Source organism: Clostridia bacterium (assembly GCA_017405765.1).
In the GTDB taxonomy this organism is placed as follows: Bacteria; Bacillota; Clostridia; order Oscillospirales; family RGIG577; genus RGIG577.
In genome coordinates, this window is sequence record JAFQZS010000041.1 from 1 (window position 1) to 54,835 (window position 54,835).

The following is a 54,835-nucleotide window of genomic DNA, read 5'->3' on the forward strand; positions in this document are numbered from 1 at the left end:
CCGCCGCCCTTGACATGCATTCCGTTCCCGCTTATACTGCAAGAAAGGGAGGCCGGAATAATCCGCCCTCCCGCAATATATTATTTTTGCTCTGTTTTACACCATGCTTCGGACTTTACACAAATTTTGGGACAGACCCCACAAATGAATTATACATTCATTTGTGAAACTACGCCAGTATTAAACGCAGAAAACCCGCCGAAACTTTACCGTTTCGGCGGGTCTTATTATGGTCGGAGTGACAGGACTTGAACCTGCGGCCCCTTGACCCCCAGTCAAGTGCGCTACCAGCTGCGCCACACCCCGATGGCGGAGAGAGAGGGATTCGAACCCTCGAACGGCTATAAACCGTTACACGAGTTCCAGTCGTGCGCCTTCGACCAGCTCAGCCATCTCTCCGTTTCATAACAAACGAAATTATACCTCATATAAAATGAAATTGCAAGAGTTTTTTTCATTTATTATTAAATATTATTAAAAATTTTGTTCCGGCGCCCATTTATGCGGAGTCGGCGTGTCAAAAAACACGTTTTGACACGCCGCTTATACGCTTTATTTTTTAACGTGTGCCTCTATTTCGCCGTCTTTAACGCCGATAACGATGGCGTCAAGCTTTTTGTCGTAATTCTCAATGAGCAGATTTGCCGCTTTATCTTCTATATTCTTTTGGATAAAACGTCTTAAGTTGCGCGCGCCGTATTTTTCGCTGAACGACTTTTCGCATATGAATTCTCTTACGCCCTCTTCAAATTCGACTTTAATATTCTTCTTCGAAAGCTCCGCCGCAAATTCGCCGAGCATTATATCGGCGATGCTTAAGAAGTTTTCGCGCGTCAGGCGGTTGAATGTGATGATCTCGTCAACGCGGTTTATAAATTCAGGTCTCAAAAAAGACTCGAGCGCCTTCATCGTCTGATTTTTGCCAACGCTGCCCTTTTCGCTTTCAAAGCCCATAACGGCGCTGCGCTTCTCGCTTCCGGCGTTCGTCGTCATTATGATTATCGTGTTCTCAAAATTGACGAGTCTGCCCTGCGCGTCCGTTATCTTGCCGTCGTCAAGTATCTGCAGAAGAATGTTCAAAACGTCCTTGTGCGCCTTCTCTATCTCGTCAAAAAGTATGACGCTGTACGGTCTGCGGCGCACCTTCTCCGTCACCTGCCCTGCCTCGTCGTATCCGACGTATCCCGGAGGCGAACCGATTATGCGCGATACGGAGTGCTTCTCCATATATTCGGACATATCGAGGCGTATAAGCGAGTCAACGCCGTCGAAAAGCTGCGCGGCTATCGTTTTAACTAGCTCTGTTTTGCCTACGCCTGTCGAGCCCGCGAAGATCATGGACACGGGCTTTCTTTTCGAGGCCACGCCAGCGCGGTTGCGCTTTATCGCGGATACGATAGCGTCTATCGCCTCGTCCTGTCCCACTATTTTCTCTTTGAGCGCGTCTTTTAGGCGCGACAGCCTTCCGAATTCCTGCTCGGATACCTTGCTTGCCGGTATGCCCGTCCACAGCTCTATCACCATCGCAAGGTCGTCAATAGTCACGTCGGCAACGGCGCCGCCCGATTTTTTAAGCTCCATTATTTTGTCCTCGATGCGGCACTCCTCGCTTCTTATCGTGGCAATACGCTCGAAGACGTCCTGCGTGGGATCGTCGGATGCGACAAGCGCATCCTTCTCGCGCCTGAGTACTTCAAGGTCGCTCTCAAGCTTTTCTATCTCAAGCTTCGGCACGTTGTTTAAGTTTACATAAGATCCCGCCTCGTCTATAAGGTCTATCGCCTTGTCAGGCAGGTATCTATCTGTAACGTATCTTTCCGAAAGCTCCACGGCAAGACGTATGACCTCGTCGGAATACCTTACGCCGTGATATTCCTCGTAATACTTTTTCACTCCCGAAAGTATCTCTGCGCTCTGCTCTATCGAAGGCTCGCCTATCTTTACGGGCTGGAACCTTCTTTCAAGCGCCGCGTCCTTCTCTATGTGTTTTCTGTATTCGTTGAACGTTGTTGCGCCTATTATCTGCACCTCGCCGCGCGACAGCGCCGGCTTTAAAATGTTGCCCGCGCTCATGGAGCCCTCCGCGTCGCCGGCGGACACCATGTTGTGTACTTCGTCTATCATGAGAATGACGTTCTTCGACTCTTTTATCTCGTCGATAAGCCCCTTTACGCGCCCCTCGAACTGGCCGCGAAACTGCGTCTTTACAACCAGCGCGGTGAGATCCAAAAGGAATATCTCCTTGTCCATGAGCTTCGGCGGCACGTTGCCTTCGGCTATCCTCTGCGCCAGCCCCTCTGCTATTGCCGTTTTGCCGACGCCGGGCTCTCCGATAAGGCACGGATTATTCTTGGAACGGCGGTTGAGTATCTGTATCACACGGCGAAGCTCCGCGTCTCTGCCCACGATTTTGTCAAGCTTTCCCTCTTTCGCAAGCTCTGTAAGATTAACGCAATACGTTTCAAGATGTTTGCGCTTGGGATTCTTCACCCTCTGGCGCGTGCCCGAAGCAGATCCTCCGCCTATATTATCGGAGCTGCCCGCGCCCTGCGAGTAATCGTTCACCTTAACGTCGTCGTCGCTTTTTATCTGTATTATCTCAGGTCCGTCGGAATTTTCGGATCCCAAAGCGTTCTGCGTATTATCGGAAGGTCTTAGCGAATCGAGAATATTCGAGATAAAATCAGTGCCTTCGCCGTCCTCTCCGCCTATAAATTCGGCTATCTCCGACGACATGTTCTCGATATCCTCGTCGGTCATGCCCATCTTTTCTAAAATCTTATCTATATTTCCTATTTTAAGCTCCTTTGCACACTTGATGCAAAGACCCTTGTGCTCCGGTTTTCCGTTTTCAAACACCGTCATAAAAACGACGGCGGGATTTTTTTTACATCTGTAACAAGTCATACACTGTCCTCCTTGCCGAGTTCTTTCTTTCTGTCGAACTCTTTCTTCTGGTCGTAGAACTGTCTGGCGTATCCCGCAAAAGCAACGACCGCCATACTTACGACTACTATAAGTATCACGTTCTTAAAGATAACGTCTATATCAAACAATAAAAAGGCCGCAGTCGCAATGTAAAACAGCACCGAGGCCACTTTACCGAAAATATTCGAGCTTACCACGTATCCCTTTTTATAAAGGATACTGCCGCCGATCACCTGAAGTCCCTCTTTTATTATATAAAACAGCAAGAACCACAGCGGAAGCACGGCCGCAATCACAAGACACAAAACGGCCGATATCTGCAAAAGCTTGTCTGCAAGCGGGTCGAAAAGCTTTCCGAAATCCGTTATAAGATTATACTTTCTTGCAATACGTCCGTCGAGAAAATCGGTGAAGGCCGCCAATGCATATATAAACGCCGCCCAAAGCATACTATGCTCGATCGGAGCGAAAAACACATATATAAAAACGGGTATCATCACCATTCTGAGTATCGTCAGAACATTCGGCACGTTAAGTATCTTCATATCATCACCATAAAACAAAATAAATAAATTATAATTACAAAACCATTAAAAAACGGTTAAAACAGACTGTTCGCGATCATATTGTTATAATAAAATATCTTAAAAATATAAGTTTCGTTTATCAAGTCCCGATTTATCACGGGATCGGGATTCGAGGCCGTCATCATACCGACAAACGATATGAGTATGCAGAACAAAAAAACGAATACGGCGCCTTTTATTATTCCCAAAATAAGCCCGAGCCCATGATTTATCGCACCCAGTCCCGGCAGCTTGAATATCGCATTTATTATCGCGATAGCTATGCGCCCGACGATAAGCACAACAACGAAAATAATGATAATGGCCGCAACTTCCGAAAACGTATACGAAATGCGCGCCGTTACGGTATCTATAGCGCTCTGAAGCGTATCTGAGCCTTTAATGCCTGCGGTGTTAGGCGTAAGCTGCGGCACTATCGACTTTACGTTCCCTATAAAGGCGTCGAACGCCGCTCTGGCTGAGCTTAACTGCTCGTTCGACGAAACCATCTTTTCAAGCATATCGACTACTTTGTTATGCATGAATTTTTCGTCTATCCATAAAGCAAGCGACTGATAATAAAGCTTCGTAACGACGAACGCCGCAATGAGCACGACGAAGCCGAGCACAGCCTTTATAAAGCCCTTGCGCCACGAAGCAATGACAGCCCACAGGAATATCGCCGCAGTTATTATATCAAGGGCAATGTTCAAAAAAAGCGCCTCCCTTATACTGATTTAATACTCTATCTTTTCCACATGCGAAAGTCCCAGCGCATAAACGTTGTTCGACTCGTCCATAAGCACGTCTCTCGTATTTGAGTCAAGCTGCGTCTCGGACTGAAGATTGCCTCGCCAATCGACTACGATAAGTCTGTTGTCATCTGTGTAAACAAACACGCTGGAGTTATTCGTGAGCAGCTTTTTTGCCGACGCGTCAAGCTTATACGAGCCCCGCAGATCGCCCGAATTGTTGACGATAACAAGCTCTCCGTTGTCGCCGCTCATCTCAGAGCCTATAACGGCGCAGGCGTAACCCGACTGAGAAAGATCGGCAAGATACGGTATGTTCCCTTCAAACGAATACTCGCCCACCTGCCTGCCGTTCGAACGGAAGAAGAGAAAACCGCCCGAACGAAGCACCGCTATAAGATTGTTCTCCTTATATTCCACTCTCAATGGGATCTCGCCGTCTATTTCATAACGAGCCGTCGGCTCATCCTTCGTAATATCAAAAAACGATACGCCGCCCTTTAAATTCTCGCTTTCGGTATCTATATATACCGCCGCCATACGCCTGTTATTGGGCGAAAGCTGAAGGTCGATTATATTGTCCTTGGCAACGTAATACTGATATATTATCTCATGATTGCTGCCGTAATCCGTTATAACGCCGCGGTATCCCGTTATCTTGGTAAGTATGCTGTATCCCCCGCCGCGGGAAAGCCGCGCGCTAAGTATAGTGCCGTTTACATTCTGAGACGACTCGACGTCTGTGCCCGATATCACAACATACCCCTGACCGAGATAATCGTATGCTATAACATAGCGGTCGTTCTTTTCAAGCTGTATATCTGAAAAGGTTCGCGATGCCACGTAAGCGTCACCCTTATTCGGACGGCGTATGCGCACGCCCTCGCTTGAACCTATAACAAGACCGCCCTTATACATTTCGTACTTATTATCCGGCTCATAAGTAAAATCGATCGAGCTTATATTTTCGCCTCTTATCGACGATCCCAGATTATCAAAAGTATATTTTATATTTGATACGGTAAACAGATCTCCGAAACGAATGAGCAGAACGACTATTATAAATATAATACCGAAAATTATCAGCCTGTTGCGGTTTTTTCGCGCCTTTTGGGCACGCAGCTCCCTTTCGGCCTTTATATTTCTTTTTTTGCGAAGAACAGGCCGCTCTTTTCTTTTATATCTCGGATCGTCCGGATCTATTATGCCTCTTTTTCTTAAATCATCCTGCATCTTTATAAACACCTGCATTCAAACTCATACGCCGCTTTTAAACGGTATAATCCACTTTTGTAAGATACAGCCCGTGCGGAGGCAGCGTAAGGCCTGCGCGCCTTCTGTCGCGCGAAATGAGTATACCCTCTATATCATGCGGCATTATCTTTCCTCGCCCCGCCTCAACAAGCGTGCCTGACATTATTCTGACCATATTGTATAAAAAGCCGTCGGCGTATACCGTAAACTCAATAAGTCCGTCTTTCTTTTCCACATTGAAATACTTGACCGTGCGTACCGTGCTCTTCGCCTGAGAGCCTTTGGCCATGCACGATGAAAAGTCATGCGTACCTATAAAGAATTTCGCGGCCTCATCCATCTTCTGCACGTCAAGCTCGCCGTATCTGTAATGATAGACCCTGCCCCTGTAAAACGGGTCGTCGAAGCGTCCGCAGTGGAGCCTGTAAACGTATTCCTTTCCCATGCACGAATACTGCGCGTGAAAATCCGGGGGCATATCCTCTGCTCCGACGGCACGTATATCGCCGGGCAGTCTGAAGTTCAAAGCAAAGGGGAGTCTTTCGGCGCCGATCGGGCTTTTCGTATTGAACGAAGCGCAGTAGATGCGCGCGTGTACGCCCGCATCGGTGCGCGAGCATCCGTAAAGCTTTATATCCTCTCCCGTAAGAGCGTTAAGCGCGTCCGTTATTACTTCGCATACGGACAGTGCGTTCTTCTGGCTCTGCCATCCGTGGTACCCAGCTCCGTCAAACTTAAGCCACAGCCTTATATTCCGCATATCCAAGGCCTCAAAGCCTCCATCCGAAGTCAATAAAGTTGAACGCGATAAGTCCGGCGCATACTGCGACGGTTATTACGACAGCGGCATAATCCAGCGAAGTCGTCTTTAATACTCTCATGCGCGTTCTGTTCTCGCCGCCCCGGTAACAGCGGCACTCCATAGCTATCGCAAGCTCGTCGGCGCGCTTGAAGGCCGACACGAAAAGCGGCACAAGTATGGGCACGAGCGCCTTTGCACGCTTTAATATGCTTCCCGTTTCAAAATCGGCGCCGCGCGCCTTCTGTGCGTTGATTATCTTTTCCGTCTCCTCAACAAGCGTCGGTATAAATCTTATTGCGATAGTCATCATCATGGCTATCTCATGCGCGGGGAATCCGAAGCGTTTAAACGGTGAAAATGCGCTCTCAACGGCGTCGGTAAGAAGTATCGGCGACGTTGTGTAAGTAAGGATTATAGCAACTCCTATGATAAGATAAACTATCCTTATCGCCATGAATACGCCCATCATTATGCCGTTCACCGTAACGCGCAGTATGCCCCATTCCCACAGCACTTCGCCGTTGGGATTATAAAAAATATTCAGCGCCGCGGTAATTATTACTATGACAAATATCGGCTTTAAGCCCTTTAAAACAAGCCCCAGCGGTATCTGGGACACCTTAACGACAACTGCCAAAAGCACACCCATTATTACATAGGCCAAAATATTGTTGATCACAAAAAGCACTACTATAAATATCAGCGCCAAAAGAAGCTTTGTGCGCGGATCGAGCCTGTGTATGGGCGAGGCGCCGGGGAAAAACTGGCCCAGAGTTATATCTTTAAGCATTGGCCTTTACCTCCCCGAATAAGCGTTTGCTCACTATCTCATATGCATATTTTACGGTATAGACATTTGTGTCTATATCAACTCCGCGCTCCTTTAATCTCTTGAACACCTTTGTTATGGTCGGGATATCAAGCCCCATCGATCCAAGCGACTCGGCGTCTGCAAATATCTCTCCCACAGGCAAAAATCTCTCGATCTTTCCGTCCTTTACAACGATTATCTTGTCCACCGTCTTCGCCATATCCTCCATGGAATGTGACACGATGATAACGGTGGAATTATTCTCCTTATGATACTTCTTTATCTGAAGGAGCAGATCGTCTCTCGCCTTGGGGTCAAGACCTGCCGTCGGCTCGTCGAGCACAAGCACTTCCGGCTTCATCGCGATAACGCCCGCAATGGCCACGCGGCGCTTTTGACCGCCCGACAGTTCAAACGGAGACTGCTCTAAAATATCGGACTCAAGGCCGACGAATTTAAGAGCATACATAACACGCTCGCGTATTTCATCCTCTGAAAGCCCCATATTCGTCGGACCGAACGCAATATCTTTGTATACCGTTTCCTCAAAGAGCTGATGCTCGGGATATTGGAATACAAGACCTATTTTAAACCTGACGTCGCGTATATTGGTGGCTTTGTCCCACATATCGCGGCCGTCGAGAAGAATTTGCCCTTTTGTCGGCTTTAAGATGCCGTTAAGATGCTGCACAAGCGTAGACTTGCCGCTTCCCGTGTGCCCGATAAGACCGATAAAATCATGATCCTCTATAGTTATGCTCACATCGTCCAGGGCATTCTTTACAAAGGGCGTGCCCACCCCGTACGTATGTGTCAGATTTTGTATCTCGATTTTCACCTTTGTTCCTCCAAAAGGCTGTAAAGTGCATCGGCACATTCCTCGTCCGTAAGCACTGTTTTTTTGATATCCACGCCTGCGCGCTTCAAAAGGTAGATAAGCTCCGTAGTCTGCGGAACGTCAAGACCTACGGCCTTCAGTTCTTCAACATGCGAAAACACATCATAAGGATCGCCGTCCAATATAATATGTCCGTCGTCCATAACGATTACTCTGTCGGCCATTACGGCCTCGTTCATATAATGGGTTATCATTACGATAGTTATGCCGGCCTTGCGGTTAAGGTCGCGTATCGTATTCATAACTTCTTTTCGTCCCTGCGGATCGAGCATTGCCGTGGGCTCGTCCAAAACTATGCACTTAGGCATCATGGCAAGCACGCCCGCAATGGCAATGCGCTGCTTTTGACCGCCCGAAAGATGGTACGACGCCGCTTCCTTATATTCGCTCATACCTACGGCCTCAAGGGCGTCGTCTACTCGCTTTCTTATCTCCGCCGGCGGCACCCCCAAATTCTCGGGCGCGAACGCCACATCCTCCTCCACTACCGTTGCCACGATCTGATTGTCGGGATTTTGAAAAACCATTCCTACGCGCTGCCTCAGCTCAAACAGCTTTTCTTCATCTGCCGTGTCTATCCCGTCAACATATACCTTGCCTTCTGTAGGCAAAAGTATCGCGTTTAAATGCTTTGCAAGCGTTGATTTTCCGCTTCCGTTATGTCCCAATACGGCGACAAACGAGCCTTCGTCTATAGTAAGGTTTATTTTGTCAAGCACCCATTTCGGCTGCTGCGGAGCATATTTAAAGCTAAGATTTTCAAATGAGATAAAAGGTTTCATCATAAATCTCCAATAATTAAAACTCTACGCGTCCCGCCGTTCCGCACGGCAGCACGATATCCGCATTCTTTACGGGAAGCCCGATCTCCGAGGCCGATACTTTGCCCTTTATGCGCTTTGTAACAGTAAGCTTCAGTATGTTTTCCAAGAGGGCCGGACCCAACACAGACGTATATGAATTTACCAAAAAGAACAGCGGTTCTTCGCTTAACAGCATTGCGGAAAGCTCGCACAGCTCATAAAGCTTATCCTCTATCTTGAACACCTCTCCATCGGGTCCCCGCCCGTATGACGGAGGGTCCATAATGATCGCATCATAGCGCGAACCGCGCCTAAGCTCGCGTTTTATAAATTTTATACAGTCATCCACGATATACCTTATAGGCGCATCCGAAAGGCCGCAGGCGCGGGCGTTGTCCTTTGCCCATAATACCATGCCCTTTGCGGCGTCCACATGACATACGCTTGCGCCCGCCTTCGCCGCCGCCATTGTTGCTCCTCCCGTATATGCAAACAGATTCAGCACTTTTACGGGGCGGCCCGCATTTTTTATTAAAGGCATGAACCAGTCCCAATTTACGGCCTGCTCGGGAAAAAGACCTGTATGCTTAAAGCCGAACTGCTTCAGTCTGAAGTGAAGCTCCCCGTAAGACACAGAAAACGTATCCGCCGCAAATCTGTCCCATGAGCCTCCTCCGCTTTTTGAGCGTGTATATCGCGCATGGGCTTGGCTCCATAGCCGTTCGTCTTTATTTTTTGTCCAAATCACGGCAGGATCGGGGCGGATAAGTATTATATCGCCCCATCGTTCAAGCTTCTCCTTGTCCGCCGCGTCCAAAACTTCATAATCGCGCCAGTTTTCGGCCAACCACATATTTTTTTGATCCCTGCCTATGCTCCGTATTTATTCTTTATCGCGTCGGCTATCTCTTCGGCCATACGCTCTATCTTTTCTATATCCTCACCCTCGAGCATAACGCGGATAAGCGCCTCAGTGCCCGATGCGCGAACGACCGTGCGTCCCGAATCGCCAAGCTCTGCATTTACATTATTTATGACAGTTTGAATGTCGGGGTCTGAATCTATGGCCTTCTTTCCCTCGGGCGTCACGCGCACGTTCTTTATGGTCTGCGGGAATTTTTTCATCACGGCCGCAAACTCAGACGCCTTTATGCCCTGCTTTTTAAGGGCAAGAAGCCATCTTATTGCAGAAAGCTCGCCGTCTCCGGTTGTGTTGTAGTCTGAAAGTATTATATGTCCCGACTGCTCTCCGCCAATGTTATAGCCGCCTTCGAGCATTCCCTCTATAACGTATCTGTCGCCGACCTTCGTTTTTACTACGTTTATGCCGGCCTCTTCCATGCGCTTAAAAAATCCCATATTCGTCATTATAGTGACAACGGCCGAGTTGCCCTTGAGCGTGCCGTTTTTCTTCATATCGAGCGCAAGGCCCGCGATTATCTTGTCGCCGTCTATCTCATCGCCGTTTTCGTCTACCATGAGCACACGGTCGGCGTCGCCGTCAAATGCAACGCCCACATGATATCCGCCATCTTTTACGGTCTTTTTAAGTCCCTCAAGATGCGTGGAGCCGCATTTGTCGTTTATATTCGTGCCGTCGGGCGTATTGCAAAATACGTAAGCGTCCGCGCCGAGCGCCGAAAAGAGCGCCTGCGCTGTGCCGGACGAGCTTCCGTTCGCGCAGTCAACGGCTATCTTCATTCCCGAAAGGTCGTCGTCTGCAGCAGTCAGAAGAAAATCGACGTATTCCTTCTTCGCCGCCTCGTAAACGCTCACGCGGCCTATATCCGCGCCCGAAACTTCGGGAAACTTAAAGCTCTTGTCGTCAAGTATTGCCTCGATCTTCGCTTCTATCTCGTCGGAGAGCTTTCTTCCCTCGGAGTTGAACAGCTTTATGCCGTTATACTCCATCGAATTGTGCGAAGCCGAAATAACGACGCCTGCATCGGCTGAAAGCTTCTTTACAAAATACGCAACCGCCGGAGTAGGGATAACACCCAAGCTCACTACGCTTGCTCCCACCGAACAAAATCCCGCCGTTATGGCCGCTTCAAGCATATCCGACGATATGCGCGTATCCTTTCCTATGAGTATCAAAGGCTTGTGCGAGCACGCCTCCGAAAGCACCAGCGCCGCCGCTTTTCCCGTTCTAAATGCAAGCTCGCAAGTAAGATCGGTGTTTGCTATGCCGCGTATTCCGTCAGTACCAAAATATTTACCCATGATTTCCTCCCAAATATCATTATTTTGTCCGTGTTTTTATATTTACGGCAGATCCATCTTCATCTGATTGCCGCCGTCGTTTTTATCGTCTTTCATCGGTATGCCCAAATGCCTGTATGCAAGCGGAGTTACGACGCGCCCTCTGGGAGTGCGTCCTAGAAAGCCTATCTGCATAAGATACGGTTCGTATACGTCTTCTATCGTATTGGAGTCCTCTCCTATGGTAGCGCCCAGAGTATCAAGTCCGACGGGACCGCCGCCGAATATGTTTATTATTGCCTCAAGCATACGTCTGTCTATAGCGTCAAGCCCCAGAGCGTCGATCTCAAGCATTGAAAGCGCGCTGTCTGCCACCTCTTTCGTTATCACGCCGTCAGCTCTTACCTGTGCGAAATCACGCACGTTCTTTAAAAGCCTGTTTGCTATACGCGGTGTGCCTCTGGAGCGGCGCGCTATCTCAAGAGCGCCCGCCTCATCCGCGGCTATTCCGAGTATGCGCGCCGAACGCATGACTATCTCGAGAAGCTCCTTATCGGTATACATTTCGAGCCTGAGTATCACTCCGAATCGGTCGCGCAAGGGCGACGTTATCTGGCCTGCGCGCGTCGTCGCGCCTATAAGCGTGAACGGCTTTAATTCAAGCCGTATCGAACGCGCCGACGGTCCCTTGCCTATGATTATATCAAGCGCGCAGTCCTCCATAGCGGGATACAGTATCTCCTCAACGCTGCGGCTCAACCTGTGTATCTCGTCGATGAACAGAACGTCGTGCTCGGAAAGATTTGTAAGGAGCGCGGCAAGGTCGCCCTGCTTCTCTATGGCGGGGCCCGATGTTACTCTTAGGTTTACTCCCATCTCATTTGCTATAACGCCCGCAAGCGTCGTTTTGCCGAGACCGGGAGGCCCGTAAAGAAGCACGTGATCTATGCCCTCGCCTCTTTCCTTTGCCGCCTTGATCGCTATGGAAAGACGCTCTTTTGCTTTTTCTTGCCCTATATACTCTTCCATACGGCGCGGACGAAGCGACGTCTCTATATCCGCGTCGAACGATGTTAAGTTTTCCGTTATAAGCCTGTCGTTATCGCCGCTCAAAACGCTTACTCTCCTTTATCTCATAAGTTCCTTAAGGCTTCTTCTTATTATCTCCTCTACAGAGAGCTTCTCTGTATCCATTCCCGAAAGCACGCCTTCTGCCTGCTGCAAGGTAAAACCGAGAGCCGTAAGCGCGTCGCGGGCCTCCTCAAATCTGCTTCCCTGAAGGAAAACAGGCGCACCATCTCTTTCGGTATCGTCGTCGAACTTGTATCCCTTGAACTTGTTTTTAAGCTCCAGAACTATCCTCTGCGACGCCTTTGCCCCTATTCCCTGCGCCTTTTGTATGGTTTTATGATCGCCGGAGATTATGGCGCGTATCACAGTATCGGGCGGCATCGACAAAAGGCTTGCGGCGCTTTTTGCGCCTACGCCCGAAACGTCCAAAAGAGCGCAGAAAAGGTCTATTTCCTCTTTTGTAAGAAAACCGTATATGTCAAACTTGTCTTCGCCTATCGAAGCATATGTATAAAGCTTTACTTTCTCGCCGTCTTTAAGCTGCTTTCTCGTATGAAGCCCCGTATACACAAGATATCCCACGCCGCCGCAGTCTATAGCTACGCGCGCATCGTCGATTATATCGATCGTGCCGTTAAGATAATAAAACATATCTCACCTCATAATAGAATTGTTGCTGTGCGCGTGACATATGGCGATGGCCAGTGCATCGGCTGTATCATCGGGCTTTGGCACAGCCTTTAAATTGAGCAGTATCTTAGTCATCTGCTGCACCTGGTTCTTATCGGCGCGGCCATAGCCGACAACGGCCTGCTTCACCTGAAGAGGCGTATACTCGAATGTCGGAATGCCGCTTTGAGCGCACGTAAGTATTATCGCGCCTCTGGCCTGTGCCACGGTTATGGCTGTTTTTATGTTTTTGTTGAAAAACAGCTCCTCTACGGCGGCAGCGTCCGGCTTGAACATATTTATAAGCCTTATAAGCTGCGCGTTTATCGACATGAGCCGCGCCTGAAACTCCGAATGCGCCTCCGTCAGTATTGAGCCGTAATCAAGCGTCGTAAATGAATTGCCCTTATATTCGATTATACCGTATCCCACAGTGGCGATCCCTGGATCTATCCCCAGTATTATCATGATGTCTGACCTGACCTTAAATAATATAATAATAAATTATATCACACACATGTCAAAAGCACAACAAAAAATACATGCAACATGAAAAATATGTATATGTATTATTATAATATTCCAAAAAGACGAATTAGTGAAGAATGTGTTAAAAAAGCAGCCTATGCGCCGCTTTTTAGATCCTTAAAGTTCCACACTGAAGAGAGGGTCTTTTTATATTGCTTATTGCTTGTACATCGTATCCTCCGGTGTGATCTTGCGAATGATGCGGCACGGATTTCCTGCCGCTATGCTGTTGGGCGGTATATCCTTTGTCACAACGCTTCCAGCACCTATTATCGAACCGCGTCCAACGGTAACTCCGGGCATTATTGTAACGTTGCCCCCAAGCCAAACGTCGTCCTCAAGTACAATGGGCTTTGCAAGTATCATTAAATACTTATGTCCGTCCTCGGCCTTCCTATGACAGCGTTCCTTCGGCAGCAGCGGATGCATGGGGGTAAGAAGCGAGCAATTTGGGCCTATAAGCACACGATCTCCTATATGTATTTCGGCGCAGTCAAGAAACACGACATTGAAATTTACGACTACGTCGTCCCCAATGTATGTATTGCAGCCGTAATCAAACTTAACGCCGACTGCGATACTGCAATTCTCGCCGATATGACCTAAAAGTCCCTTAAGAAGCCGGTTTTTCGTTTCCGCATCCTCTTCCCTTGTCCGATCATAATCTATAGCCGTGTCGGCCGCAAGCTGTCTTTGTTTTACCATCCATGGATCTGAGTTGTCAAACCACTTCTGCGAAATCATTTTCTCTTTTTCGGTCATTTTTACATCCTCCCAAAGCCCGGATTTGTCCTTTTTATGAGTATACCACTTGGCTTGCCCATATGTAAACGCGCAGTTGCCGCATGCTTTTAAATATATAAAAAACAGGCCGTAAGAATCCTTCAGCCTGTTTTTTAAGTGATCCATCTTTATTTATTCATCTGTTCTTGCGGCTTCCTCAATGGCCTCTTTTACGGCCTCGGTCGCCGTGGGTATATTCTTTGTCGCCATTGCCTCATCTACAATGACCTCGGCCATTTTTTGAGCTTCCACAGCCTCCTTCACCGTTTCTGTCGAGCTTTTCGGCGCTTCCTTTGCGTCTTCGCCGATCTTTTCCACATTCGGAGCTGCTTCGCGCGCGGCGTCATCCATTGCTTCCTTTGCAGCGCTTGTCGCAGTCGGCATAACGGATTCTGCCGCCTCAAACGCCTTTCTTGCCGTACTTACGGCTGCCTCTATCGTCTCAACGTCTTCCGCGTCTATCTCTCGTATAAGACCCATCGGGGTTTGCTGTGCGCTCTGTCCGAGCGGATTGTCTTTAAGTATCTTTACAAGTCTGTCGCGGTCCATGCTCGTATGCGACGCGCCCAAAATTCGTCCCGCAAGGTCGTTTATATCAACGACGCAGGCGCGTATGCCCAGCGCGTTCGACAGGCTCTTTGCCACTTCGTCCGGCTCGGCCGGACCGAGTACGACATACCTGTTATACGGAGGAAGCGTATTGGGCGTAGGGCCGTCTATCGACTCCGCCTTATAGCCAGCTATCTTGTAAAACCAGCCGCGCTGACGAAACAGCTTGCCTATTGCGCTTACGCCCGCTGCAAACAGAATGCGCGGCACCCCGCATTCTCTTAAGGCCATCTCCATAGTTTCGGGCATGCCCAAACCTATGCCGAAGGGCGACTTGTAGACAAATTTCGTTAAAAAACGCGCAAGCTTTCTGGGCTTTATCTCCTCTAAGGGTATGGCTCTGCGCTGAGTGCAGGCCACGGCCTTTTCGGATACGAAGAATATATCGCCCTTGCGAACGTGCTCCTTCGCATATTTTACGGCTACGTCCTCGATCTTGTCCTGATCGGTTATTACGTGAGTTCTTATAGGCAGGCGGAGATAATACGCTCCATCGACTAAAACTATGGCTTTTTTGCCTTCATTAGGCTTAAGTTCGCTCATTTTAAAAATACCCTTTCCCCTCGATACTTTTGTCTGTTTTTATTATATCAGCCCGGAGGCCATTTCATCATGCGGCCGCCCAAAACATGAAAATGAAGATGTGCGACGCTCTGCTGTCCGTTCTTGCCGCAGTTGTTAACTATACGATATCCGTCCTCTGCTATGCCAAGCGTCTTTGCTATCTCGGCTATCTTCACATAAGCGTGAGCCACAACGTCTGCATTTTCGGCGTTTAGAGCGTTCGCATCTTTTATATGCGTCTTCGGTATCACCAAAAAATGTACGGGCGCCTGAGGCGAAATGTCATAAAACGCATAACACTTTTCGTCCTCGTAGATCTTCTTTGAAGGTATCTCTCCCGCGATTATTTTGCAGAATAAGCAGTCGTCCATGAAAAAACCTCCTTTTATATTGTTCAGACTTGCGCGTCTTAATTTATTTTATCATATCCGAAACTATATTATTTACGGCTTCAAGCGCTTCTTCAAGCTTTGAGACGTCCTTGCCGCCTGCAGTCGCGCTGTCGGGGCGTCCGCCGCCTCCGCCGCCGCATATCGTCGCCACGGCCTTTATTATTTTGCCCGCATGAGCGCCGCTCTTAACGGCGTCCTTGCCGCATACGCAAAGGAAGCTTATCTTGCCGTCCTTCACGGTGGACATTACTGCAACTCCGTTTGGAACGCGCTCCTTTGCGGCGTCGCCCATCATTCGCATCGTCTCCATGTCCACGTCGTCAAGCTTCGCCGCAACCACGTTTACGCCCTTAACGTCCTTCGACACGTTGAGCATATCTACTATCTGCATATTCGCTATACGCGACGAAAGTTTTTCTATTATCTTGGAATTATCCTTCATCTCCTGCACTACCTGATGCGCTCTTAAAACGAGGTCGGTGGGAGTAGTCTTTAGAAGCTGAGCCGCGTCTTCTATTTCCTGCTCGGCTCTCTGTAAAAATTCAAGCACGTTAGTGCCGGTAACGGCCTCGATACGGCGCGTTCCCGCCGCAACAGACGCCTCGGATACTATCTTGAAAAGGCCTACCTTCGCTGTATTGTCGAGATGTGTGCCTCCGCAGAGGTCTATCGTATAATCGCCCATATTTACAACGCGAACCACATCGCCGTATTTCTCGCCGAAATCGGCCGTCGCACCTATGGCCTTTGCCTCGTCTATGCTCATATATGAGAAAGTTATGGGGAGACCTTCCATTATTATCTCGTTTACACGGCGCTCAACTTTTCTTAACTCCTCCTTCGTAACAGGCGAGAAGTGAGTAAAGTCAAATCGCGTGCGATACTGATCGACATACGAGCCCGACTGTGTAATATGATCGCCCAGAGTTTCCTTTAATGCCTTTTGCATAATATGAGTTACCGAGTGGTTCCTCATCGTCTTTAAACGCGTGTCTTTATCGACAATGGCGCGCACCGCGTCATCCTTAAACACAGTTCCCTCGCTTACGGTGCAGATGTGAACGTGAATGCCGAGAGCCGTCTTTTTCGTGTCGCGAACGGTGAGTACGCCGTTAGGTGCGTTTATGATGCCCACGTCGCCCACCTGTCCGCCGCCTTCGGCGTAGAACGGAGTCGTATCAAGCACTACGAGTACGCTGTCGCCGTCCTGTGCCACGTCAGTTCTTTGGCCGTCCTTGAGCATTACGGCTACCTTTGCGTCGGAGGCAAACGTATCGTACCCTACGAATCTGAAATCTATATCATCGCCTATATCCGACATGGAGTTTGCGCTCCAACTTACGTCGTCCATTGCCGCGCGGTTCGCGCGTCCCATTTCGCGCTGCTTCTCCATGAGCTCCTCAAATCTCACTTCGTCAACTACGATACCCTTTTCCTCAAGTATCTCACGCGTGAGATCGAGCGGGAAGCCATAGGTGTCGTAAAGCTTGAACGCCGTATCGCCGGAGAAGATATGCTTTTTCTTGGGATCAGCGCTTTTTTGCATCTCGGCTATCATCGAATCAAGCAGCGCCATGCCCGAGTCTATCGTCTCAATAAAGCGTTCCTCCTCCATGCGGATGACTTTCTTTATGAAGTCGCGCTTTTCGATAAGCTCGGGATAAGCCTCTCCGGACTCCGAAATGACCGTTTCGCACAGATCGGAAAGGAACGTGCCTTCTATCTTTAAGATCTTGCCGTGTCTTGCGGCGCGTCTTAAAAGCTTTCTTAAAACGTATCCGCGTCCTTCGTTGGATGCGAGCACTCCGTCGCTTACTAAGAAAGTGACGCTTCTTATATGGTCGGTGATAACGCGGATGGACATATCCTTAACGGAGTCTTTTTTGTATTCCGTATGGGCAAGGCGCGCAACGTGGTCTATTACGCGGCGTATCGTGTCTACCTCGAAAAGGTTGTCCACGCCCTGCACTATGCAGGCCATACGCTCAAGGCCCATGCCTGTGTCAATATTAGGATGCTCAAGATGCGCATAGTTGCCGGCTCCGTCCGAATCGAACTGCGTAAACACGAGATTCCAAAACTCCACATAGCGGTCACAGTCGCAGCCGGGCTTGCAGTCGGGCTTGCCGCATCCGTTTTCCTCTCCGCGGTCAAAATATATCTCCGAGCACGGTCCGCAGGGGCCCATGCCTATCTCCCAGAAGTTGTCGTCCTTGCCGAGGCGCACGATGCGCTCTGCGGGGATGCCTATCTTTTTGTTCCAAAGTTCATAGGCCTCGTCGTCGTTCTCATATACGGTCACATAAAGCTTTTCTACAGGCAGCTTCATAACGTCCGTGCAGAACTCCCATGCCCACGGGATTATTTCTTTTTTAAAGTAATCTCCGAAGGAAAAGTCGCCCAGCATCTCAAAGAAGGTGCCGTGGCGCGCCGTTTTGCCAACGCGCTCGATATCGGGTGTGCGTATGCACTTCTGACAGGTGGTAACGCGCTTTGAAGGCGGCGTTTTTTCACCGGTAAAATACGGCTTTAAGGGCGCCATGCCCGAATTGATCAAAAGCAGCGACTTGTCGTTTATCGGCACGAGCGGAAAGCTTTTGAGCCTTAAATGATCCTTGCTTTCAAAAAACGAAAGAAATTTTTCTCTTATCTCGTTAAGCCCCATGTATTCCATAAAAAACTCCTTATATCTTTATCTTTTTCCAAACATTTATTATATATTTAAGCCGCGTCATTGTCAACGATTTACGGGCTTGATTTTTTATATTGTAAAAATCAAAAAACGCAGTCGTTTACTTTTCAAGAAACTCCGACCAGCCTATGAGCGCGGCGCCGATAGCTCCGCAAAGCTGCGAACGCGGCGATACGGAGATCTTTTGACCAAGCCGCTTTTCAAGGCATTCAACAACTCCTGTATTCTTAGAAACGCCGCCCGTCATTGCAAATCCCGGCTTGCCCTGTGCGCGCGTTATAAGGCTCTCGGTCTTAGAAGCTACAGATTCATTTAGTCCGTGTATTATATCCTCGACCGCGGTATCCTTGGCAACGAGGCTTACTACCTCGGATTCCGCGAATACGGTACACATGCTCGATATCTTGACCTCGTTTCTCCACCGAAGCCCCATGCGGCTCATCTCGGCGAGCGAAAGCCCAAGGGCGCGCGCCTGCATCTCAAGAAACCTTCCCGTGCCGGCTGCGCACTTATCGTTCATCACAAATCCCTGCACGTTTCCGCCCTCGTCTATCCGTATTATCTTCGAGTCCTGGCCGCCTATGTCTATTACTGTGCGCGCGCCGGGGAAAAGATATGCCGCGCCGCGCGCGTGACATGTTATCTCCGTCATGGTCTGCTTCTTTATGTCGATAAAATCCCTGCCGTAGCCCGTTGCAACAACAAGCAAAAGCTCGTTTTCCGATATGCCCGCCTCGCTCAGCGCCGCCGAAAGCGCCTCTCTTGCGCTCTTTGTCGCAGACATTCCCGTTTCGATCACGGCGCTTCCGACTATATTTTTGTCCTTGTCCATTATGACTGCGTCGGTGCTTGTTGAACCCGAATCAAGCCCCGCAACGAAGCGCGCGGACGCGCGCGCGGCGAGTGTGTCCGTCTTTTTCATATTATTTAACCCCAACGTTTCACCGAAGGCCTCTATGCGCGTTTTAAGCTGTCCCGAAGCCTGCGGCGTCGCGTCCGTTTCGATCTTCAAAATCGGAACGCCTGCGCGCCCCCTTATGTCGGCGTATTCAAAGCTGTAATAGTCGCAAAACTTCATCGTGTGGTATATTATACCCTTTATGCCCGTGTCGTAACGAGCGCGCGCTTTTATGTCGAGCATACGCATACACGGCGCCGGTCCGGTAAGAAGAAGCCTTGCGTAACATAAAAAGAACTCTTCCTCGTTTTTCGGCGAGCATTCTTTAAAGGCAGAGGCGCGCCATGTCCGATCTCCAGAGCATGTGTCGTCTTTTATGTATATATCGGGCATTACGGCGCGCGTCTGCGCTATGAGCGCGCTGCCGCCGTGCGCGCCCGAAACGCTTACGTATTCGCGCGCATCTTCTTTGTCTTTTATGTTTTCTTTACAGGCTTCCCATGCGCGCTCCCATGAAAAGCATTTGCCCGAATATTTTTCATATGCGTTTTTCAGTTTTTTAAGCTCTGCCGAAAGCATGGCCGTTTCCCCCCTGCCCGTCTTATGGGGCAGCGGCAGAAAATATATAAACGAAAGTTCCTCGCCTAACAGCACGTCAAATGTCCTTCTCATCGCGTCGCAGCAGTCCGTTATGACAAGCTCTCGCACCTTTTTTTCGTTCACCTCTTCTATTACGGCCTTTGCAAAGCCGCACATGTTCGGGTGGGAGCAACCGTCCGCACAGGAAAAAGACGCAGGCGCGGGGTCAAGACGACTTGCCGTCTCTAAAAAACCCGAAAAAAGCTCCCCCGGCGCGTATTTACAGGCAGTATAGATCATCGGCGTTCCTCCAGCATCTCCAAAAATGCGCCTATCCTCGTTTTTAACTGTCCGTCGGAATTGTTGCGTCGGTCCACTCCGTCGCCGTTTAAAACAAGAGTAGGAATGCCCGCGTCCGTAAGCGCCTTCTCAATAAGCGCGGCGGCGCCGCACGTTTCCTTGCATCCCCAGTGACAGAAGAGTATCACTCCGTCGGCCTCGAGCGCGCGCGCCGTGTCCGCCGCCTTTTCTATGCGCCTCGATATCGGTCCGTTATAATAGTTATATACTACTCTTCTTGCCATGGCGCGGTACGGGTCGCAGTCGTCCATGTCTATAAGCGAATCGTAGCAAAGCTCGGTAATCATTATCCACGGGTCGCGGCTGTAGTCGAATATCGTCTTCGCCGTTTTTTGATAAAACGGATTTGTGTGCATCCAAATTATCTTTTTTCCGGGTCTTACTTTGCTGTTTAAAAAGTCCTCTTTAAGCATCCTCGCATATGTAAGCGTCCCGGGACGCCCAAGCGCATTATGCATAAGGAGCGCCTCATAAAGCTCGCTCGTAAGCTCGGCGGAAATGTATCTGTCTTTTCTTAAAGCCATGACCTCATGCATCGTGCGCACAGTTTCGCGCGAAAGCGCTAAAGCTTCGTTCAGCTTATTAAGATCGGCTTTCCTGCCCGTTATATCCTCAAGCCACGCCGTCATATCTTTCATCTGATCCGCCACGTAACAAACGGCCTCTTCACACGGCTCGTAGGGTATGTCGATATAAAACTGAGGCGCCGAAAAAAGCTCGGCCGCCTTTCTGAACGTAAGATTATTCGCGTCGCAGGCAAGCGAAGTGTTCACAATGGCAGCGGGCTTAGGCATAACGCCGCTTACCGCAGCGCCCGTCAATATCTTATGATAAGAGCAATACGTCTCCGATATGCCTGCATTCTCTGCCGTCCTTACAAATACCTGCTCTGCGCCTGCGCCGTTCGTATATGTCGAATACTGCTCCGCACACATGGGGTAAAGCCCCATTGCAAAAAACACCTCGCACGGCGTGAACATGCTAGTAAGCACCTGGGCTTCGGGATGCGAAAGCGGACTCACTATAAAGTCCATGCAGAGCGCGCCGAGATAATTTTTCGCCGCGCCGAGGTTCTTATTGGGAATATGCTTCAGTTTCCATCCGTAGGCGCGGTACGCCGTAAGCAAAAGCCGCCTTGCAAAAAGCGGACGCTTCGGTATCTGCCGTTCTACAAAACCTCCGAAAGTTTCTATTATATCCGCCATGCGTCTCTCTCCTGCGTAAAATTATCAAATCAGCGTTACTTTTGCCGTCTTAACATGTCTCCCGCTTTTACGTCAAACGGGATGCGCAAAGAAAGCGCCATAGTTGGATGCGGCGCGGCCTCTATCGTCTCGCCGTTTTCGTTATACATTTCGCTTACCGTAAACTCCTCTCCCGTGCGCCCGGGGGTGAGGATCTCAAGTCGGTCGCCCTTTTTGAATTTGTTCCTCTGCGTACATGATGCAAGCGCTCCGGCAGACGAATCTTTCTCCACCACGGCCGCCACTTCATACTCGCGTATATATGAGCTCGATTCGTACACTTGGCCGCTCTCTTTCGGATGTCCGAAGAAAAAGCCTGTGTGATATGCTCTGTGACTTACTTTTAAGACCTCTCTTAAAAGCCTTTTGTCGAAAACGTATCCTTCGGGATCGGCGCAGTACGCGTCTATCGCCTGACGATAAGCGTTTACCACGGTTGCGACGTAGTACTCCGTTTTTACGCGCCCTTCTATCTTAAAGCTCGATATGCCCGCGTCTATAAGCTTTGGTATATGCTCTATCATGTTAAGGTCCTTCGAGTTTAAGATAAACGCGCCGTTTTCTTCCTCAAATACCTCATAAAATTCTCCCGGCCGCTTCTCCTCCATGAGGAAATACTTCCATCTGCACGGCTGCGCGCATTCGCCGTGATTGCCGTCACGCGCCGCCATATAATTTGAAAGATGACATCTTCCCGAATACGATATGCACATCGCGCCGTGAACGAACGCCTCCAGCTCAAGCTCTTTCGGAAGCTTTTCGTGCATTTGTTTTATCTCGCGAAGCGAAAGCTCCCGAGCAAGTATAACGCGGGAAGCGCCGAGCTTATAATACTCGAGCGCGGACATATAATTCGTCGCGTTCGCCTGAGTGCTTACATGTATCGGCACGTCGGGCGCATATTTTTTCGCAAGGCTCATTACCCCTATATCTGCAATTATGAGCGCGTCCGGCTTTATCTCGTTTAAAAGCGAAAGATATGCGGGAAGTCTTTCTATATCGTCGTTCCTTGCTATTATGTTTACCGTTACGTAGAGCTTCTTTCCTCTCTCATGGCAGTACTCTACCGCGCTTTTAAGCTCCGAATCGGAAAAATTCTTCGACGCGGCGCGAAGCCCGAAATCGGTCCCGCCGACGTAAACGGCGTCGGCGCCATATCTTACGGCGGCCTTGAGCTTTTCAAAACTCCCTGCCGGAGCAAGAAGCTCGGGTCTTTTTATCGTCATAGTCTCACCTCTTCTTTTGGCATAACAGCATACCGTCCCCGACTGACAAAAGCGCAAAATCAAGTGTCGGATCGAGCTTTATCTTATCAATAAAAGCGCGCATATTCACAGTCATAGTCTTATGCCTGTGAGGCACGAGCGCATCGTTTGCCACCATACCTCGAATGAGCACATTGTCGCAGACCAAAAGTCCCGAAGGCGAAAGCAGCCTAAGAACGTCGGGAAGGAAGCTTAAATACTGTCCCTTCGCCGCGTCCATAAAAATAAAGTCGAATTCGCCGCTCTGCATCGAAAGCGCCTCGTGCGCGTCTGCTATTATTATCTCTATGCGCCCTGAAAGCCCTGCCCGCTCGATATTCTCCTTTGCCAGCGCGGCCATATCCTCGTTTCGCTCTATTGTAACGATCTTCGGATCAGAGCCCGACGCATAATACATCATAAGCGCGGAGCATCCCACCGCAGTGCCCACCTCGAGTATGCGCGCGGGCCTCTCTCTGGCACATAAAAATTTAAGCATTAAAGCGGCAGCGTCACACACCACCGGTATATGACGCTCTCTGGCAAATTTGATTATTTCATTTATCAGACGATTCTCCTCGCTGTAAAGCGAGGAGATATACTCGTCTATATAATCGTAAGTTATATTCATCGTCTTAATTTCCCCACGTTCTGCTTGCGACGGTGACGTTCCTCTGATGCTCCTCATACGTTTCGGCAAACATGCTCGTTCCGTCTCCGCGTGCAACGAAGTAGAAGTAATTCGTATCCTCCGGATAGAGCGCAGCCTTTATCGCCGCAAGACCGGGCGATGCTATCGGTCCGGGCGGCAGTCCCGCATACTGATATGTATTGTAAGGATTGTCAAGCTCCGTATCCTCATACGATACTATGTCCTTTCTCTCGCCTATTACGAACTGGAGCGTAGCGTCGGACTCGAGATATCTGTAATCGGAATTGAGTCTGTTATGGAATACCGACGAAATGAGCGGCATATCCGACAGTGTGCCCGCCTCGCGCTCGATTATCGACGCCAGCGTTATCGTTTCGTCGAGCGAATATCCGAGCTCGTTCATTCTGTCGTAGAGATCTACAGTGATCTTTCTGTCGAAGTTAAGAAGCATTCTTCTTATTATCGAGATCTCTCCCTCTGTTTTCGAGAAGATATATGTATCGGGGAACAAATATCCCTCAAGGCGATATCCCTGACGGTCGGCAGGTATCCTGTCTATGAAGTTATATCCGAAATCGTGATTGTTTATAACGTCCTCGAAAGTCTCCCGCGTGCCGAGCCCGTTGCTTACGAGCAGGTCGATTATCTGATCGCACTCATAGCCCTCCGGGATAAGGATCCTTATGTCATCCGGATTTGTTTCGGAGAAGGGACCGCGTTTTAAGGTCGTCATTATATTATCGTACGTCATATCGTATGAAAGTATAAAGTCTCCGAATTTCGCCGTGCCGTCCTCTTTCGTCATTTTCGCATACAGCACGTATGCAAATTCGTATTTTATAAGCTTGTTCTTATGCAGTATCTTAGCTATATCCTTCGTCGAGGCTCCGTCCGGTATGGTCACCTCTATCTCCGTCGTATCGACCTTTGTAAGACCGAACGCGTCGTTTGCGACGCTTATGATGAATGCCGATATAATGCCTGCGATAACAAGATATATAAGCGACCTTACGACTACCGCCTGAACAAGCTTTAGTCCCGTCTTACGCTTTCTTTTTCCCTCTGTATTTACTTTTTCCTGAGATTCTTTTTTATCTTTTTTTGATCTCAGCTCATTTAAAAGCTCTCCCGCGCTTTTTCTTTTGCCTTCGTCTTCCTTTTTTGATGCTCGAGCGCGAGCCTTTTCAGCCTTTTTTTCGCTTTTTTCTTTGGCCTTTTTTTCTAAGTCTCTCTGGCGTTTGGCCTCTTTTCTTGCCTTCTGTTCGGCCTTCCTTTGCTCTTCGTCTCTTTTTTTCTCGTCAAGCCAGTCTGACGTTTTGTTATATGTGTCGAGATAGCTGTCTATGCTTGAACGTGACGCAGATGCGTTTCTCGGCGCGGTTTGCGTGCTCCCCGCCGCCGTGTATGAAGCTTTTGACGCGCTCTTTACGGATTGCGCGCGCCTTATTGCCTGCGCTTCCTTCGCAGTCAGCTTTTTTTGCGGCGCGGTCTGCGTCTTTTCTTCCGAGTAGCCCGATGTGCCGTAAGATCTTGCGGCTGTGCTCTTCTTTTTAGTCTCTGTCACGCTGCGCCGGGGCGCGGCTGTTTTCGCCTTTTGCTTCTTTTTGTCATCGGAACTTTTAAATATATCCGAAAACGAAGACTTCTTTTTTGAGACAGGCTTCTTTTCGGGCATGTCCTCTGTGCGCGCGCTTTTCGGCGCAGTCGGCATTCCGCTTTCATTTCTCGGTCTTATTTTCGTTTCGCCGGTGGACGTGGGATAATATTCATTTCTCGGCCGAGTGATATTTCCCTTCTTAGCTTGAGGATAATATTCGTTTCTCGGCCTTCTGGGAGCGTCTCCTCTCGGATATTCTTGTTTTTGATCGCTCATTACTACCTCCGTAGATCTGCGCTCTCACCAAGCGCTGCAGATCTGCATATGATATATCACCCTACAAAAAACGAGGTGAGAAAATGGATAACTGCGGCAATTCCTGCGGCGGTGGGTCAGGTTTCTTCGGCAGCGAAAACACATGGCTTGTTATAGCCTTGATAATCATCGTTTTTGTGCTTTTAAACGGTGAAAACGATCGCTATTAGAAAAAATCGAAGCGCACACAAGCGAACGGGCATATATTATGTCCGTTCGCACTATTTTGTCAGGTAAAAAACTTCGCTTTGCGTTACTATTATATCTGCTTTTACGTCATGGGCGTCGTGATGCACATCTGAAACTAGGCATTCATCGGGACAGATGCCAAGCTTTATTCCACGAAAATCCTCAAGATATCTGTCGTAAAAGCCCTTTCCGTATCCCAAACGATACCCAAGCTTATCATAGCAAAGTGCAGGGATTATTACAATATCAATATCTGATTTTTCGACAATTTTTCCGTCTTCGGGCTCCATAACTCCAAGGCTTCCTTGTTTTAAGCGCCCTAGGCCGTCTATCTCCACGGCGTCCATACGGCCGCTTTGATATGTTTTCGGCACGCACACGCGTTTACCTTCATGCAAAAGCGAATGTATGAGCTCGTGCGTCGCCGCCTCCGTTCCGAAGGATACATAGCAAAAAACGGTCTTGGCATTCTCAGTCTCGGAAAGAGAAAGCACCTTCCGCTTTATTGCTCGTGATATGTTGTCCATGCCTCGTATTTCGGCGCGGCGTTTTTTCATTTTTGCTCTTAGCGTCTTTTTATCCATATCAATTAAAAAATCAGTCAAGCATCAAATTCATATAGCAGGTTTGTCCCTTAAGAACAAATCGCATAACTTCAGCCGGTGAAAGCGCTTCGTCGTAAGCCTCATCGGAAATCTTTGAAACGACGCCGTCACTCAGTCTGTATACGCCCGTATTCACGCTTATATTATCGTCTTTTACCGACAGTGCAAGGCTTTCTTCTTCATGTGCCGCCGCGTATGCGCCAAGCACGTCAAAAACACTCACGGCGCGTATCATGCCGCGGCGATATGCGCCGTCCTCGCGGGCGTTTCTCGGGCGCGAGATCATTTTTAATTTTTCCGTATCGTAAAGTGACGCCGCATATGATAAAAGCGCGCCCCTAACTTTATTTTCGCTTGCGCAAAGCTCCTTAACTAGGCATCCGCCGCTGTCGCTTATCACAAAACACGCGCCGTCTATGCGCCCGTTCGTCTTATGTATGAGTACGCGTCCCTTTCCCAGACGGTGATCCGTAAGCACCGCCTTGAGATCCTTTAGGCTTTTTTTTATATAGAACGGCTCATCTCTGAAATAGTCGCGATAAAAGCGATAAAGCGCTTCATCGTCCCTACTTTCGCTTACTTCTTCGTTGAAAGCGCCGCTTTTATTTATGTAAACTTCATCTTTTTTTAAGTAAAACGCCTCCGTAAAACCGAAGCCGGCGTAATAATCATAAAGCCAGCCTTCTGCCGGTATAAGCGTGCAAAACGACGTGTCGGAGTCGTACATGCTCTTAAGCGCATTATTCATAAGCGGGCGCATATAGCCGTGTCCGCGTTCGCTCTTATCGGTAGCCACGCCCATTACATATGCGGCCGAAAGCTCTTTTCCCCAAAAGTTAAACCCGGACCTGGGCATATGAACGGCCGATATAAGCTTCCCCCCGCTCTCAAAAAGCATAATGCTTTCAGGTGCAGTCTTATACTTAAATATCACTTTGTCTATATAAACGTCCGGGTCGCCGAACGTATCTCGCCACAACGCTTTAAGAGCAGGCTCGTCAGACGGCTTCCAAAGGCGTATCATAACTTATACACCGCGATATCCTTTGAAAGTATCTCAACGGGACGATACGACAGCTTCGATTTTCTTAAGCCCTCGTCGCCCAGATCCTCCTCGCGGTTCATATACGTAAAGCCCTCGCAGCATATCTTTGCCATCTGCATACATATCATCGAATAAACGCCGTCGTACTTCGTCAGCGCCTTTTCTATATGAACGTCAAACGTATCCTCCGTTATTTCAGAGCCTATCGAATATGCCGCAGGCTCGTCGTCAACATAAAGAATGAGTCCGCGCACGGGCAGATCGAAATACGCGGAAAGCACCGTTCTTACGGCGCAGGTCTCGTCGCTCAAACTGCCGTCCGCGCCGTCGCACTCGTTCTCGGCGCACCACTGCGTCTGTATTATAACGCAATCCTCGATATTGTCGCGCGTTATCTCCTCCACGCGCCAATTGTACGTCGCCTGGAACTTATTTATATGATTCTTCTTGCCGTGGAGCTTCTTTCCGCTGTACGTCGAAAGCTTCTCTCTTTCGTAAAGATAATCGTACCCGTCGCGGTTCGTGGTAAACTCAAACGCCGTGCCCATAAGTGTCTCAAGGCTTTCTCTTACTTCCTTCGGCACTGATACGAGCTTGAGCTTTATATCAAGCTCCTTCGCATAATCGACGAGGCGCATCACCGCCTTTTTAAAGTCGCCGTCTCCGATCGGCGGCAAAAAGGCGTAATCCTTCGGCTGTGCGCCGACGCGGATAAAGAGCATACCGTCCTCTATTGCGAACGACGTGCCGTATATCGTTCGCCATGCATACATATTCACGAACGAAAAGTCGCAGATGCGGTATTTTTGAGCTTTAAGATAAGCCGAAAGAAGCGCCTCGTGCGAAAGCTCTATATTTTCAAAACTCAAAGTTTCAGTCTTTATTTCCACCTGCTGCAAGTGAAAACACCTCCCGTGAAATATCCTCTATTTCTCTTATTTTTTCTTCTTTTACGCATTTTACCTTTTTCCAGCCGAGATAATCCGCCGCCTGAAGCGCCGCATCATAACAGCCGAAAAGATATTTTTTTGAGGCCTCATGTATGTCTCGGCTCTTTGAATTGTCTATCTTGTTATTTCGCCCTTCCATAAGCTTAATCGATACGGCGGGCGGCACATCCAGAAAAATCACCGTATCGGGCTTAGGCAGCTTAAGTCGCTCGAATTCATACTCGTAAAGCCAGTCAAAATATTCTTTACGCGTTTCTTTTGAAAGCTTAACGCCCTGATGTATCGCGTTCGAAGTAGTATAGCGGTCGGCTATGACGACGCCGCCGCCTTCATAAAAGCTTTTCCAATATTTAAGATAAGACGCGCATCTGTCAACGGCATAGAACGACGACGCCATATAGGCGTTCACGTCGGCGGGATCCGTGCCGAACTCGCCTTTCAAATACATTTTTACGAGCGTGCTCGACTCGTCGTCATAATTGGGGAAGCTTATCATTTTTACGTTTTCCCCCATAGCGCGCATCGCCTTATAAAGAAGCTCGCACTGCGTCTGCTTGCCCGAAGCGTCAAGGCCGTCGATAACTATAAGCTTTCCCATCTCAAAGCCCCCGATAATATTCTCTCATCTCTTTTGCGCGTCCGCACGACATTTTGCCCTCGGTACATCCGCCCGAAGCGCATCCCGGACCGGCGTTCTTAAAAAGCGCCGGAGCTGTGCGCTTAACTTCCTTTAACATGTCCGTCGCCACGGCGCGTATCTCCCACTGGGCGCGATTGCAGCATCGCAGTCTGAAAAAGTTGTGAAGGCTTCGGGCGTTCATTGTGATTATCATTTTCGTTTCGCACGCATTGGGAAGAACGAAACGCGCATCTTCGATAGCTTTTTTGGATGCGGCGCGCCGTGCTTCGCGTTCGGGCTTGCCTTGGGCCGTGAACGTCTCATAATGCTTCTTTTCAAGTATGTCCGCAAGCGCATTGTAGCTTTTCTGCGCGTCCTCCATCGACTTTTTGAATATATTCAACGCCTCTGGCTCGCTCTCTATTTCGGGCGGCACGACATATTCGAACTGCCCCTCCTTAACATATCTCTGCGATTTTACGGAAAACGAAGCTATGCGGTGGCGCGTTATCTGCGCAAGCAGGCTTCTTGATACGCCCTCAATAAGGAAAGTAAACGAAGCGTGTTCAATAGGGCTCTGATGTCCCAGATCGGAGAGCATATCTATAAAGTCGGCCGCGCTCTCATCGTCTATGCCGTTTAAAAGCTCATCTCCGGCGCTGCTTGAATAACACAGCTTTGCCGCTGCCGCAACGATTTTCTGAGGCTCGGGCGTATAAGCTATCAGCGTAACCTTATGCTCCATTTTTCACTACCTCGCTTTCTCTAAGCTTCTGCGTTTTTTCTCTCTTGATACGTTATTTAAGAATACCGGTATCTTCATCATACGGCGCATGCGCTTCGGATTCGTCACGAGGCGGTAAAGCCACTCAAGGCCCATGCGCGACATCCATGCAGGCGCGCGCTTTACATTCCCCGCAAATATATCCATGCTGCCGCCGAGTCCTATCATGACCTTGGCGCATGTATCTTTAAGATGCCTCTTAATAAATATCTCCTGTTTCGGCGCGCCCAGGCAAACAAAGCAAATATCGGCCTCGCATTCGTTTATCTTGTTAACGATGCGCTCCTCGTCGGAAAAGTATCCGTCGTTAGTGCCGCAGATATCAATGCGCGGATATTTGTTTTTTATATTCTCTGCGGCTCTTTCGGCAATGCCCGGCGCCGCTCCGAGAAGGAAGAGACGATATTCGCCCGTTTCTATATATCTTAAAAGGTTCGTCGCAAGCTCAAACCCCGGCACCCTCCCTTTTAACGGAGTTCCTAGCATTTTTGCGGCATATATTACGCCTATGCCGTCAGCTACCGTAAGTGAAGCGGAGTTTATCACTTCCATAACGGAAGGATCGTCTACGCAAAGCTGAACGATCTCGGGATTTGGCGTTACGATCATGTCCGTCTCGTTGTTTTTAAGCAGGCGTAAAACCTCCATGATGGCCTCGTCCATTGTTACATTATCGAATTTTACGCCTAAAATATCGACCTTTTCCATTTTGTCCTCCGAAGGGAATGTATATAAGTAAGTATACGCAGCGTATAAGTCTTTAAAGTCAACAGCATCCGTATTATAATCAATGTATTGTATCATATATGCAAAAATTTTTCAAGCAAAATCGACTCAATGCCTAAATACGGCATTTTTTTGATAATATGCAGCGTGTTTTTGTCCCTGCAATTTGACATATACGCAAACATTTTCAAAACGAACGCGCTTTTTTCACTCCGTCTTCACAAGACCGCCATATTTGCAGGCTACAATGTAATCACAACAGACAAGGAGGTAATCCAAAATGAAAAAACATCTGCCTGTAAAAATAATGTCAATGATACTTGCAGTCGTGTTCCTTCTCGCCATGCTGGCGGGCTGCCAGGTCTCGAATTCTGACGATGGCAGCAGCGAAAAATACGTAAACCCCGACGTCACCGCAGACGTCACTTATACGTTCACGAACTCGGGCGTGACCGCAGACTCGGGCGGCGGCGACAGCATAAAGGGCACGAGCGTAATAATAACCTCTCCCGGCACTTACGCCTTCACGGGAGAGTGCTCCGACGGATACATCCTCGTGACTGAGGGCTCGGGCGACGTTACGCTTATTCTGAACGGACTTGATCTTACTTACGGCGAGGGAGCGCCCATAAAAGCGGAGGGCAGCGATTCCAATGTGACCATCACCCTTGCGGAGGGGACCCAAAACTCGGTCTCCGATACAGACCGCAGCGAAGAAAAACCGAAATCGGCCGTAAATTCCGACGGCGACCTTACGATAAACGGCACGGGCGCGCTCACGGTGACCGGCAATAATAAAAACGGCATAAAGGCCGACGGCAGCCTTACGATAGAAGACGCAAGCGTTACCGTAATAAGCACGGACGACGGCATATGCGCCGACAGTGCGCTTACGATAAACTCCGGTAATATCGACATAACAAGCGGCGGCGATGCGATAAAATCCTCGCCAGACGCGGTAAGCGACACGACCCCCGCAATAATAACCGTAAACGGCGGCAATATCACACTTAACGCAAAGGGCGATGCAATAACGTCCGACGGCGAGATCATCGTAAACGGCGGCAGCTTCAACGTCACCACGGAAAGCAGCGGCGAAAGCGACAGCCAAAAGGCGTTCAAATCGGCCGGTACTATAACGGTAAACGGCGGCGATTTCAATATCAACGCCGCAGACGACGCTTTCCACAGCGACACATACGTATATATCCTGGGCGGAAATATGACGATAAACTCGGCTGACGACGCGTTCCACGCCGACACCTCGCTTATAATAGGGACCCTGGGCGGCAGCGATGACGATATAAACATAAATATCGAAAGCAGTCTTGAAGGTCTCGAGGGAGGTACAGTATACGTATATTCCGGCAATATCGATATAACGGCCTCAGACGACGGAATAAACGCCGCGGGAGGCGACGGGGGCTCGGGCGGCGACACATTCAATCCCGGCGGAGGCGGCGGTATGGGCCCCGGCGTTATGGGAGGACGCGGCGGTCACGGTATGCATGGAAATATGTCCGGCGATATGTCGAGCGATGCTTTCGGCGAACGCCCCGAAAGGCCGTCCGGCAACACAGACGGAGACTTCCCCGGCGAACCTCCCGAAGGCTTTGACGGCAATATGGACGGCGACTTCCCGAGCGAACCGCCCGAAGGCTTTGACGGCGAACTGCCGGACGAAGCTTTTGACACGGCGTCGGCCAACGCAGGCTTTACCGTTCCCGAATCAAACGGCGAAGACTACGCCGTACATATCTACGGCGGCAATATCACGGTAAACTGCAAAGGCGACGGCATTGATTCAAACGGCAATATATACGTTTATGGCGGTACGACTCTCGTTTATGCAAGCGAAGACGGCGGCAACGGCGCGATAGATTACGGAGACGTAAACTCAAGCCTCACCGTGACGGGCGGCACTCTTCTGGCTGTAGGCAACGCGCAAATGGCGCAGGGGCCGGGCGCGCAGAGCACACAGCAAAGCGTTACGTTCATGCTTTCGACGAATTTAAGTTCGGGCGACGACGTCACGATAACGGACGAGAGCGGCAATACGGTATTTGAGTTTGAGTCGGTAAAACGCGCAGATCATATCGTATTCACCTCGGAAGACATATCTTCGGGAACGTACACCTTATATGTAAACGGCAGCGCCGTTTCAACGTGCGAGGCTAACTGAATACCGGATCCTAAAAGAGTCGGGGGTAAAACGGCCCCCGGCTCTTTTTATTCCCGTGCCTGTTTTAAAAACGGCGTAAAAGCCTTGACTTATACGTTTAATTAAGTATAATGTTTATTACTGTCCGAAAAAGCGCGTCTTTTTCGGACAAATATTGTTTTGCGAGTGATTTCAAAAAATGGAAAAACCCAAGAAAACCAAGGGGTCGGGCAATTTTTCGGGACAGCTCGGCTTCGTTCTAGCGGCTGCGGGCAGCGCCGTGGGCGTCGGCAACCTGTGGAGGTTCCCCTATCTTGCCGCAAAAGACGGCGGCGGTCTTTTTATAATCGTATATCTCGTTTTGGTGCTTACGTTCGGCTTTACGCTGCTCACGTCGGATATAGCGGTAGGACGCAGAACGAAAAAAAGCTCCATACACGCCTATGCCGAGATGCATCCTAAGTGGAAATTTTTAGGTGTGCTCACGTTTCTTGTGCCCGTTATCATAATGACGTACTATGCCGTTATAGGCGGCTGGATAACGAAGTATTTTACCGTTTACGTCACCGGCATGGCCGAAGCTGCGGCGGAAGACGGCTTTTTCGTATCGTTCATCACCTCGCCTGTCTCCCCCGTTTTCTTCGCGCTTATCTTTATGGCATTCACCTCCGTCATAGTCTACAACGGCGTTGAAGGCGGCATAGAAAAGGTATCTAAATTCATCATGCCCGTTCTGCTCGTTATGATAATCGGCATAACCGTCTTCGTGCTCACTATCAGCCATACGGACGGCTCCGGCGTTACTAGAACGGGACTTGAGGGACTTTTGGTATATTTTAAGCCAAACTTTGACGGCGTTACTCCGGGACGCTTTTTGCAGATACTTCTAGATGCAATGAGTCAGCTCTTCTTCTCGCTGAGCGTTTCGATGGGCATAATGATAACTTACGGCTCATACGTAAAGCCGGAGGTAAATTTAAATAAGTCGATAAATCAGATAGAAGTTGTCGATACGGGCGTTGCGCTGCTTGCGGGCGCGATGCTCGTCCCCGCCGTATATGTATTCTCAGGCGTTGAGGGCATGAGCGTGGGCCCGTCCCTTATGTTCGTTTCGCTGCCCAAGGTGTTTTCGTCGATGGGCGCGGCAGGACCCGTTATAGGCGGCGTATTCTTCATCATGGCGGCGTTTGCGGCGCTGACCTCGTGCATATCCGTGCTCGAACCTATCGTTGCGAACTGTATGGAGATCTTCAAGTCAACGCGAAAAAAGACGACGCTCGTGCTTACCGTGATATATATGGCGGCGTCCGCCGTTATCGTTTTGGGCTACAGCATATTCTACTTCGAGGTTAAGCTGCCGAACGGCTCGACGGGTCAGCTCCTCGACATAATGGACTACGTAAGCAACAACTTTATGATGCCGTTCGTCTCGCTTCTGTCGTGCATACTCATAGGCTGGGTAGTGGGGCCGCAATGGATAATAGACGAGGTGGAGTCGAGCGGACACAAGTTCACGCGCAAGGCTCTTTACCGCGTTATGATAAAATACGTCGCTCCGATAATGATGTTCGTGCTGTTTTTGCAGTCTACGGGAGTTTTGGGGCTCGTAATAAAGTAGATCGTTCGCGGCGCGCTCCCGCAAAATCGCGGGGGCGCGTTTTTTGTTTTAAAGATTTATAATTATTGACAATTCGTTCGTTTAATGTTATATTCTGAAATTGGTAAATATATCTTTACTGTTTTACGGGGTGTTTTATGGCCGAAAAATTCAAGCTGACTAAAAAAATGTTCATATCGCTCGTCGTAGTTATAATAGGCTCGTTCATGTCTTCTTTAAGCTCGACTATAGTAACGCCTGCGCTTCCGAGCATTATATCCACCTTCGATATAACGGCTGCGGACGCTGGGTGGCTCACGACCGTATATCTTCTCGTTATGGGAATAATGGTGCCCGTTACGGCGTATCTCATAACGCGCTTCTCGACAAAGCTGCTTTTCTGCATCTCCATGGTATGCTTCGCCGTAGGAACGGCGCTCGCCGCAATATCGCCCGCATTCTGGGTGCTTATCGCGGGCCGAGTCGTGCAGTCGCTCGGAAGCGGCATACTCGTGCCGCTCGTTACCACGATGATACTTTGGATGTTCCCCAAAGAGCGGCGCGGAGGCGCGATGGGCACGATAGGTCTTATCGTCGGCGCCGCGCCCATAGTAGGTCCCGCGCTTTCCGGCTGGATGACCGATATGTGGGGCTGGCGCTCCATTTTTGCCGCCATAATACCTATCGCCGTAATAGATATCGTGCTCGCGCTTTTCTTCCTTGAAAATCAGACGACTCCCAGAAAGGCTTCGCTTGACAAGCTCTCGCTCCTTCTTTCGACCGTGGGCTTTTTTGCTGTTCTCTACGCCTTCGGATCGGTATCTAATATGGGTTGGACAAATCCCATAGTCATAATATGCACGATAGTCGGCGTTATAGCGGTAATTGCAATGTTCCGCCGTCAGACAAGGCTTTCGGAACCGTTTCTCGATGTGAGGACGTTAAAGAGCGTGCCGTTTCTTATTGGCACGATACTTTCGATGATAGTATTCGCCGCGCTTCTGTTCGCGGGAGTGCTGATACCTATATTCCTTCAGAACGTATCGGGCTACAGCGCGACGCAGTCGGGACTTATCCAAGTGCCGGGCGCAGCCGTCATGGCGGCAATGAACCCGATAAGCGGTATTATCCTCGATAAAAAAGGTCCTCGCGGTCTTAGCATCGCAGGCTTTACCTTCATGGTGATCGGCACGATATTCTTTGTTGTATGCACACCTCAAACGCATGTGGCGCTCATATGCACGATGTTCTCACTTCGCGCCGTCGGCATCGCGTTCATACTTATGCCCCTCACGACGTGGGGTATGAACTCGCTTGAAAACAAGGTGCTTGCCCACGCTACCGCGATAAACAATACGTTAAGACAGGTCGCAGGCTCGCTTGGAACTGCCGTTTTCGTGACCGTGTACTCCATAAGTACTCAGAATTCGATGGCTTTGGGTCCGATAGATGCTCAGATGCACGGCTTCCACGTTGCATTCCTAAGCTCGATGATCTTAATGATAGTCGGTCTCGTGCTGTGCTTAATCTTCGTTAAGGATAACAGGGGCAAAAAGAAGCTCCCCGCGGGCGAAAGGGCAGGCGCGCTGCCCGACGCCGACAAAACAGCCCTGCCCGAGGGCGAAAAATCATAAACATATAGATAACTGTGCTGTTTATGAAATAAATCTCCCCGTATAAAACAGATAAAAAGACGCTTCCGAAGGGACTTTCGTCCCCATGAAAGCGTCTTTCTTTTATGCACATTTTTAAAAGAGCTCTTTTGCTATAGCCCAATTATTATTTTAACTCCATTATCCTTTTTACGGCTTTTTTAACGTTATCGCGGTCGCCGAAGGCCGTAAGGCGAAAATATCCCTCTCCGTTCTTTCCGAAACCGGCGCCCGGCGTTCCCACTACGTCGGCCTCTCTTAAAAGATGATCGAAATATTCCCACGAGGTCATCCCGTCGGGACATTTAAGCCAGATATACGGCGAATGTACTCCGCCCGAAAACTCTACGCCCGCGCTACAAAGCGCATCCGCAATTATACGCGCGTTTTCTTTATAATATGCGATGCTTTCCTTTATCTCACGCTGCCCCGCTTCGGTAAACACGGCTTCTGCGCCGCGCTGCACGATATAGGGCACGCCGTTAAATTTAGTTGTCTGACGTCTTAACCACATCTTCATAAGCGACTTTCCGCCGCGCAAAAGAGTATTCGGCACTACAGTATACCCGCATCGCGTACCCGTAAATCCCGCCGTCTTCGAAAGCGAGCATATCTCCACGGCGCAGGTGCGAGCGCCCTCTATCTCGTATATCGAATGAGGCAGGCTGTCATCTGATATGAACGCCTCATATGCCGCGTCGAAAAGAATCACCGCATCGCAGGCGTTGGCCCAATCCACCCACTTTTTAAGACCCTCGCGCGTATATACCGCGCCGGTGGGATTATTTGGCGAGCAGATGTATACTATATCTCCGCGCAGAGAATCGTCGGGCAGCGGCAAAAAATTATTCTTGGCGTCAGCGTTAAGAAAAGCAATATTGCGTCCCGCCATGATATTGGTGTCTACATATACGGGATATACGGGATCGGGTATGAGCGCCGTATTGTCCGCGCCGAAGAGATCCAGCATATTGCCGAGATCGCTCTTCGCGCCGTCCGAGATGAAGATCTCCGAAACATCGAGAAAAACGCCGCGTCTTTTATAATACCCTGCTATTGCCTCTCTTAAAAAAGGGTAGCCCTGCTCGTCGCCGTAGCCGTGAAACGTCTCTTTATTTCCCATTTCAAGCGAAGCTTTCACCATAGCGTTGACCGCGCTTTTACAAAGCGGCAGCGTAACGTCGCCTATGCCCAATCTTATTATGTCGGCTTCGGGATGCTTTTCTTTATACTCTCTCACCTTTCTTGCAATGTCGGAAAAGAGATAGTTTTCTTTAAGGTCGTTATAGTTTTCGTTTATCCTCACGGCTTCTGTATTCCTCCATAACGAACTATGGGCTCGAGCTTATGAAGGCTTCTGTTATGATAACGCTCTATAATTGCACGGTCCTTGTCGTTTGCTTCTCCCGTCGTTATGAACTTGTCTATCGCCGCATATGTCACGCCCATGTCCTTCTCGTCGGTCTGACCGTCGTAAAGTCCCGCAGAGGGCGCCTTTTCGATTATCGAAAGCGGAGCCTCGAGATATCTTAAAAACTCGAACACCTCGGTCGCAGTCAGATCGAATATAACGTTGAAGTCATGCGCGCCGTCACCCCACTTCGTAAAATAGCCCATATACGCCTCGCTTCTGTTGCCCGTTCCGGCAACGAGCCTGCCCTCCGACTGGCCTATCGCGTAAAGCGTTGCCATGCGAAGACGCGGCGCAATGTTCGATATCGCCTCCGGCGAAAGCGTGCTCACCTTCGACGCGCTCTTTATTATCTCCTCGCGCGCCGCCGTCAGATCGACAGTACGGTTCTCAATACTAAACTTCTTCGCAACGGCGTTCGCGTCGTCGGTATCGCTGCCGTAATTTTGCTTTGACGCACACGGCATTATTATGCCTACGGTATTCTCACACGCCATCTTGCAGATTATACCCACAAGCGCCGAATCCTTTCCTCCGGAATTTCCGAATACTATACCCTTTGCTCCCGTTTTCTTTAAAAGGTCGCGTACAAACTGTATGCGGTTCTCAAGCTCAGCCTTATAGTCGCGCATAATATCTCTCCTTACGTTATTTTTTTATATCTCCGTTGTTCCCTCAAATACCTTTTTCGCGTCGCCCGTCATATATACGGCCTCGTCGGTGTATCGGATATGAAGCTCGCCGCCCAAAAGTATCACTCTTATGTCGCGTTCCTTGTCGCAGTGTCCGTTTAAAACAGCTGCAACTGCCGCCGCGCACGCGCCTGTACCGCAGGCAAGCGTTTCGCCGCTGCCGCGCTCCCATACTCGCATCTTTAATACGTTGTCGCCCGCTATCTGGATAAATTCAGTATTCACACGCTCCGGAAACAGCGTGTCATACTCAAATTTTGGGCCTATCTTTTCAAGATCCAGCCTCTCAACATCATCTGCGAACACCACGCAGTGAGGATTGCCCATTGAAACGCATGTTATGTCATACGGTGTGCCGCCGATTATAACGTGACGGCCTACAACGCTTTCTCCGTCCAAAAGCACAGGTATCTTTTCGGGCGAAAGCTCGGCGCGTCCCATATCCACTACTGCTTTCATTACGCGGTCGTTCTGCGTTATCACTCTTATCTTCTTTATACCGGCAAGCGTCTCTATCGTCATCTCGCTTTTATAAACGCGCTTTGTGTCGTAAAGATACTTTGCAACGCAGCGTATGGCGTTTCCGCACATTTCACCCTCGCTCCCGTCAAGATTGAACATGCGCATGCGCGCGTCGGCAACTTCTGACGGGCAAATAAGCACTATTCCGTCTCCGCCTATTCCGAAATGGCGGTCCGAGAGCAAAACTGACAGCGATTCCGGCGACTCTATCGTTCTTTCAAAGCAATCGATATATATATAGTCGTTTCCCGCGCCGTGCATTTTTATGAAATCAAGCCTCATCTTCTCGCTCCTCATATTGTTTATGTCTATAAGTTCAGTATTTATCTCGCTGTAGCGGCTCATAAGGCTTTCGGCTACGGCGTTGGCAGTATCTATCGACGTAAGGCACGGTATGCGGAGCTGGCTTGCACGCCGCCTTATCTTTACGCTGTCAAGCTGCGGATTTCTGCCCTTTGCCGAAGTCGAGATAATGTAATTTATCTTACCGCTCTCTATCAGCGTCATGGTGTTCTCGTCGCGCCGCTCGTGTATCTTCTGCACGGCGGTGACCGAAAAGCCCGCGCGTGAAAGCACCTTTGCCGTACCCTCGGTCGCGTAAAGCTCAAATCCCATATCGGCAAATTTCTCCGCGACGTCGACTATTTCGAGCTTGTCGGACGTGCGCACCGTGATAAATACGCCGCCCGCCTTCTTCATCGGATAGCCTGCCGCAACAAGTCCTTTGTAAAGCGCTTCCTTAAGATTCTTGCCTATGCCCAAAACCTCGCCCGTTGATTTCATCTCGGGGCCTAACTGAGTGTCAACGTCCGTAAGCTTCTCAAACGAAAATACGGGCACCTTTACCGCAGTGAACGGCGAAATTTTATATATCCCCGTGCCGTAGCCCAGATCTCTTAGCTTCATGCCGAGCGACGTCTTTACCGCAAGGTCGCACATCGGCACGCCCGTTACCTTGCTCAGATACGGAACGGTGCGCGAAGCGCGCGGATTTACCTCTATCACGTAAATATCGTCCGGCGCAACTATGTACTGTATATTCGCAAGACCGGATACGTTCAGTCCGGCGCAGAGGTCGCGCGTTATTTTAAGCACCTTTGCCGCCGTCGCGTCGTCAATAGAGGGAGGCGGATATACTGCTATCGAGTCGCCCGAATGTATGCCCGTGCGCTCGACATGCTCCATAATGCCGGGTATGAGTATGTCGTCGCCGTCGCATATCGCGTCCACCTCGATCTCGATGCCGCTTAAATATTTGTCGATAAGCACGGGATTATCCTCATTGTGGCGCAGGATTATCTCCATATATTCTTCGATATCGCGGTCGCCGAAGGCGATTATCATGTTCTGACCGCCGAGCACATACGATGGGCGCATGAGCACGGGATATCCGAGATCTGCCGCCGCCGCAAGCGCCTCCTCGGTCGTCATTACCGTATGTCCGCGCGGACGCTTTATCGAAAGGCGCTCCAAAAGCTCGTCGAAGCGCTCCCTGTCCTCCGCCATATCTATCGTATCGGCTGACGAGCCGATTATCGGCACGTTGTTTTCTTTGAGCGTCTTTGTAAGCTTTATCGCCGTGCCGCCGCCGAATGCTACGATGACTCCCACGGGCTTAACAAGGTTTATTATGTGCATGACGTCCTCGGGGCAGAGCGGCTCGAAAAAGAGCTTGTCGGCCGTGTCGAAGTCGGTCGACACCGTTTCGGGGTTGTTGTTTATTATTATTACCTCGTAGCCCAGCGCTTTCAGCGTATGCACGCAGTGTACCGAAGCATAGTCAAACTCTATGCCCTGTCCTATCCTTATGGGTCCGGAGCCCAAAACGAGCACCTTTTTCTTTTCATCGCTTTTTAAGAATTCTCCGGCCTCGTTTAAGCCGCCGGAAGCCGGCGTGTCGAACGTCTGGTAAAAATACGGCGTTTCGGCCTTGAATTCTCCCGCGCACGTATCTACCATACGATACGTAGGCTCCAAAGAAAAGCCGAAGTCCGCGCCGCTTATGCGCTTTATAGCCGCGTCGGTGTAGCCCAGCTTCTTTCCGCGTATATACTGCTCCTCGTTTACGGCTCCGCGTATCTCCTTTTCAAAATTGCAAAGCTTTAAAAGCTTATATAAAAACCAGTTGTCGATCATCGTGACGCGATGTATCTCATCGGGCGTATATCCGCGCTTCAGCGCCTCGAACACGGCGAAAAGCCGCTCGTCGGTAGCGTTATGCATAAGCGTTATAAGCTCATCATCCGAAAGCTTCGTCATCGTATCAAGATTTAAAGTATCAAGCGATATCTCCGCGCCGCGCACGGCCTTCATTATCGCCGCTTCAAACGTGTCGGCAATGGACATGACCTCGCCCGTGGCCTTCATCTGCGTGCCAAGCTCTCGCTTTGCGTATACGAATTTGTCAAACGGCCACTTTGGAAATTTTACGGCCACATAGTCCAAGGCGGGCTCGAACGCCGCGTAAGTCTTGCCCGTAACGGCATTCTTTATCTCGTCGAGCGTATATCCTATGGCTATCTTCGTTGCGACCTTCGCAATAGGATAGCCCGTAGCCTTTGACGCAAGCGCCGACGAACGCGATACGCGCGGATTTACCTCTATCACGGCGTATTCAAAGCTCGTCGGATGGAGCGCAAACTGGCAGTTGCAGCCGCCCTCGACGCCGAGCGCGTCGATTATTTTAAGCGCTGCGCTTCGAAGCATCTGATACTCCTTATCGGAAAGAGTGACCGCCGGAGCTATAACGATGCTGTCGCCCGTATGGATGCCTACAGGGTCGAAATTCTCCATGGAGCAAACAGTTATCACGTTGCCCATTGAGTCGCGCATCACCTCGAACTCTATCTCTTTCCATCCCGCTATGCACTTTTCGACGAGTATCTGATGTATCGGCGACACCTCGAGGCCGGTAGACGCTATATCGAAAAGCTGCGTCTCGTCGTTTGCGATACCGCCGCCGCTCCCCCCCAGCGTAAAGGCGGGGCGAACTATTACGGGATATCCTATGGTCTGCGCAAATTTAAGCGCCGCCGATGCGGAGGATACCACTTCCGACGGTATCAGCGGCTGGCCTATCGCCTCCATCGTATCTTTAAAGAGCTGACGGTCCTCGGCACGGTCTATCGTTTCGGGCGACGCGCCCAGAAGCTTTACGCCGTGCGCCGTGAGGAAGCCCTCTTTGGCAAGCTGCATACAAAGCGTAAGTCCCGTCTGTCCGCCGAGTCCCGAAAGTATCGAGTCGGGCTTTTCCTTCATTATTATGCGCTTTACCGTCGTAAGGGTGAGCGGCTCTATATATACCTTGTCGGCCATGGCTTTATCTGTCATTATCGTAGCCGGGTTGGAGTTTACGAGCACTATCTCTATGCCGTCTTCCCTAAGCGCCCTAAGCGCCTGAGTGCCTGCGTAGTCGAACTCCGCCGCCTGACCTATAACTATCGGGCCGGAGCCTATCATAAGTACCTTTTTTATAGATTTATCGAGAGGCATTTTTATTCACCTCCATAAGACCTACAAATCTGTCGAACAAAAATTCCGTGTCGCGCGGGCCGGCACACGCTTCGGGATGGAACTGCACCGAAAACGCGGGCGCGTTCTTATACTCTATGCCCTCGCATGTGCCGTCGTTCGCGTTTATGAAAAGCTCCGACGCAACGGCGGGGTCGATAGATTCTGACACTACGGCGTAGCCGTGGTTCTGGCTAGTTATGTAAACCTTGCCCGTCGTTAGATCCTTCGCGGGCTGATTTGCGCCTCTGTGGCCGTATTTAAGCTTCTCTGTCTTAAAGCCGTATGAAAGCGCCAAAAGCTGATGACCCAAGCATATGCCGAACGTAGGTATGCCAAAGCCGGAGATCTCTTTTAAATTCCTTATTACCTCTTCATTATCGGCGGGGTCGCCCGGTCCGTTTGAAAGCATTAACCCGTCAAGGCTCATATTCTTTACGGTCTCGGGCTTCGTATCGTACGGCAGCACGAAAACGTCGCACCCGCGCGCGTTCAATGAGCGCGCGATGTTCTTTTTCAAGCCGAAATCGAAAAGCCCCACCCTAAAGCGCGCATTCTCCGACTTTATCTCATACGGCTTATCGGTCGATACGCTCTCGACTGATTTTTTTACTCTGTACGCCTTTATCTTCTCCATATCGGCGCGCGCAGGGTCCGACGTTATCATGCCGTTCATAACGCCGCTTTCTCTTATCATTGTAACAAGCGTGCGCGTATCTATTCCCGAAAGTCCCACAACGCCGCGCTCTTTAAAAAAGGTGCCAAGATCGCCCTCCGAACGAAAGTTAGACGGCTCCTCGCACCATTCTTTTACGATATATGCACAGGGCGCGATAACTTCGCCCTCAAAATCAGCGCTTATCACGCCGTAATTCCCAATAAGCGGGAACGTCTGAACAACTATCTGTCCGTGATAGCTCTTATCGGTAAGCGTTTCAAGATAGCCCGTCATGCCGGTGGTAAACACCACCTCGGCTACAACGTCTTTTTCTTTACCGAAGGGTGTGCCTTCAAAGACACACCCGTTTTCCAATACAAGATACGCTTTTTTCATATCTTATTTCGTCTCCTCAAGCTCCTGCTTGTTTATGCCCAGATCGTCAAAACCCACATTATAAAAGCCGGTAAAGCAGCCTACGCAGAAATCGAGCTTGCAGCCGGTGCAGGCCTTTTTCATGCCCTCAAGACTAATATATCCGAGCGAATCAGCGTCTATTTTTTTTCTTATCTCCTCTATGCTCATCTGATTTGCTATAAGCTTGTCCTCCGAGTCAACGTCTGTGCCGAAGTGACATGTATGTCTGAACGGAGGCGAGGAAACACGGAAATGTATCTCTTTTGCGCCGGCGTCGCGAAGGCTCTTTATTATGCGCGCACACGTTGTGCCGCGCACTATAGAGTCGTCAACAAGCACTACGCGCTTACCTTTTACGTTTATCGCAAGCGGATTTAATTTAAGCCTTACGGCCTTTTCGCGCTGCGCCTGCGTCGGGAATATAAAGCTTCTTCCCATATATCTGTTCTTAACAAAGCCCGATGCAAGCGGTATGCCGCTCTGTGCCGCAAAGCCCGCCGCCGCCTCAAGTCCGCTGTCGGGTACGCCGCACACAACGTCCGCCTCCGCCGGATGCTCTATTGCAAGCGTTCTTCCCATATTGTATCGCGCCTCATATACCGAAAGCTCGTCGACTACCGAGTCGGGACGCGCAAAGTATACGTATTCAAAAATGCAAAGGCTGCTCTTATGGTCGGTTTTTACCGTATCGGTATAAGTTATTTCACCGTTTTCTATAACGATTATCTCTCCGGGCTCAACGTCGCGGATGAACTCGAAGTCCTGCGCGTCAAGGCCGCAAGTCTCGCTTGCTACGGCAAGTCCCCATTCGTTTCTTCCTATGCAAAGCGGCCTGAATCCCCACGGATCGCGCATAGCGATAAGCTTGCCGTCGCCCGAAAGGATGCAAAGAGAGAACGCGCCCGAAAGGATATTGCCGGCGTTCTTAACGCCTTTTATAACGTCGTTGCCCTCTCTTATAGTCTCGTATGCCACAAGTGAGGATATGACCTCGGAGTCGCTGGTCGCAGTAAATCTCACGCCGCGGCTCTCAAGTATCTGACGTATGACCTTCGCGTTCACGAGATTGCCGTTATGTACCGTTGCGATACGTCCCGTAAGATATTCAGTCACGAACGGCTGGATATTCGCGTTCGACGACGTGCCCGTAGTAGAATAACGGCAATGTCCCACAGCCACGCGGCTTTTAGGCAGCTTTGAAACGGCCTGATTTGAAAACACCTCGGCCACCAGACCCGCGTTTTTTTGATATATTATCTTATTTCCGGAAAGAACGGCTATGCCCGCTCCCTCCTGTCCTCTGTGCTGAAGTGCCAGAAGACCGTTGTACGTTATTCCGGCCGCTTCCTGAAGCTCTTTTGTGCTTACACCAAATACTGCGCATTCCTCATGCAGTTTACACAAATTATCCACAAAAATCACTCCTCATAAGTTTTAAGAATGTTAAGTGCCACCTCACGCTTTGTCATTCTCATATCCATCGCCTGTTTTTCTATGTAATGATGCGCCTGAGTTTCACTCATCCTTAAATATTCTATCAGGATACACTTGGCTCTGTCAATCAGCCTTATGTCCTCTATTTTTTGAAGAAGAGCCTTATTTTTTGTCTTTAACGCCGACATTCTGTTGGATGCGGCTTTTGCAAGCCTCAGAACGCTTCTCAGAATAGCTGCTTTTACCGGCTTTCCTACAACTAGCACTCCGTCATTCTCTACAGCGCCGGCCATCTCTTCCGAAAGCTCCGCACGCACTAAAAGTATGACCTGGCTTTCACCGTCGCGCGCGAGATCCCGGCTCAGCGCCTCGCCTGTTTCATCCGAAAGCGGAGCGTTGATTATGCACAGGTCGAAATCCCGCTCTATCGTTATACGGCGCGCCTCTCCCGCAGTCTTTACTGTCATTGCGGAAATGATTCCGCTCTCGGAGAGCATCGGCATAAGAAGCTCCGCCGCCTTTTCGTTTGACGACACAACAAGAACGCTGTCCATACGCTCCCCCCTTTAATGCCAAGTCGTCTTATATCAGACGCGTAAAAAATACATCCTGTCGCAGAAAGCTTCTCTGTTCGTTGACAACTCAAACGCCTCGACCTCGCGAGTTTTGCCTGAAATGAAATTTGAAAAAATCTCTTCACCCATAATGCGCCTTGCAAACTCACTGCTTTTCATAATATCGATCGCCTCTTTAAGACTTCTCGGAAGCGGCTGTGATATATCTTCGTCTATTTCAAGTCCTTTTTCTATGCCCTCCATTCCCGCCGCAAGTATAAGCGCAAAAGCAAGGTAAGGATTTGTAGCGGAGTCCGGTGATCTCAGCTCAAGGCTCGTATTCTTTCCCTTTGAAGGAGCCAATATCGCAAGGCTGTTTCTTTTATTATTTGACAGCGTGACAGCGCCCGGCGCCAAAAAGCGTCCGAAACGGTCATAGCTGTTTGTGGTGGGGTTCAGAACTGCCGTTATTTCCTTAATATGCGCAAGCGCTCCGGCAATAAAAGCACGTGCATCATTGTGAAAACGGCTCTTTTCATCGAAAATGTTTTCCCCGTCCTTTTCAAGCGACAGATTTATGTGCAGTCCGTTGCCGTTCTTTTCCGGAAACGGCTTCGGCATAAACGAAGCGTACAGACCGTTCCTTGCCGCTATAGACTTTACAACGTATTTGAAGGTAATAAAATTGTCGGCAGCCTCCAGGGGATCTGCGTATTTAAAATCTATCTCATGTTGTCCCGGACCTGCCTCATGATGCGAAGATTCCGGCGAAATGCCCATTTCCTCAAGTGTAAAGCATATTTCGCGGCGCACGTTTTCCGCACGGTCAAGCGGCATCATGTCAAGGTATCCGCCGCGGTCATGCGGCTCTTTTGTCGGATCGCCGTTTTCGTCTGTTTTAAATAAATAAAACTCGCAGTTCGTACCTATCTTCGCCTCATATCCCGCCGATGAAAGGCGCTTGCTCACACGCTTTAAAAGAGCGCGCGTATCGCATTCAAACGGCGCCCCGTCCGGTTTTTGCATGTCGCAAAAAAGCCTTACCACACGTCCCGAAGAAGGACGCCACGGAAGCACCGACAGCGTTGAAAAATCGGGCTTTAAATAAGTATCCGGCATATTTATCCCGGAAAATCCCATCAACTCCGTATCAAACGATATGCCGCATTCGGCGGCATGGTCAAACGAGCTTGACACTATGGAAATGTTCTTCTGAATGCCGAAAATGTCGCAAAAGGCCAGACGTATGAATTTTACGTCGTTCTCCGAAATAAAGTCTTTGACTTCCTGTTTCGAGTATTTCATTTATGCTCCTCCTAATTTGGGGTATACATTCGCTTGTACGGGTTTTTCGCATTAGGCTTTAAAATATAGTAATGATCCGAAGAAAGCGCTTTGTGATCAAGAGAAAAAATATCTGCATATTCCTTCAATATGTCGGAAATTTCAGCTATATCTTCTTGTGACGCGCAGCCTAAAGAAACCTGCTCCGGCAGGTTCTTAGGCATTACTTCGGTCCTTAAAAAAATCTTTCCGCCGTGCATACCCGTCCCCGTAAAGTTTCCCACGATAGGAATACTTGTGTCAAGCCCCAAAACGATTATAACGCCGCCCGCCATGTACTCGCCCAAAAACGAGCCGGCAGACCCGCCGAGCACTATAACAGGCACTTTCTCCTTATATTCCTTCATATGTATGCCCGTGCGGTATCCGGCGCTGCCTTTTACATATATTCTGCCGCCGCGCATGGCGTATCCCAAAGCGTCTCCCGCCGAGCCGTAAACAACTATGCGTCCGTCGTTCATCGTGTCTCCTACTGCGTCCTGTACGTTGCCGTTTACTTTTATTTCAGAGCCGTTTAAGTATGCTCCCAGCGCATTTCCGGGTGTGCCGCTTATCGTTACGCTCGCGTCCGAAAGTCCCGCCGCTATGTAACGCTGGCCCATGCAATTGTCTATCGTTATAATCTTTTCGGATGCGGCCGCTTCGCGCACCGTGTCGTTAAGCGTTTTAAAGTGCATCCCGTCCGCGTTTATCGTCTTCAATTCTTAACACCTCCAAGCATTTCGGCGCGTCTCTTCTTCCCAAAGGGGATAAGCGACGGGTCCTTGCATATAAGCTCGAAATCTATGCCCGAAAGCGGCGTGCGGTCGCGTATCATCGCGGTGTAGATGCCCGCGCGCCGTATGTCTCCGATAATTATATATCCCATAAGCCTGTCGTCTTTGTAAAAGAGCTTTTTATAAAGCCCCTCGCTGCGCTCGAAGTATACCTCGCCCTCGTACGCGCCCGCCGTGACCATATGAAGCCCGAAAAAGCCTATAGCGTTCTGTGCCATCGCGCGATCGAACGCTCCGGGCTCGCCCGTCATGTTGCGCCCCGCGCATTCGCCCTGCATATAGGCGTTGGGCATGAGCGCAAGTATGCGGCTCTGGCCGGTTACACAGTCCGTGCCCTGCGCGCAGTCGCCCGCGGCGTAGACGTTCGTCACCGTCGTTTCCATGTGGTCGTTTACGATTATGCCGCGCTCGCACGCGCCGCCCGCGTCCTTTACAAGGCTTATATTCGCCTTTACGCCGACCGCCGTGACGAGTACGTCGAACTCAATGGTTTTGCCGCTCTTTAAGCGCGCGCGGCCGACCTTAAATTCCTCCACGCTGTCGGAAAGGTAAAATTCCATGCCGTGCTCCACAAGCGACTTTTCAACGACCGCGGCCGCTTCCCCGTCAAGGATGCTTGACAGTATCCTGTCGGCAAGGTCCACCACCGCTATGTGTCCGCAGAGCCCCGATATGCCCTCGGCGCACTTTAAACCTATAAGACCCGCGCCGATGATGAGCACTCTCGTTTCGGGCGTGAGCGCTTCGGATAAGGCCTTCGCGTCGTCGAGCGTCATGAACGAATACTTTTTTTCGACGGTGTCAAAGCCCTTCATCGGCGGTATGAACGGGTGCGAGCCCGCCGCAACCAAAAGCCTGTCGTAGGGCACCTTTCCCTTGTCCGTCTTTACCGTCTGGCGGACGGGGTCGATGCTTTCGGCCGCAACGCCGAGCATGACGTCGACGCCGTTATCCTTATAAAAGCCGTCGGGGCGGTATTTCATCTTCTCCTCGTCGGTCTTGCCCAAAAGGAGATACGATATAAGAGGCCGCGAATACGTGTGATGCGGCTCCTTCGATATGAGCGTTATGGCGCCCTTTTGGTCCTTCTTTCTTATCCCCTCTATCGCGCCAATGGCCGCAGGGCCGTTTCCTATTATTACGTATTTCACCTTCGGCTCACCTCTCTTCAAATACTATAGCGCCGTTCGGACAGCCTGCAACGCAGGCGGGCGTTCCTTTTTTCGTCTTTATGCACAGCTCGCACTTCTGCACGGCGCCGTCCTCGGACGGCATTACCGCCCCGTAGGGGCACATGACAATGCAGGTGTAGCAGTGTATGCATTTACTCTTGTCTATCTCGATAACGCCGTTCTCAATCGAGAGCGCCCCGCCTATGCAGCCCTTGACGCAGAGCGGATCCTCGCAGTGGCGGCACGAAACAGCGTAGCACACGCCCTCTCCCTCTTCAACTCTTATATTGGGCCGGATACTTGCGCCCATAAGCGTGGTGGCCATATCCCTGCCGCCCGAATTTGAGAACGCGCAGTTGTATTCGCACAAATGACAGCCCAAACACCATTTTTCATTAACATATATCCTTTTCACAATACGCCCTCCTATTCTCCCGCATGCTTTATGCCCAAGATCTTAAGCTCCTTTTCGTTAAGCCCAACGCCTCTTAACATAAGGCGGTTACCTTTAAGGCTTTCTATGGAATTTATGCCCATACCGCCCATAAGTTCCTTTATCTCGTGGTTCCACGCGGTGAGAAGGTTTACGAGCCGCTGATACCCCAAATCGGGATTTAAGCGCTTTACAAGGTCGGGACGCTGCGTTGCAATGCCCCAGTTACACCTGCCCGTCTGACACGTGCGGCATAAGTGGCAGCCGAGTGCCAGAAGCGCCGCCGTACCGATGTAGCAGGCGTCCGCGCCTAATGCCACGGCCTTGAATACGTCCGCGCTGCTTCTTATGCTGCCCGCAACAACGAGCGACACGCGGTCGCGTATGCCATCTTCCCTAAGCCGCGTATCTACCGACGCAAGAGCAAGCTCTATCGGTATGCCCACGTTGTCGCGTATCCTCGTCGGAGCCGCGCCCGTGCCGCCTCTGAAGCCGTCTATCGCTATAACGTCGGCGCCGCTTCTCGCGATACCGCTCGCAATGGCCGCGATGTTGTGAACGGCGGCTATCTTTACGAATACGGGCTTCGTGTAATTCGTCGCCTCCTTGAGCGAATATACGAGCTGGCGCAGATCCTCAATCGAATATATGTCATGGTGCGGCGCGGGCGATATCGCGTCGGCGCCCTCGGGCACCATGCGCGTGCGCGAAACGTCGCCCACTATCTTTTCGCCCGGCAGATGGCCGCCTATGCCGGGCTTTGCGCCTTGGCCTATCTTTATCTCTATTGCGGCCGCCGTGTCGAGGTACTTCTTATGAACGCCGAAGCGTCCCGATGCAACCTGTACTATCGTATTGCTTCCGTATTGATAGAAGTCCTCATGAAGGCCGCCCTCGCCGGTGTTGTAGAATATTCCGAGTTCGCGTGCGGCGCGCGCAAGCGACTCGTGCGCGTTGTAGCTTATCGAGCCGTAGCTCATGGCCGAGAACATTACGGGCATCGAAAGCTCAAGCTTCACTCTCTTTATCGGGATGAGCCTGCCGTTTTCGTCGCGCTTTATCTCGTGTGTCTTGCCGCCCAAAAATACGCGCGTTTCCATAGGCTCGCGAAGCGGGTCTATCGAAGGATTGGTGACCTGAGACGCGTTAAGAAGCATCTTGTCGAAGTATACGGGATACTTCTCGGGATTGCCCATGCTTGAAAGAAGCACGCCGCCGCTCGACGCCTGCTTGTATATTTCCGTTATCTCCTTTTGTCCCCAGTTCGCGTTCTCCTTGAACGTATGCGGCGATTTTACTATCTTTATCGCGCGCGTGGGGCAGAGCGTTGCGCAGCGGTGGCAGTTGACGCACTTTAAATCGTCCGATATCATCCTGTCCTTTTCGGGCAGATACGTATGCACTTCGTTTGCGCACTGACGCTCGCACACGCGGCATCTTATGCATCTGTCGGGATCTCTTAAGACCTCGTATTCGGGGTACATAAACTGTATTGCCATTTTTTACACCTCCGACGCGTTCTTGTCAAGCGTTACGATTACTGCCTCGCCTCCGCGCGGAGCGCGTATAGAGTCAAGGTCCGACTCTATTATCCTTATGGCGGACTCTTCGCTTGCCATATATACCATATCGCCCTTTTCTCCCACTACCATCGAGCGAAGCTTCAGCCTGTCGTTTAAAGCCATAAGTCCGCCGTTAAAACCCACGAGTATCGAAAACGGGCCTGTAATAAGCTGAGACGCGAACATATCTCTGAGATATTCATGGCGTTCTCTCTCGGGCTTGTCCATCTGCTCTATCGTTTGCCAGAAGGGCGCGGCAACGACCGACGCCACTTCGGAAAGCGTAAGACCCACTTTTCTGTGCAGATAATCGAATATGTACGTTATTACCTCCGTATCCGTCTGAAGCGTACACTTGTAGCCATACATCTCTATTGCGCGACGGTTCGCATCGTATGACGATATCTCGCCGTTATGGACTATTGAATAATCTAAAAGCGCAAACGGGTGCGCGCCTCCCCACCAGCCCGGCGTATTCGTGGGGTATCGTCCGTGAGCGGTGAAGCAGTAGCCCTCGTATTCTTCGAGACGATAAAAGCGCCCCACATCCTCGGGAAAGCCGACGGCCTTGAAAACGCCCATGTTCTTGCCCGACGAAAAGATATAAGCGCCGTCGATATCCGTATTTATGCGAAAAACGCATTTTACCACGAATTCCTCCTCCGAAAGCTGGCTCTCCGCAAGCTTAGTAGGCAGCGGCAGCACGAAATAACGCCAGATAAGCGGCTCGTTAGTTATCTCTTTAACTTTTTTGGTCGGTATTTTCGAAAGGTTTATAATGTCAAAGTGACGCTCCAAAAACTCTTCGCACTCACGCTTTGCCTTGAGAGTGTCATAAAATATGTGAAAGGCGTAATAATCCTTATACTCCGGATATATGCCGTAGCCCGCAAAGCCGCCGCCCAGTCCGTTTGAGCGGTCATGCATTACCTCTATCGAGCGTATTATGCTCTCGCCCGAAAACCTTCTGCCCGAGCGGGAGAAGATCCCCGAAATGGCGCAGCCGGATGGAATACGTATCTCTCCCTCTTTTTTTATGTCATTCATTTTTTGCACCTCCGCGATCAAAAAACAAAAAAGGCGCTCACCCGAACGCACGTATGTCGTGTGTTCGAATGAACGCCTTTGTTCATTGTGAAGTCAGTATATACCCGAAAATGTCTCTTGTCAAGAGTTTTTAAAGATTTTTATATTTATGTAAACCTGCGCTCATTTTTTCCTTGAATGAAGATTTTTAAAAAAAGGGTTGACAAATGAAAAACGGCCGTGCTACAATGTCACCGTAAACAGCAAAGACGCTGTGTGTGGACATACCACGCACGGCGTTTTTTTGTTTTTTATAAAAAATTTGAGGTGAGCAAAAATGAGCAGACTAATAATACCCGAAGGCTATAAAAGCAGACTTTCCGTTTACGATACGCAAAAGGCCATCGGTCTTACAAAACGCATATTTGAAGATAACCTGAGGCGCGCGCTCAATCTTTCACGCGTATCCGCGCCGCTTTTTGTCGATCCCGATACCGGCCTCAACGATGATCTGAACGGCACGGAACGTGCAGTCAGCTTTGATATAAAGGAAACGGGGGGCGTCGGAGCTGTCGTTCACTCGCTTGCAAAGTGGAAGCGCATGGCGCTGTATAAATACGGCTTCTCCGTCGGCGAAGGACTTTACGCCGATATGAACGCCATACGCCGCGACGAGGAACTTGACAACCTCCACTCGATCTATGTAGATCAGTGGGACTGGGAAATGATAATAGACAGGCGTTCCCGCAATGAAGAATACTTAAAGGAGATAGTCATAAGGATTGTTGACTCGATATGCACCGCCAAGGAGCGCATAAACGACTTCTTCCCCGCGCTGATGACCTCGCTTTCGCGCGACGTTTCGTTCATAAGCTCAGAGGAGCTTTTAAAAATGTACCCGGACAAGACGCCCAAAGAACGTGAAAACGCTTATGTGCGCGAGCATAAAACGGCCTTTATCATGCATATAGGCGACACGCTCGCAGACGGCAAAGCGCACGACGGACGCGCCCCCGATTACGACGACTGGCGCCTAAACGGCGACATACTTTTCTGGAACGAGACACTTGGCTGCGCGTTTGAAGTGTCGAGCATGGGCATACGCGTCGACGCCGACTCGCTTTCATATCAGCTTGACAAATCGGGACATAACGAGCGCAGAAAGCTTATGTTCCATAAGCTTCTTTTGGATGGCACTCTCCCGCTGACAATGGGCGGCGGAATAGGCCAATCGAGATTATGCATGCTTATTTTGGAAAAAGCGCACATAGGAGAAGTGCAGGTATCTATATGGGACGACAAAACGCTTGACGAATGCAAGTCGTCGGGCATTGAGTTATTATAAGAGAGGAGACGCAAAAATGAACAATATCCCTGAAATATTCGGCAGCATGGTATTTAACGACAACGTAATGCGCGCGCGGCTGCCAAAGGACACGTATAAGGCGCTTAAAAAGACGATAGAAAGCGGCAGGCACCTTGAAAAAGACGTTGCAATGGTCGTTGCAAGCGCCATGAAGGATTGGGCAATAGAAAAGGGAGCTACTCATTTTACGCATTGGTTCCAGCCGATGACCGGCATAACGGCAGAAAAACACGACAGCTTCATTGCTCCAGACGGACACGGCTCCGTTATTATGGAGTTTTCCGGCAAGGAGCTTGTAAAGGGAGAGCCCGACGCGTCAAGCTTCCCCTCCGGCGGCCTTAGGGCTACGTTCGAAGCGCGAGGCTATACCGCATGGGACCCCACCTCCTACGCCTTTATAAAGGACGACACGCTTTGCATACCTACGGCGTTTTGCTCATACTCCGGTGAAGCGCTCGATAAAAAGACGCCTCTTTTGCGCTCCATGGAGGCGCTCGACCGTCAGGCCATGCGCATCCTTCGCCTTTTCGGCAATGAAGACGTCAAGCGCGTTATCACGACAGTCGGTCCCGAACAGGAATATTTTCTTGTGGATAAAAAAGCTTTCCTTGCACGTCCCGACCTTATTTTCTGCGGAAGAACGCTTATCGGCGCGCGCCCGCCGAAGGGGCAGGAGATGGAGGATCACTACTTCGGCGCGATAAAGCCGAGAGTTTCGGCATATATGAAGGATCTTGACCGCGAGCTTTGGAAGCTGGGCGTGCTTGCTAAAACCAAGCACAATGAGGTCGCTCCCGCTCAGCACGAGCTTGCGCCCATATACAGCGAAACAAATGTGGCGACGGATCACAATCAGCTCACGATGGAGCTTATGAAGCGCATTGCCGACAGGCACGATATGGCATGCCTCATACACGAAAAGCCGTTTGCGGGCGTAAACGGCTCAGGCAAGCACAACAACTGGTCTATATCTACCGATACCGGCAAAAACCTTTTGGAGCCCGGAGACACTCCCGAAAAAAATGCGCAATTCCTTCTTTTCCTCACCGCCGTTATAAAGGCCGTGGACGAATACCAGGACCTTTTACGCATAACCGTGGCTTCCGCCGGAAACGATCACCGTCTGGGCGCGAACGAAGCTCCTCCGGCCATAGTATCGATGTTCTTGGGCGACGAGCTTTCGGCTGTACTCGATTCAATAGAAAACGGTACTTCCTACAATTCCTCCGCGCATATCAATATGGAAACGGGCGCGCAGGTGCTGCCACACTTCCAAAAGGATACGACTGACAGAAACCGCACCTCTCCGTTCGCCTTTACCGGCAACAAATTCGAGTTTCGCATGCCCGGCTCCGCCCTTTCGGTATCGGGACCGAATATCGTGCTCAATACGATAGCCGCCGAGGTGTTCGGCCAATTTGCCGACGAGCTTGAAAAGAGCGAGGATCTTTCAAAAGATGTGACCGCCCTTATACGGCGCACGCTCTCGAAGCATAAGAGAATAGTATTCAACGGTAACAATTACTCCGATGAATGGGTAGAGGAAGCTGCGCGCCGCGGACTTCTCAATTTAAAGTCAACGCCGGAGGCGCTGCCCTATATGCTCAGTGAAAAGAACATCTCTCTTTTTGAACGTCATCACGTTTTAAGCCGTGCCGAGATAGAATCGCGCTATGAGATATATCTTGAAAACTATACTAAGACTATACATATCGAAGCGCTTACAATGATAGACATGATAAAAAAGGCCGTCCTTCCCTCAGTGCTCGGCTATGAGGCAAAGCTTTCCGAGCTTGTAAAGACTAAGAATAAGATCGGCGTCGATAACAGTCTTGAAACAAAGCTCACAGAGAAGCTTTCGGCGCTCTCTGTCTGCCTTTACAACAAGCTTACAAGCCTTGAGGAAGCCGTTATTAACGCAAAGGATATGAGCGAAGAGTTGGAATGTGCGAAATATCATCACGATACGATATTTACCGCAATGCTTGAGCTTCGCACAGTCTCCGATGAGCTTGAGAGCATGATGCCGGAATGCGAATGGCCCTATCCTGCTTATTCAAAGCTTTTATACAGCGTAGTGTGATAAAAGATGCCGTATGCTTATTCTAATACTCTTTCTAAAAAGGCCGCGCCCAAAGTTTGAGCGTGGCTTTTTTAGCCACGCAGTTTTTTACCGTCTTCAAGCTCTTTGTTTGGGTATGCTTTTTTAGAAACATGTCGTTTTTTTGTAGAATTGTTATGGTACAAATGATATGTGACAAAAGAGAATGGAAATCCAACTCGAACATGGTATGATGAAGTTACCACACAAATCAGCCATGAAAGAGATGAATTTCCATGACCAGTTTAGCATCTGGCGCGCATTTCCGTCAACAGGTAATCAAGTATTCAGAGAAGAACGGAGTAACAAAAGCCGC

General features: G+C 49.9%; 45 protein-coding genes and 2 tRNA genes. 5 read left to right on the forward strand and 42 right to left on the reverse strand.

The annotated features are described in order from the left end of the window. Positions 1-230: 230 nt before the first annotated feature. The 30 genes from IJG50_07170 to IJG50_07315 form a co-directional block, all read right to left on the reverse strand. Positions 231-306, reverse strand: a tRNA-Pro gene (locus IJG50_07170). Between the two features lies 1 nt (position 307). Beyond that, positions 308-399: transfer RNA gene (locus IJG50_07175), tRNA-Ser, on the reverse strand. A gap of 153 nt (positions 400-552) precedes the next feature. Continuing rightward, positions 553-2,907 carry an ATP-dependent Clp protease ATP-binding subunit gene (locus IJG50_07180; GenBank protein MBQ3379625.1) on the reverse strand — a complete coding sequence of 785 codons (2,355 nt, stop codon included), beginning with the start codon at positions 2,905-2,907 and terminating at the stop codon, positions 553-555. Continuing rightward, a complete protein-coding gene (pgsA, locus tag IJG50_07185; GenBank protein MBQ3379626.1) occupies positions 2,904-3,473 on the reverse strand; it encodes a CDP-diacylglycerol--glycerol-3-phosphate 3-phosphatidyltransferase in 570 nt (189 codons plus the stop codon). Before pgsA ends, IJG50_07180 begins: the two co-directional genes overlap by 4 nt. 56 nt (positions 3,474-3,529) lie before the next feature. After that, complete coding sequence (locus tag IJG50_07190; GenBank protein ID MBQ3379627.1) at positions 3,530-4,207, reverse strand: CvpA family protein; 678 nt, start codon at positions 4,205-4,207, stop codon at positions 3,530-3,532. A 24-nt stretch (positions 4,208-4,231) separates the two neighbouring features. Further along, complete coding sequence (locus IJG50_07195) at positions 4,232-5,497, reverse strand: hypothetical protein (GenBank protein MBQ3379628.1); 1,266 nt, start codon at positions 5,495-5,497, stop codon at positions 4,232-4,234. A 19-nt stretch (positions 5,498-5,516) separates the two neighbouring features. Then, the gene (gene truA, locus IJG50_07200; GenBank protein MBQ3379629.1) at positions 5,517-6,260 is read right to left on the reverse strand and encodes a tRNA pseudouridine(38-40) synthase TruA; all 744 of its coding nucleotides are present in this window, start codon (positions 6,258-6,260) and stop codon (positions 5,517-5,519) included. Positions 6,261-6,270: 10 nt separating this feature from the next. Then, complete coding sequence (locus IJG50_07205) at positions 6,271-7,092, reverse strand: energy-coupling factor transporter transmembrane protein EcfT (GenBank protein ID MBQ3379630.1); 822 nt, start codon at positions 7,090-7,092, stop codon at positions 6,271-6,273. Further along, positions 7,085-7,990, reverse strand: a complete 906-nt coding sequence (locus IJG50_07210; GenBank protein MBQ3379631.1) for an energy-coupling factor transporter ATPase — start codon at positions 7,988-7,990, stop codon at positions 7,085-7,087. Before IJG50_07210 ends, IJG50_07205 begins: the two co-directional genes overlap by 8 nt. After that, on the reverse strand, positions 7,948-8,796 hold the full coding sequence (locus tag IJG50_07215) for an energy-coupling factor transporter ATPase (GenBank protein ID MBQ3379632.1): 849 nt from the start codon (positions 8,794-8,796) through the stop codon (positions 7,948-7,950). The genes IJG50_07210 and IJG50_07215 overlap by 43 nt, the downstream gene beginning before the upstream one ends. A gap of 13 nt (positions 8,797-8,809) precedes the next feature. Next, a complete protein-coding gene (locus tag IJG50_07220; protein MBQ3379633.1) occupies positions 8,810-9,667 on the reverse strand; it encodes a class I SAM-dependent methyltransferase in 858 nt (285 codons plus the stop codon). Positions 9,668-9,684: 17 nt separating this feature from the next. After that, positions 9,685-11,037 (reverse strand): phosphoglucosamine mutase, encoded by a 1,353-nt coding sequence (locus tag IJG50_07225; GenBank protein ID MBQ3379634.1) that lies wholly within the window; start codon positions 11,035-11,037, stop codon positions 9,685-9,687. A gap of 42 nt (positions 11,038-11,079) precedes the next feature. Continuing rightward, complete coding sequence (gene ruvB, locus IJG50_07230; GenBank protein MBQ3379635.1) at positions 11,080-12,129, reverse strand: Holliday junction branch migration DNA helicase RuvB; 1,050 nt, start codon at positions 12,127-12,129, stop codon at positions 11,080-11,082. A 15-nt stretch (positions 12,130-12,144) separates the two neighbouring features. Beyond that, positions 12,145-12,738: a Holliday junction branch migration protein RuvA gene (gene ruvA, locus IJG50_07235; GenBank protein ID MBQ3379636.1), complete on the reverse strand. Its 594-nt coding sequence runs from the start codon at positions 12,736-12,738 to the stop codon at positions 12,145-12,147. A 3-nt stretch (positions 12,739-12,741) separates the two neighbouring features. After that, positions 12,742-13,224, reverse strand: a complete 483-nt coding sequence (gene ruvC / locus IJG50_07240; GenBank protein MBQ3379637.1) for a crossover junction endodeoxyribonuclease RuvC — start codon at positions 13,222-13,224, stop codon at positions 12,742-12,744. A gap of 216 nt (positions 13,225-13,440) precedes the next feature. Further along, on the reverse strand, positions 13,441-14,046 hold the full coding sequence (locus tag IJG50_07245) for a sugar O-acetyltransferase (GenBank protein MBQ3379638.1): 606 nt from the start codon (positions 14,044-14,046) through the stop codon (positions 13,441-13,443). Between the two features lie 153 nt (positions 14,047-14,199). Continuing rightward, positions 14,200-15,219: a coenzyme F420-0:L-glutamate ligase gene (locus tag IJG50_07250; protein MBQ3379639.1), complete on the reverse strand. Its 1,020-nt coding sequence runs from the start codon at positions 15,217-15,219 to the stop codon at positions 14,200-14,202. A 47-nt stretch (positions 15,220-15,266) separates the two neighbouring features. After that, a complete protein-coding gene (locus IJG50_07255) occupies positions 15,267-15,611 on the reverse strand; it encodes a histidine triad nucleotide-binding protein (GenBank protein ID MBQ3379640.1) in 345 nt (114 codons plus the stop codon). A 43-nt stretch (positions 15,612-15,654) separates the two neighbouring features. After that, on the reverse strand, positions 15,655-18,306 hold the full coding sequence (alaS, locus tag IJG50_07260) for an alanine--tRNA ligase (protein ID MBQ3379641.1): 2,652 nt from the start codon (positions 18,304-18,306) through the stop codon (positions 15,655-15,657). A gap of 118 nt (positions 18,307-18,424) precedes the next feature. Then, positions 18,425-20,101 carry a 2-hydroxyacyl-CoA dehydratase gene (locus IJG50_07265; GenBank protein ID MBQ3379642.1) on the reverse strand — a complete coding sequence of 559 codons (1,677 nt, stop codon included), beginning with the start codon at positions 20,099-20,101 and terminating at the stop codon, positions 18,425-18,427. Further along, positions 20,098-21,366 (reverse strand): 2-hydroxyacyl-CoA dehydratase, encoded by a 1,269-nt coding sequence (locus IJG50_07270; protein MBQ3379643.1) that lies wholly within the window; start codon positions 21,364-21,366, stop codon positions 20,098-20,100. Before IJG50_07270 ends, IJG50_07265 begins: the two co-directional genes overlap by 4 nt. Positions 21,367-21,401: 35 nt before the next feature. Continuing rightward, the gene (locus IJG50_07275) at positions 21,402-22,625 is read right to left on the reverse strand and encodes a U32 family peptidase (protein MBQ3379644.1); all 1,224 of its coding nucleotides are present in this window, start codon (positions 22,623-22,625) and stop codon (positions 21,402-21,404) included. A gap of 10 nt (positions 22,626-22,635) precedes the next feature. Then, positions 22,636-23,280, reverse strand: a complete 645-nt coding sequence (locus IJG50_07280) for an O-methyltransferase (GenBank protein ID MBQ3379645.1) — start codon at positions 23,278-23,280, stop codon at positions 22,636-22,638. 4 nt (positions 23,281-23,284) lie between these two features. After that, positions 23,285-25,174 carry an endolytic transglycosylase MltG gene (mltG, locus tag IJG50_07285; protein ID MBQ3379646.1) on the reverse strand — a complete coding sequence of 630 codons (1,890 nt, stop codon included), beginning with the start codon at positions 25,172-25,174 and terminating at the stop codon, positions 23,285-23,287. Positions 25,175-25,434: 260 nt separating this feature from the next. Beyond that, entirely contained in the window at positions 25,435-25,959 is a 525-nt protein-coding gene (locus tag IJG50_07290) for a 5-formyltetrahydrofolate cyclo-ligase (protein MBQ3379647.1), read from the reverse strand. A 40-nt stretch (positions 25,960-25,999) separates the two neighbouring features. Next, positions 26,000-27,031 (reverse strand): GNAT family N-acetyltransferase, encoded by a 1,032-nt coding sequence (locus IJG50_07295; protein ID MBQ3379648.1) that lies wholly within the window; start codon positions 27,029-27,031, stop codon positions 26,000-26,002. Further along, complete coding sequence (locus IJG50_07300; protein MBQ3379649.1) at positions 27,028-27,951, reverse strand: DUF2156 domain-containing protein; 924 nt, start codon at positions 27,949-27,951, stop codon at positions 27,028-27,030. Before IJG50_07300 ends, IJG50_07295 begins: the two co-directional genes overlap by 4 nt. Then, positions 27,926-28,600 (reverse strand): deoxynucleoside kinase, encoded by a 675-nt coding sequence (locus tag IJG50_07305; GenBank protein MBQ3379650.1) that lies wholly within the window; start codon positions 28,598-28,600, stop codon positions 27,926-27,928. Before IJG50_07305 ends, IJG50_07300 begins: the two co-directional genes overlap by 26 nt. Position 28,601: 1 nt before the next feature. Then, complete coding sequence (locus IJG50_07310; protein MBQ3379651.1) at positions 28,602-29,366, reverse strand: FAD-dependent thymidylate synthase; 765 nt, start codon at positions 29,364-29,366, stop codon at positions 28,602-28,604. Between the two features lie 6 nt (positions 29,367-29,372). After that, positions 29,373-30,113, reverse strand: coding sequence for a WecB/TagA/CpsF family glycosyltransferase (locus IJG50_07315; GenBank protein ID MBQ3379652.1), 741 nt, complete (start codon positions 30,111-30,113; stop codon positions 29,373-29,375). 298 nt (positions 30,114-30,411) lie between these two features. On the opposite strand from IJG50_07315, the gene IJG50_07320 reads away from it, so the two are divergent. The 3 genes from IJG50_07320 to IJG50_07330 all read left to right on the forward strand — a co-directional run bounded on the left by IJG50_07320 (position 30,412) and on the right by IJG50_07330 (position 35,523). Next, positions 30,412-32,313, forward strand: a complete 1,902-nt coding sequence (locus IJG50_07320) for a carbohydrate-binding domain-containing protein (GenBank protein MBQ3379653.1) — start codon at positions 30,412-30,414, stop codon at positions 32,311-32,313. Positions 32,314-32,491: 178 nt separating this feature from the next. Next, complete coding sequence (locus IJG50_07325; GenBank protein MBQ3379654.1) at positions 32,492-33,910, forward strand: sodium-dependent transporter; 1,419 nt, start codon at positions 32,492-32,494, stop codon at positions 33,908-33,910. 137 nt (positions 33,911-34,047) lie between these two features. Then, complete coding sequence (locus tag IJG50_07330; GenBank protein MBQ3379655.1) at positions 34,048-35,523, forward strand: multidrug efflux MFS transporter; 1,476 nt, start codon at positions 34,048-34,050, stop codon at positions 35,521-35,523. 145 nt (positions 35,524-35,668) lie between these two features. On the opposite strand, the gene IJG50_07335 is transcribed toward IJG50_07330, so the two are convergent. From IJG50_07335 to IJG50_07390, 12 genes are read right to left on the reverse strand one after another with little or no spacing between them, the layout of a single operon-like run. Then, on the reverse strand, positions 35,669-36,847 hold the full coding sequence (locus IJG50_07335) for an LL-diaminopimelate aminotransferase (GenBank protein ID MBQ3379656.1): 1,179 nt from the start codon (positions 36,845-36,847) through the stop codon (positions 35,669-35,671). Beyond that, entirely contained in the window at positions 36,844-37,584 is a 741-nt protein-coding gene (gene nadE, locus IJG50_07340) for an NAD(+) synthase (GenBank protein ID MBQ3379657.1), read from the reverse strand. The genes IJG50_07335 and nadE overlap by 4 nt, the downstream gene beginning before the upstream one ends. A 24-nt stretch (positions 37,585-37,608) precedes the next feature. Further along, positions 37,609-41,658 (reverse strand): carbamoyl-phosphate synthase large subunit, encoded by a 4,050-nt coding sequence (carB, locus tag IJG50_07345; protein ID MBQ3379658.1) that lies wholly within the window; start codon positions 41,656-41,658, stop codon positions 37,609-37,611. Beyond that, entirely contained in the window at positions 41,645-42,730 is a 1,086-nt protein-coding gene (locus IJG50_07350) for a carbamoyl phosphate synthase small subunit (GenBank protein MBQ3379659.1), read from the reverse strand. The genes carB and IJG50_07350 overlap by 14 nt, the downstream gene beginning before the upstream one ends. A 3-nt stretch (positions 42,731-42,733) precedes the next feature. Next, positions 42,734-44,155 (reverse strand): amidophosphoribosyltransferase, encoded by a 1,422-nt coding sequence (gene purF / locus IJG50_07355; protein MBQ3379660.1) that lies wholly within the window; start codon positions 44,153-44,155, stop codon positions 42,734-42,736. 14 nt (positions 44,156-44,169) lie between these two features. After that, positions 44,170-44,739, reverse strand: a complete 570-nt coding sequence (locus IJG50_07360) for an ANTAR domain-containing protein (protein ID MBQ3379661.1) — start codon at positions 44,737-44,739, stop codon at positions 44,170-44,172. A 33-nt stretch (positions 44,740-44,772) separates the two neighbouring features. Beyond that, on the reverse strand, positions 44,773-46,044 hold the full coding sequence (locus IJG50_07365) for a glutamine synthetase (protein MBQ3379662.1): 1,272 nt from the start codon (positions 46,042-46,044) through the stop codon (positions 44,773-44,775). An 11-nt stretch (positions 46,045-46,055) separates the two neighbouring features. Further along, positions 46,056-46,760, reverse strand: coding sequence for a glutamate synthase (locus tag IJG50_07370; protein ID MBQ3379663.1), 705 nt, complete (start codon positions 46,758-46,760; stop codon positions 46,056-46,058). Positions 46,761-46,780: 20 nt separating this feature from the next. Continuing rightward, positions 46,781-48,010 carry an NAD(P)/FAD-dependent oxidoreductase gene (locus tag IJG50_07375; GenBank protein ID MBQ3379664.1) on the reverse strand — a complete coding sequence of 410 codons (1,230 nt, stop codon included), beginning with the start codon at positions 48,008-48,010 and terminating at the stop codon, positions 46,781-46,783. A 7-nt stretch (positions 48,011-48,017) separates the two neighbouring features. Continuing rightward, positions 48,018-48,446: a 4Fe-4S binding protein gene (locus IJG50_07380; protein ID MBQ3379665.1), complete on the reverse strand. Its 429-nt coding sequence runs from the start codon at positions 48,444-48,446 to the stop codon at positions 48,018-48,020. Between the two features lie 11 nt (positions 48,447-48,457). Beyond that, entirely contained in the window at positions 48,458-49,963 is a 1,506-nt protein-coding gene (locus tag IJG50_07385) for an alpha-hydroxy-acid oxidizing protein (GenBank protein ID MBQ3379666.1), read from the reverse strand. Between the two features lie 3 nt (positions 49,964-49,966). After that, positions 49,967-51,064 carry a glutamine amidotransferase family protein gene (locus tag IJG50_07390; protein ID MBQ3379667.1) on the reverse strand — a complete coding sequence of 366 codons (1,098 nt, stop codon included), beginning with the start codon at positions 51,062-51,064 and terminating at the stop codon, positions 49,967-49,969. A 325-nt stretch (positions 51,065-51,389) separates the two neighbouring features. Between IJG50_07390 and IJG50_07395 the strand changes: the two genes are divergently transcribed. Both IJG50_07395 and IJG50_07400 read left to right on the forward strand, forming a co-directional pair. Then, entirely contained in the window at positions 51,390-52,397 is a 1,008-nt protein-coding gene (locus IJG50_07395; GenBank protein ID MBQ3379668.1) for an aspartate--ammonia ligase, read from the forward strand. A 16-nt stretch (positions 52,398-52,413) separates the two neighbouring features. Then, positions 52,414-54,501, forward strand: coding sequence for a glutamine synthetase III (locus tag IJG50_07400; GenBank protein MBQ3379669.1), 2,088 nt, complete (start codon positions 52,414-52,416; stop codon positions 54,499-54,501). Positions 54,502-54,835: the final 334 nt, after the last annotated feature.

Excerpts from the sequence above, each read along its gene's own strand:
- IJG50_07210 (MBQ3379631.1), bottom strand. The coding sequence starts at position 7,990 with ATGTGCCGATGCACTTTACAGCCTTTTGGAGGAACAAAGGTGAAAATC.
- IJG50_07225 (MBQ3379634.1), bottom strand. The coding sequence starts at position 11,037 with ATGGGTAAATATTTTGGTACTGACGGAATACGCGGCATAGCAAACACC.
- IJG50_07220 (MBQ3379633.1), bottom strand. The coding sequence starts at position 9,667 with ATGTGGTTGGCCGAAAACTGGCGCGATTATGAAGTTTTGGACGCGGCG.
- IJG50_07315 (MBQ3379652.1), bottom strand. The coding sequence starts at position 30,113 with ATGGAAAAGGTCGATATTTTAGGCGTAAAATTCGATAATGTAACAATG.
- IJG50_07280 (MBQ3379645.1), bottom strand. The coding sequence starts at position 23,280 with ATGAATATAACTTACGATTATATAGACGAGTATATCTCCTCGCTTTAC.
- IJG50_07360 (MBQ3379661.1), bottom strand. The coding sequence starts at position 44,739 with ATGGACAGCGTTCTTGTTGTGTCGTCAAACGAAAAGGCGGCGGAGCTT.
- alaS (MBQ3379641.1), bottom strand. The coding sequence starts at position 18,306 with ATGGAATACATGGGGCTTAACGAGATAAGAGAAAAATTTCTTTCGTTT.
- IJG50_07205 (MBQ3379630.1), bottom strand. The coding sequence starts at position 7,092 with ATGCTTAAAGATATAACTCTGGGCCAGTTTTTCCCCGGCGCCTCGCCC.
- IJG50_07330 (MBQ3379655.1), top strand. The coding sequence starts at position 34,048 with ATGGCCGAAAAATTCAAGCTGACTAAAAAAATGTTCATATCGCTCGTC.
- IJG50_07180 (MBQ3379625.1), bottom strand. The coding sequence starts at position 2,907 with ATGACTTGTTACAGATGTAAAAAAAATCCCGCCGTCGTTTTTATGACG.
- IJG50_07265 (MBQ3379642.1), bottom strand. The coding sequence starts at position 20,101 with ATGATCTATACTGCCTGTAAATACGCGCCGGGGGAGCTTTTTTCGGGT.
- IJG50_07245 (MBQ3379638.1), bottom strand. The coding sequence starts at position 14,046 with ATGACCGAAAAAGAGAAAATGATTTCGCAGAAGTGGTTTGACAACTCA.
- IJG50_07325 (MBQ3379654.1), top strand. The coding sequence starts at position 32,492 with ATGGAAAAACCCAAGAAAACCAAGGGGTCGGGCAATTTTTCGGGACAG.
- IJG50_07395 (MBQ3379668.1), top strand. The coding sequence starts at position 51,390 with ATGAGCAGACTAATAATACCCGAAGGCTATAAAAGCAGACTTTCCGTT.
- IJG50_07365 (MBQ3379662.1), bottom strand. The coding sequence starts at position 46,044 with ATGAAATACTCGAAACAGGAAGTCAAAGACTTTATTTCGGAGAACGAC.
- IJG50_07255 (MBQ3379640.1), bottom strand. The coding sequence starts at position 15,611 with ATGGACGACTGCTTATTCTGCAAAATAATCGCGGGAGAGATACCTTCA.
- IJG50_07295 (MBQ3379648.1), bottom strand. The coding sequence starts at position 27,031 with ATGATACGCCTTTGGAAGCCGTCTGACGAGCCTGCTCTTAAAGCGTTG.
- IJG50_07400 (MBQ3379669.1), top strand. The coding sequence starts at position 52,414 with ATGAACAATATCCCTGAAATATTCGGCAGCATGGTATTTAACGACAAC.
- IJG50_07310 (MBQ3379651.1), bottom strand. The coding sequence starts at position 29,366 with ATGGAGCATAAGGTTACGCTGATAGCTTATACGCCCGAGCCTCAGAAA.
- IJG50_07385 (MBQ3379666.1), bottom strand. The coding sequence starts at position 49,963 with ATGGCAATACAGTTTATGTACCCCGAATACGAGGTCTTAAGAGATCCC.
- IJG50_07250 (MBQ3379639.1), bottom strand. The coding sequence starts at position 15,219 with ATGAGCGAACTTAAGCCTAATGAAGGCAAAAAAGCCATAGTTTTAGTC.
- truA (MBQ3379629.1), bottom strand. The coding sequence starts at position 6,260 with ATGCGGAATATAAGGCTGTGGCTTAAGTTTGACGGAGCTGGGTACCAC.
- IJG50_07350 (MBQ3379659.1), bottom strand. The coding sequence starts at position 42,730 with ATGAAAAAAGCGTATCTTGTATTGGAAAACGGGTGTGTCTTTGAAGGC.
- IJG50_07305 (MBQ3379650.1), bottom strand. The coding sequence starts at position 28,600 with ATGGGAAAGCTTATAGTTATCGACGGCCTTGACGCTTCGGGCAAGCAG.
- IJG50_07370 (MBQ3379663.1), bottom strand. The coding sequence starts at position 46,760 with ATGCACTTTAAAACGCTTAACGACACGGTGCGCGAAGCGGCCGCATCC.
- ruvA (MBQ3379636.1), bottom strand. The coding sequence starts at position 12,738 with ATGTTTTATTATCTTAACGGCACGATCGATATAATCGACGATGCGCGC.
- IJG50_07195 (MBQ3379628.1), bottom strand. The coding sequence starts at position 5,497 with ATGCAGGTGTTTATAAAGATGCAGGATGATTTAAGAAAAAGAGGCATA.
- IJG50_07290 (MBQ3379647.1), bottom strand. The coding sequence starts at position 25,959 with ATGAAAAAACGCCGCGCCGAAATACGAGGCATGGACAACATATCACGA.
- mltG (MBQ3379646.1), bottom strand. The coding sequence starts at position 25,174 with ATGAGCGATCAAAAACAAGAATATCCGAGAGGAGACGCTCCCAGAAGG.
- ruvC (MBQ3379637.1), bottom strand. The coding sequence starts at position 13,224 with ATGATAATACTGGGGATAGATCCAGGGATCGCCACTGTGGGATACGGT.
- IJG50_07320 (MBQ3379653.1), top strand. The coding sequence starts at position 30,412 with ATGAAAAAACATCTGCCTGTAAAAATAATGTCAATGATACTTGCAGTC.
- carB (MBQ3379658.1), bottom strand. The coding sequence starts at position 41,658 with ATGCCTCTCGATAAATCTATAAAAAAGGTACTTATGATAGGCTCCGGC.
- IJG50_07215 (MBQ3379632.1), bottom strand. The coding sequence starts at position 8,796 with ATGATGAAACCTTTTATCTCATTTGAAAATCTTAGCTTTAAATATGCT.
- nadE (MBQ3379657.1), bottom strand. The coding sequence starts at position 37,584 with ATGCGCGACTATAAGGCTGAGCTTGAGAACCGCATACAGTTTGTACGC.
- IJG50_07270 (MBQ3379643.1), bottom strand. The coding sequence starts at position 21,366 with ATGGCGGATATAATAGAAACTTTCGGAGGTTTTGTAGAACGGCAGATA.
- pgsA (MBQ3379626.1), bottom strand. The coding sequence starts at position 3,473 with ATGAAGATACTTAACGTGCCGAATGTTCTGACGATACTCAGAATGGTG.